This window comes from Turicibacter sp., from assembly GCF_017941855.1.
In the GTDB taxonomy this organism is placed as follows: domain Bacteria; phylum Bacillota_I; class Bacilli_A; order MOL361; family Turicibacteraceae; genus Turicibacter; species Turicibacter sanguinis.
Genome location: NZ_JAGAVR010000102.1, coordinates 1 through 57671 on the forward strand (window position 1 = coordinate 1; position 57671 = coordinate 57671).

A 57671-nucleotide genomic window follows, 5' to 3' on the forward strand; every position below is an offset into this window, starting at 1 on the left:
ATAAATAAAAAATAATCAAAAAAGCGCCTCATGAAGCGGTGCTTTTTTGATAAGTAGAAAAATAGGATAGGGGATAAAAACTTGGGGAGAGTTTATCCGTTTTTAGAGTGGTGTATTTTCTAACCATGCTATTATCTCATATTATTTGAATGATAGCAACTATTGTTAGAACAAATGTTCGAATAATGTTATAAGGACAGTTTAAAAAAGATTTGATATAATAAAAAAATAAGTTTATAAATAGAGGTGTCATCATGAAAAAAACGATTGGAATGTTTGCGCATGTGGATAGTGGTAAAACAACATTAGCAGAGCAACTTCTTTATTTAACGAATTCCATTAGGCAATGTGGACGTGTCGATCATCAAAGCTCTTTTTTAGATCATCACGATATTGAAAAAAAACGTGGGATTACAGTATTTGCAGAACAAGCAACTTTTTCTTATAATGGTCATGACTATTATTTAATTGATACACCTGGGCACATTGATTTTTCAACGGAGATGGAACGCTCTATTCAGATTATGGACTATGCGATATTAGTTATCAGTGCAGTCGAGGGGATTCAGGGCCATACGGAAACGATTTGGAATTTATTAGAGAGGTATCAGATTCCGATTTTTATTTTTATTAATAAAATAGATCGTGAAGGCACCGATCTTTCAACTCTCTTAAACGAAATAGAGCAGAAATTTAAAGTCGATTCCATTTTTATTGAAGCGAGTGAACAAATTAAAGAGTTATCATTAGAAATAATTGAAACAGTTGCTCAAACAGATGAGTCTTTAATGTCAGAATATTTTGAAGGAAATCTTGAACGTGATTATTGGATTAAAGCTCTTAAAGTTAAAATAAAGCAAAAAAAGATGATCCCCGTTATGGCGGGTTCTGCTTTAAAGAATATCGGAATTGCTGATTTTTTATGGGTGCTAGATGAATTAACTGAAACAAACTACTCCATACAGGATTCTTTTTCAGGACGTGTGTATAAAATTCGATATGATGAAAAAGGGGAAAGAGTCACTTTTCTTAAATTATTATCGGGTTCGTTATCCGTTAAAGATACGTTTATTCACCAAAAGACGCAATGTCAGGAAAAGATTAATCAGATTCGAGTCTATCAAGGAAGTAAATATGAAAGTGTCTCTTATGTCGAGGCAGGACAATTAGTTGGTGTGACGGGATTATGTGATTTTAGAATTTTTGATGGGATAGGTGACTTAGTTGAAAGACACTCTTGTGAATTATTGCCTGCCTTAAGTGTGACGGTTCTTTATGATTCATCTATCAATCCCCTTGAGATGTTATCTTATTTTAGGCGATTAGAGGATGAGGATCCTTCGCTAGGTGTTGTTTGGAATGAAGAGACCAAACAAATTCAGATTCAAATTATGGGCATCATTCAATTAGATGTTTTGAAGAATCTGATGAAAGAGAGATATCACAAGGATATTTCATTTGGACCGTGTGAGGTGATTTATCTTGAAACGATTGCTGATTCAGTGATTGGGAGAGGACATTATGAACCATTAAAGCATTATGCAGAAGTTCATCTTTTAATTGAGGCCGCAGACCGAGGGTGTGGAGTCCAGTTTCAATCGAATTGTCATATAGAACAGTTACCAATCAATTATCAAAATCTCATCAAACAGCAAGTATTAGAAAGAAAAATTGTAGGGATTTTAACAGGGTCTCGAGTCACGGATATTAAAGTAACGTTATTAACGGGAGCAGCTCATCCTAAGCATACGAGTGGAGGAGATTTTTATGAGGCAACATCTCGTGCGATTCGTCAAGGTTTAGAAAAAGCAAACTCAATAATTTTAGAACCGTATTACGATTTTAAAATAGAAGTTGATCTATCGTTAATGGGAAAAGTTATCACGGATATTCAAAAATCTGCTGGGACATTTGAATCGCCAGTCACTAGAAATGATCAATGTATTATTAAAGGGAGAGTTCCTGTTGCAACATTTATGGATTATCCCATTGAATTTTTATCTTATACAAAAGGATTAGGGAAAATTTCATTGCGTGTTAGGGGATATGATGTGTGTCATAACCAAGCAAGTATCATTGAATTGAAACAATATAATAAAGAGGAGGATCGCTCAAATCCTTCTGCCTCTATTTTTTGTTCAAAAGGAAGCGGGTTTATTGTTCCTTGGGATTTAGCGGATGATTATATGCATTGTGATTAACAGATGGTAAAGAGTTACCATCTTTTTTTATTAAATTAATCAGGTAAAAAAGTTGAAGTTCAAAGTAAAAAACGACAAAATCGACAAAAACCAACAATCCTAGTTGTTTTGGTTCTGAGCATATGTCTTTTGGGAAAAAATTCAAAAAATCACAAAGATTTTAAACAAATTCACAAATTATTTGGTGGAATTATCTTGTGACATTGGAAAAAGTATGATAATTTTGAGTTAAGCGTTTCCAACCGAATGAAGTTCGCATATACGAACGAGAAAAAGAGGGGCAATCTGGTGAACCAACCGGGGGGATTCACTAAATCAAAAACAGCTATTAAGTTGTAAAAAAATCTAGGGAGGGTTTTTAAGTGAAAAAAATATGGTCTTTAGCAACTGTTTTTGCTTGTGCTGCAACATTAGTGGCTTGTTCAGGGAACGAAGCAAAAGATAACGGTTCAACAACAACACCAGAATCATCAACAACACAAGAGGGGACAACAACTGAATCAAATGATCCAGTATCATTCCGTTTCTCTTGGTGGGGAGGAGATTCACGTCATGCGGCGACATTAGAGGTGATTGAATTGTACATGGAGGAAAATCCACACGTTACAATCATACCTGAATATGCGGCTTGGTCTGGATTTCAAGATAAATTTACAACGCAATATGCAGGGGGAACAAATGCAGATTTAATGCAAGTAAACTACAACTGGTTATGGATTTACTCACCAGATGGTGATGGGTTCTACGATTTAAATACGTTATCTAATTTAGAATTAGGAAACTATAATTCATCTTTATTAGATGCAATGACAATTGAAAATAAACTTCAAGCTATTCCAACAAGTATTACCGCTCGTGTACCATTCTTAAATACAACGCTTTACTCAAATGCTGGAGTCGACATTCCAACAACTTGGGACGAATTAATGGATGCTGGTAAAGCAATTCAATCATCATTAGGAGATAACTACTACGCACTAAGTAAATTAGGAAAAGCAGGAATGATGTATTTAGTCTTCAGTTACTTAGAGCAAGAAACAGGGAAAACATTCTTTGATACTGATGGAAACATTCAATACTCAGTTGAAGAATTAACAGCTGGATATCAATTATTAGCAGACATGGTTGAAAATCATGTAATGCCTGCTGGAAATGTTGATTCAAATGAATTAGATGAGAAAAATCCAAAATGGATCACTGGAGAATACGGTGGAATTAATGAGTGGGATTCAAGTGCCGCTAAATACATTGATACGTTAGAAGAAGGTCAAGTAGTAGAACCGTTCGCTCAATTCACAATGGATGGAGCAAAATTAACTGGTAATATTCAAAAACCTTCAATGGGATTTGCAATTAGTAAAAATGCTCAAAATCCTGAAGAAGTTGCAAAATTCTTAAACTGGATGTTAACAGATGAAAAAGCAGTTGAAATCATGGGAACTCAACGTGGAATTCCTGCTAACCAAGCTGGATATGATATTTTAGTTGATAAAGGATTATTAACTGGTGTAACGGTAGAGGCTTACAATATGCACTCAAATATTGAATCAACAATCATGCATCCATTCTTTGAATACACAGATGTAAAAGATTTATATGAAGGTGCAGGAGAGGCTGTCGTGTTTGGAACAATGACACCACAAGAAGCGGCTGAAAAAGTTATTAAAGAAATGCCAAGAATTATGGATGAAGCAATGGGGCGATAAAAGGTGGAAAATGTAAAAAAGGTTGCGAATAGCACAATCAAAAATGAGGCGAAAGTAAAAAAGAAATTTAAGTTTAATAGTTCTTATTTATATGTATTACCGTGGGTAATTGGATTCTTAGTTTTTAAATTAAATCCATTCATCGATGCATTAGTTTTGAGTTTACAACAAAACAACTTGATTCGTGCACCAAAATTTATTGGATTTGAAAACTATCGTTACTTATTAATGGAAGATGAATTGTTCAAAACATCATTAATGGTTACCTTCAAATATGTCTTCTTAACGGTACCGTTAGTACTTGTGTTTGCATTATTTATTGCATACATCTTAAACTTTAAAATTAAAGGGGTTAACTTCTTCCGTACCGCTTATTATATTCCATCGATTCTTGGGGGAAGTGTTGCCGTTTCAATCGTTTGGAAATTTATTTTTGGTAATGATGGAGTTATCAATGCTTGTTTAAATTTAGTGGGGTTAGAATCAGTGATGTGGTTAACAGATACACGTTATGCGATTATTGTTTTAAGTTTATTAAAAGCATGGCAGTTTGGATCAGTTATGTTAATCTTCTTATCAGCACTTCAAAATGTTCCACAATCTTTATATGAAGCAGCTTCAATTGATGGAGCAGGAAAATGGCGTTCATTCTTTGCGATTACCGTTCCATCCATTACACCAGTTATTTTATTTAACGCGGTTCAATTATTAGTTAAGTCTTTCCAAGAGTTCAACTCAGCTTACTTAATTTCTGATGGAGGTCCATTAAACTCAACTTACTTATTAAACCTTTTCATTTACCGAAATGCGTTTAGTAGTTTTAAAATGGGATATGCCTCTGCCGCATCTTGGGTAATGTTCATTATCATTATGGCATTAACAGCGGTAGTATTCAGAAGCTCAAATTATTGGGTACATTATAACGATTAAGGAGATGAGTATGGTGAAAGGTCTTTCAAAACAAAAAATCAATGCAACAGTACGTTTCATGGTCCTCGCAATCGTTGGATTCTTCATGATGTACCCTTTGCTTTGGCTTGTAGGAGCAATCTTTAAAACAAACACAGAAATCTTTACGTCAGCAGCATTCTGGCCAAAAGATATTCAAAATGGTTGGGAATCAATCGTAAATGGATGGAAAACAAATACACCATTTAACTTAGGATATTATTTCATGAACTCAATGAAATATTTAATTCCAAGAACAATTTTCACAGTTGTTTCAAGCATTTTAACGGCTTATGTTTTAACACGCCGTAGCTTTAAATTTAAAAAGTTTGTATTTGTGATGGTAATTGGGACTTTATTAATGCCAGATGTTATTTTCCGTATTCCTCTATACTTATTCTGGCGTGATCTTAATTTATTAGATACACATATTCCTTTATGGTTAGATAGTGCATTTGCAACTAACTCATTCTTTGTTTTCATGTTAATTCAATTTATGCGTACCATTCCTAAAGAGTTAGATGAAGCAGCTAAAATGGATGGATGTAACTCATTCCAAACATTAGTTCACATCTTAATTCCAGTGATGAAACCAACAATTGTTACGGTAGCATTATTAACATTTATGTGGGGAATGAATGATTTCCAAGGACCGTTAATTTATATTTCAAGTATTGACAAGTATCCATTATCAATTGCGATGCGTTTAGCAATGGATAACACAGATTCAGCTGTTCAATATCGAAATATTTTCGCAATGTCATTAATGTCAATTATCCCTTCAATTATCTTATTCTATTGTGCACAAGGATATTTCATTGACGGTATTGCATCAACAGGTTCAAAAGAATAGTTTATTAACCATAAATAACTAATGACTTCGGTCATTAGTTATTTATCTTTTATTAGAATAAAAAGAAAAGTTTCACAAAAAAACAAACCAGGGTTATCTAAAGTTGGAGGATGTGAGGATGTTGAAGCAATTAGAAACATATTTTAAATCTTATATTAATCAGTTTAAACCATATAAGGGATTTTGGTGCTATGAAGATGGTGTCATTTTAAAGGGAGCACAAGACTTATATATCGCAACAAATGATGAGTTTTATTGGGATTATATACAAGCTTATTTAAATGAATTCGTGGATCAAGAGGGGAATTTAAAAGGGTATAATTCATCAGAATATAACATTGATCACGTAAATGCTGGAAAAGTTTTATTCTTTGCTTATGAAAAAACAAATGATGAGCGATATAAAGTAGCCATCGAACATCAAATGGATCAATTAAGAACACATCCTAGAACAAATAGTGGTAACTTCTGGCATAAAAATCGATACCCACATCAAGTATGGTTAGATGGGCTGTACATGGCATTACCGTTTTTTACCGAATATGAAACGGTATTTAATGGAAAACAACAGTATGAAGATATTTATAAACAATTCATGGAAGTGTATAAAACACACCGTAATAAAGAATGCGGATTATATTATCATGCATGGGATGAGTCGAAATCAATGTTCTGGTGTGATGAAGAAACGGGATTGTCTAAAAATTACTGGCTACGTGCAGAAGGATGGCTATTAATGGCATTAATTGATTCGATCGATAAAATGAGCGAAACAATTTTTGAATATTATAAGGGATTAATTGACATGTTTGTTGAGAGTATCGATGATATTTTACCTTATCAGGATGAAAAAACAGGATTATGGTATCAAGTGATTGATGCGATGGATCGTGAAGGAAATTATTTAGAAGTTTCAGGAACTGCAATGGTGATTTATTCAATTTTAAAAGGGGTTCGTTTGGATATTTTAGATGAATCATATAAAGAAAAGGCAATTAAATCATTAAAAGGAATTTTAGAAGTGTATGGATATGAGGACGAAGCTGGGTATCATATTGGTGGAATTTGTGAAGTAGCGGGACTTGGAAGTTTTAATGGTGTTGTACGCGATGGAAGTTTTGAGTATTACATTTCAGAAAAAGTGGTGCCGGATGAAGCAAAAGGAATTGGACCACTGATGATGGCCTATGCAGAATATTTAATGGTTGGTGGAAATGATGAACTTTAATATTGTTTTACAAACATCCTCAAGTTTAACACTAGAACTTGAAAATCAATCATGTTTTAAATCAAGTCAACCGTATACCTTAAAATTAAATGATGAAATAATTGATGAGCATTTAGTCCAAAATGTTTATTCTATTTATCGGTTACAACCAAGTACTGCGTATATGGTCACGATTATCAATGAAGAAACAGGTGAATCTCTATCAAAAGAGGTATATACAAAAAAAGAAAGTATTTGTTTAAATGTTAAGCACTTTAATGCTAAAGGTGACGGGATAACTGATGATACGTTAGCTATTCAAGCCGCAATTATGTCTTGTCCTGATGATGGGCGAGTTTTTATTCCAAAAGGGACTTATGCGACTAAAACGATTTTCTTAAAATCTAACTTAACGTTAGAATTAGAAAAAGGAGCAACCTTATTATATAGTGCCTCATTTGAAAGTGGTGCAATATTACCTGGATATACCAAAAATTCAAATCATGAAGAGTATTATTTAGGTTCATGGGAAGGGAATCCACTCGATACGTTTACAGCATTGATTCAAGGGGTTAATGTTTCAAATGTTAATTTAATTGGTGAAGGTGTATTAGATGGAAATGGATCTATTGGATGGTGGGACTTTCCAAAGGTAAGAAATGTGGCTTGGCGTCCACGTTTATTTCAAATTATTCATTCTCATCATGTCAACGTTCAAGGGATTACCTTACAAAATTCTCCCTCTTGGACTGTTCATCCCTTATTCTCGGATGATTTGAAGTTTATTGATTTAAAAATTATTAATCCCAAAGATTCACCGAATACGGATGGATTAGATCCTGAATCTTGTCATCGTGTTTTAATTCTTGGGGTTCATTTCTCAGTTGGGGATGACTGTATTGCCATCAAATCTGGAAAAATTTATTTAGGAAGTCGTTTAAAACGAGCTTCAGAATATATTACGATTCGAAATTGTAGTATGAACTTTGGTCATGGTGCAGTTGTTATTGGAAGCGAAATGGCTGGAGGTGTTAAGCATATTCTAGTGGAGCAATGTTTATTTAACGAAACAGATCGTGGGCTTCGAATTAAGACACGCCGTGGACGTGGAGAGGCTGCAATTGTTGAAGATGTCACATTCCGTCACATCGAGATGGAGAAGGTACTAACTCCATTAGTGGTAAACTGTTTCTATTTCTGTGATCCAGATGGTCATAGTGAATATGTTAAGACGAAGGAAACTTTACCGGTCGATTATCGAACACCAGATATCCGTGATTTTTGTTTTGAAGATATTAAATGTCGTCATTCAGAAATTGCAGCGGCTTATTTTTATGGCTTACCAGAGAAACCGATTGAACGGTTAAGTTTAAAAGATTGTGTTTTCCATTTCACAACAGAGGCAGAGCCAGGAGTTCCTGCTATGATGGATGATATTCCTAATTATTGTCAAAATGGGATGGTTTTAAACAATATAATTGAAGTAAATTTAGAAAATGTAACGTTTGAAAATGTGATTGGCGATCCAATGCAAATTCAAAATGTTAAAAAGGTGGTAGTTGACGGTGTTATTAAGGAGAATTATTGCTGAAATTATTGATATTTTTGTTCTGATTGGAGGAACTGCACTCGGAATATTTCTTGCCGGACAACTCAATGGGATGTTTGAGGAGTCATTTACATTATTAACGATTAGTGAGCTGTGTATCATTGTATTAATTCCAATTGCGCTTCAATCATTATTTTGGTTAGAACGTACAACAATTGGAAAAACAATGGTCTTTTGTAAAGTCGTGACAAATGATGAATCCGATTTAAATTATTTTGCGATGTTTACACGCGAATACGTCTCAAAAGTTTTCTCTTGCTATTTAGTTTGTTTACCGATTTTTGCAAGAAAACCAGGATTGCATGAGGTGATTACAAACTCGAAAGTTGAATTAAAATTAAAAAGGGGATAAAAGGATATGAAAGGATTTTTAACAGAAGATTTCTTACTTCAAAATGAAACGGCTAAAGTTTTATATCACCAACATGCTAAAAAAATGCCAATTATTGATTTTCATAGTCATTTAAGTGCAAAAGAAATTTATGAAAATAATAAATTCTCAAATATTTCAGAAGTATGGCTTGGAGGAGATCATTATAAGTGGCGTGCGATGCGTGCTCTTGGCGTGAACGAATCAATTATCACTGGAAAAGAGGTATCAGGAGAAGAAAAATTTAATGCATGGGCTAGTTCGATGCCATATTTAATTGGAAATCCACTTTATCACTGGACACATTTAGAATTACAACGTTACTTCAACATCAAAACACCGTTGAGTGCAAAATCAGCCAAAGAAATTTATGAAGAATGTAATCGTTTATTAGCAACGGAAGATTTCCGAGTACGTGGATTAATCGATATGATGAATGTCGAAGTCATTTGTACAACGGATGATCCATGTGATGATTTAAAATATCATCAGTTAATTAAAGAAGAAGGAACTTGTAAAGCTCAAATTTTACCAACTTTCCGACCTGATAAAGCGGTTAATATTGAATTAAGCTGGTTTACCGCTTGGGTTCAAACGTTAAGTCAAGTAGTTGGATATGACATTCATGAGTTATCTGATTTATTTAAAGCATTAGAAGAGCGTATGGATTTCTTCGTTGAGTGTGGATGTAAAGCCTGCGATAACGGGGTAGATGTTTTAGCATTTACTGATTCAACAGTTGAAGAAGCTGCTGAAATCTTTAAAAAAGCGATGTCTGGTGCGACTTTAACAAAAGAAGAAGTTGAGAAATACAAAACACAACTTTATTTATTCCTCGGGGAACAATACCATAACCGTGGTTGGGTGATGCAATTTCATATTGGAGCACAACGTAATAATAATACGACAATGCTTGAAAAATTAGGGCCAGATACAGGATATGATTCAATCAATAACTCTTTAGATACACAAAAATTATCTAAATTCTTAAATAGTTTAAATTTAAAAGGCGCATTACCAAAAACGATTATTTACGATTTAAATCCAAGCGATAATCATAAAGTCGTCACTTTAATGCAATGTTTCCAAGATGGTGTGACACCAGGTAAAATTCAGTTTGGATCTGGATGGTGGTTTAACGATCATAAAGATGGAATGAATGATCAAATGCGCGCGTTAGCAGCAAACGGTGTATTAGCAAAATTTGTTGGGATGTTAACAGATTCAAGAAGTTTCTTATCATTCCCTCGTCATGAATATTTCCGACGTCTATTATGTCAATTATTAGGGGAATATGTTGAAAATGGGGAATATCCAAATGATGTAGAGTTCTTAGGACAAATTGTAGAAGATATTTGCTATAACAATGCAAAATCATTCTTTAATTTAGATAAATAATTGTTTGTGGGGGTCAATAATGAAAGCATTAAATAATGAAATTTTACCAAATAGAAAAGAAAGACCGATAAAAATTGTTCAATTTGGAGAAGGAAACTTCTTAAGAGCATTCGTCGATTGGATGATTCAAGAATTAAATGACGCTGGAGTATATAATGGAAATATTGCCGTTGTCCAACCACAACCTTTTGGACGTGTGAAAGAATTAGCGGAACAAAATGGATTATATACGGTGATTCAAGAAGGGGTTCAAAATAATGAATTCGTTTCAAAATCACAAATTATTGATAGTATTAGTGAATTTATTGATCCATATATGAATTTTGAAGCTTATTTACAATTAGCTGAAGTTGAAACCTTAGAATTAATGATTTCAAACACAACTGAAGCCGGAATTGTGTTAGATGAATCAGATTCGATTGAAGCAACACCACCTAAAACATTCCCTGGTAAAGTGTTAGCCTTCTTACTTCATCGCTATCGTCATTTCAATGGAGATCTGACAAAAGGATTATACATTGTTCCATGCGAATTAATTGATAATAATGGAGACGAGTTACATCGTTGTGTGAAACGTTTAGCAGAAGTTCATCACCTTGAAGAAGGATTTATGACATGGTTAGACGAAGCGAATACCTTCACCAATACATTAGTTGATCGTATTGTTCCGGGATATCCTGCTAAACGTATTGAAGAATTTACAAACCAATTTGGTTATTTAGATAAAAATATGGTACTAGGTGAAGTCTTCCATTTATGGGTGATTGAGGATCGAAATGGTATTTCTTCTGTTTTAAAAGGAGCAGAAGCCAACTTAAATATCTTATTTGTGAAAGATATTAAACCTTACAAAATCCGCAAAGTCCGTATTTTAAATGGACTGCATACGTTAATGGTTCCTGTTTCTTACTTATATGGGATTGATACAGTTGGAGAAACAATGAACGATGACTTAATGTTAACTTTCTTAAATCATACGGTAGAAGATGAGATGATTCCGGCAACGGAACGCTATTTAACTGCTGATGAGTTACGTCAGTTTGCCAAAGAAGTTTATGACCGATTTAATAATCCTCGTGTCCGCCACGAATTAATGTCAATTGCTTTAAATTCAACTTCAAAATTCAAAAGTCGTTTATTACCCACAGCATTGGATTATGTTGAACGCTTTGGGAAATTCCCAACACACATTGAATTCTCATTGGCAAGTTTATTAGTGTTCTTCCGTGGAAAACGAGGGACTGAGGTCATTGCGCTTCAAGATGAGGCAGATTTCTTAGAATTCTATCGAAATGTTTGGAATCGTTATGAAGCAGGAACTGCAACGGTTCGTGATGTCGTGACTGAATTTTTAGGAATGGAAGATCATTGGGAAATGAATTTAAATGAGATTCCAAACTTAACTGATGAATTAACAGCGATTGTTGAAGACATCTTAAGTGATGGAATGGAAACTGCATTAAAAAAAGTTTGTTAGTGGTGGGGATATGATGAGACCGTTTATTAAATTACATGAAGATGATAATGTAGTCGTTGCCTTGGTTAATTTACAACCAGGTGACGAACTAACGATTGATGAGCACTCAATCGTTGTAAAAGAAGAAATCAAAAAAGGACATAAATTAGCCATCAAAAAGATTGAAGAAAATCAAGATGTTGTCAAATACGGTTTTGCGATTGGACATGCAACCCAATTCATTGAAGTGGGAACTCATGTTCATACTCAGAATGTGAAAACGAATTTAAATGATTGTTTATCTTATGAGTACCAGCCTAAATCAAAACGTGCTGATAAATTGTTAATGGATCGTGAAATTCGCGTTTATCATCGTAAAAATTGGGATATTGGAATTCGTAATGAATTATGGATTATTCCAACTGTTGGATGCGTTAATAAGACAGCTGAAATTATCAAAGATCGTTTCTTAAAAGAAGTTGATAATCTAACGATTGATGGTGTATTCTCATATGCCCATCCATTTGGATGTTCTCAGATGGGGGATGACCATGAGACAACTCGTAAAATCTTACAAAATATTGCTAAACATCCGAATGCAGGTGGAGTTTTAGTACTTGGACTTGGATGTGAAAATAATCAAGTTTCAACATTTAAAGAAACAATGGGTGAGTATGATGAAGAACGAGTACGCTTCTTAGTTGCTCAAGATGTTGAAGATGAGATTGAAGCAGGTGTCAAAATTCTTCATGAGTTATATGAGGTCATGAAACAAGATTATCGTGCGACTTCTTTACTTCGTAACTTACGTGTTGGGTTAAAATGTGGAGGAAGTGATGGATTCTCAGGAATTACGGCAAATCCTTTACTTGGATATTTCTCTGATTATTTAGTAAAAAGTGGGGGAACAACTGTTTTAACGGAGGTTCCAGAAATGTTTGGAGCTGAAACGATTTTAATGAATCGTGCTAAAGATGAGGCAACGTTTGATAAAATTGTCCATTTAATCAATGATTTTAAAGGGTATTATGAACGAAACCATCAAGTGTGTTATGAAAATCCAAGTCCTGGAAATAAGGCGGGTGGAATTACCACACTTGAAGATAAATCATTAGGATGCACCCAAAAAGCAGGAACATCTGAAGTGGTCGATGTTTTGAGATATACGGATCGTTTAGAACATAATGGCTTAAATTTACTTCAAGGGCCAGGAAATGACTTAGTGGCAGTGACAGCTCTTGGAAGTGCCGGATGTCATTTAGCCTTATTTACGACTGGGCGTGGAACCCCATTCGGTGGATTTATTCCAACGGTAAAAGTAGCGACTAATTCTGACTTAGCCAATAAGAAAAAACATTGGATTGACTTTGATGCGGGTGCTATGTTAACCGCATCAACGACAGAAGAGGTCGTTGAAGATTTTATTAATTATATTTGCGATGTATGTAGTGGAAAATGGACAAATAATGAATTTAATGGACACCGTGAAATTGATATTTGGAAATCAGGTGTAACATTATAACAATCCATAAAAAGACACTTAAATATGTTAAAACTTCATTAATTTAGGTGTTATAAAATGTTATAATAGGAGGTGATTAAGACGATGAAATTAGGAATTCGAGCTCATGATATTGGAACATTACCACCTAAGGATTTAGTTGATTCATTGGTAGAGAAAGGGTTTCATTCTATTCAGCTAGTTTTAAATAAGGCGATTGAATATCAAACGCAAATGCCTAAGATTTTAGATGAAGAGTTAGTTGAGGAGTTAAGTCTCTTTTTAAATGAGAGTCATGTCGAAGTTGCCATGCTTGGAGCCTATTTTAATCCCATTCATAGTGACAAGGAAAAAGTAAAAGATTCCGTTGAAAACTTTAAAAATCATTTAAGAAAAGCTCATTGTTTTAACACGACGTTAGTTGGAACGGAAACGGGATCTTATAATGATGATCAGTGGACATTCCATGAATCAAATGGTAGTGAAGAAGCTTTTTTAGAAGTGAAACGTGTTTTTTCACAACTTTTAGAGGTTGCAAAAGAATCTAATACTTATCTTGCCATTGAACCGGCGTATCAACATGTGATTTCAACTCCACGTCGTTTAAAACGTTTAATTGATGAATTGAATCATCCAAATACCGTGGTAACGTTTGACTTATTCAATTTATTGTCGAATGAGAATTATAAAAATCAACATCGATTAATTGATGAAATGGTTGAATTATTTCATGATAAGATTCGAATTGTTCATGCCAAAGATTTTATGGTCGAAAATCAACAAATAAGACAGGTAGCACCAGGAAAAGGATTACTCGATTATAAATATCTTCTTTCAAAATTAGAAGAATTAGATCAAGAACCAACGATTATTTTTGAAGGAGTCGTGGGTGAAGATATTTCTTATAGTCAACAGTATTTATTGGAGCTCCTTCAGTCTTAAATATTATTAAAGGACGTAGGAGAGTTTATGAAAATAAATCGAACAGCTAAACGAACCATTGAAATACTTGAATTAATTGCGTCATCCTCTGAAGAGTTGACATTAAATGATATAGCAACACGCCTTGAAATGCCAAAAACAAGTGCCTTTGATATTTTAGAAACATTAGTTGAGTTAAACATGCTATATATTAAAGAACATCGTTTAAAAACTTATGCCATTGGTGTCAAAGCATACGCCATTGGAATTGCTTATTCGAAGACTTCATTACTTTTAAACTCAGCGAATCCAATCTTAAGACAATTAAGCTTACAGACAGGACATACCGCTTTTATTGCAAAAGAGAATAATGGTAAATTAATATTTACGCTGAAACATGAGCCAACTAAGCGAATCATTGCAACGCCAGAGATTGGGGATGAAACTTATTTACATTCAACGGCCATTGGAAAAGCAATTTTAGCGTTTTCACCTCATCATGAGGAATTAATCAGGAAATTACAATTACTACCTTTAACTGAGCATACCATTACATCTAAGGTTGCTTTAAAAAGTGAACTTCAGCAAGTTAAAGTTAAAGGGTATGCAATTTCATGCCGTGAACATGAGGAGCATACGATGGCGATTGCTGCACCAATCTTTGATTATAATGGCGTGGTGTCATCTTCAATCGGAATCGTTAGCCTGTATAAAGAGGGTTACGATGTTGAACAAGATGCACAACTTGTAAAAGAAGCTGCTTATAAAATATCAAGGCTACTTGGCTATCAGGGATAATTTTATCAAAAAGGGGAATTAAAAATGAAATTAGAAACTCGTTATTCAAATCATCCAAATGATGTAAAACATTATACAACAGAAGAATTACGTGAACATTTCTTAATTGAAAAGGTATTCGTTGCGGATGAAGTCCAGTTAACTTATTCTCACAACGATCGTATCATTGCTGGTGGGATCATGCCTGTTGAGCAGCAATTAACACTAGTAGCTGGAAAAGAAATGGGAGTTGATTCATTCTTTGAACGTCGTGAAGGTGGAATTATCAACATTGGGGGATCTGGACGTATTGTCATCGATGGCGAAGTATTTGAATTAAATTATCAAGATGGACTATATATTGGGCTAGGGGTTAAAGAGATTACATTTGAGTCAATTAATCAAGAGCAACCCGCTAAGTTTTATTTTAATAGTGCACCGGCTCACCATCATTATCCTCATACTTTAATTACATTAGAAAAGGCGAATAAAGTACACTTAGGATCAGATGCTGAATCAAATAAACGTACGATTAATCAATATGTTCACCCAGCTGTTTGTCAATCTTGTCAGTTAGTAATGGGAATGACCATTTTAGCGCCAAATAATATGTGGAATACGATGCCATGTCATACGCATGAGCGTCGTATGGAAGTTTATTTTTACTTTGATTTAGATGAAAACAGCAATGTGTTCCATTTTATGGGACAGCCACAAGAAACACGTCACTTAGTCGTACGTAATGAACAAGCGGTTATTTCACCAAGTTGGTCAATTCACTCTGGCGTTGGAACAAGCCGTTATACATTCATCTGGGGAATGTGTGGAGAAAATATCACATTTGATGACATGGATCATGTTGCTATGAAAGATTTAAAATAATAAACAGGATAAATGAGGTGCCTTATGAAAAAATTCGAAGTAATCAAATCGTTAACAGATACAGGGGTAGTTGCCGTGGTTCGTGCAGAAAATGCACAACAAGGAATTGAAATTTCAAAAGCATGTTTAGCAGGTGGAATTAATGCCATCGAATTAACTTTCACAGTTCCAAATGCAGATGAAGTCATTAAAACATTAGTTAAAGAATTTGGAGATGAGATGTTAATCGGAGCGGGGACGGTTCTAGATAGTGAAACAGCTCGTATTGCAATTTTAGCAGGATCAAAATATATCGTATCTCCAGGGTTCGATTTAGAAACAGCTAAATTATGTAACAGATATCAAGTTCCTTACATGGCTGGATGTATGACAATTACTGAAATCATTACAGCTATGGAAGCTGGAGTAGATATTGTTAAAGTATTCCCAGGAAGTGCTTATGGACCAGACTTTGTTAAAGCAGTTAAAGGACCACTTCCACAAGCAAACATTATGCCAACAGGTGGAGTGAGCTTAGATAATGTTGATCGTTGGATTAAAAATGGTTGTGTAGCAGTTGGAGTAGGTAGCGACTTAACAGCACCAGCTAAACATGGTGATTATGCAGGTGTAACAGAGCTTGCTAAACAATTCGTTCAAAAAGTAGCTGAAGCTCGTCGATAATAGGGGGATATCATGAAAAAGTTTGTAACCTTAGGGGAGATTATGCAACGTTTAACCCCTCCAAACCATGATAAATTAGAACAATGCACTTCATTGAATGTGACTTATGGTGGAAGTGAAGCAAATATTGCGATTGCTTTAGCGAATTTTGGACATGATGTAAGGTTCGCTACAAAGCTTCCAAATAATCCATTAGGAGTGGCAGCATACCGCTCGCTTCGTCAGTATGGAATTGATTTATCACCTACGATTATGGGTGGTGATATTTTAGGAACCTATTATGTTGAAGTTGGGCACTCCATTCGTTCTTCAAATGTCGTGTACAATCGTAAACACTCAGCGATTGCGAATATCAAATATGATGAATTAAGTCTCACTGACATTTTAAAGGATCGCACACACTTACACGTCAGTGGAATTACACTTGCACTTGGGGAAGACCTTAAAAATTTCACTATTGATTTAGTAAAGAAAGCATTTGATTTAGGACTGATCATTAGTTTTGATTTTAATTACCGTGCTAAACTATGGACAGTTGAAGAAGCTGCTCAAGCGATTCGTCAAGTGTTGCCATATGTTCATATCGTGTTTGCAAGTTTATACGATATTGAAACCATTGGTGGATATACAACCGGTGAAGAATATGCGACGGTTGAAGCGCACCGCCAAGGTGTTTTCACACACTTTATGAATCATTCAAACTGTAAATGTATTTTTGGAACCATGCGTGAGCAGCATTCAACTCATCAAAATAGTTTAAGTGCGTATTGTTACACAGCTGAGGGGCTTGTACACTATACGAAAAAATATACCTTTGAAATTGTGGATCGTGTTGGAGCAGGAGATGCTTTCGTTGCAGGGTTAATGAATGTTTTAAATTTAGAAGAGCAAAACTATGTTGAAGCGGTTGAGTATGGATTAGCAAGTGGTGTTTTAAAACATACGATTAATGGTGATGTTTTAATTGCCAATGACAGTGATATTAAAGATCTGTGTAATGGATCAGTTGGAATGAAACGATAATTATAAAAGGAAAAGGGGAAAAGTCATGATTTTAGAACAATTCAATTTATCAGGTAAAGTAGCAATCGTAACAGGAGCAGGAGTAGGGTTAGGACGTGGAATGGCTTTAGGATTAGCAGAAGCAGGAGCTGATATTGTAGCAGTTGGGTTAGGAGCTTTAGATGAAGTTAAAGAAGCAATTGAAGCAACAGGTCGTCGTTGTTTACCTATTCAAGCAAACTTAATGTCAATTGATCCAGTTCAAGGAATTATTGATGCAGCGGTAGCTGAATTTGGACATGTTGATATCTTAGTTAACAACGCTGGGATTATTCGTCGTGAAGATGCAGTTGATTTCTCAGAACAAAACTGGGATGATGTGATGAATATCAACTTAAAAACAGTCTTCTTCTTCTGCCAAGCTATGGCAAACCAATTTATTAAACAACAAACGGGTGGAAAAATCATTAACATTGCCTCAATGTTATCATTCCAAGGTGGAATTCGTGTTCCTTCTTATACAGCAAGTAAATCAGGAATCAAAGGAATCACAATGGCCATGGCAAATGAATGGGCTAAATACGGAATCAATATTAATGCAATTGCACCAGGATATATGGCAACTGATAATACAGCACAATTACGTGCTGATGAAAAACGAAGTACAGAAATTTTAGATCGTATTCCTGCTGATCGTTGGGGAACACCTGAAGACTTAAAAGGACCAGTTGTATTCTTAGCAAGCTCAGCAAGTGACTATATCAATGGATATACAATCGCTGTTGATGGTGGATGGTTAGCACGATAATTTATAATAAGCAAAAGGGCACGCCAAGCGTGCTCTTTTTAATGAAACCATCATATGTTGAAATGTCGTATTTTATTTTAAAATAGGTGGCATTAGCTCGTATAATTTGATGAAGAATCACTTTATAATAGCTCATGAATATCAGGTTTTAGGACTCGAGGTGGGTGTAAGTGAAGGATATGAAACGATTAAAAAAAGAAATCATGCTACTCGGAATTCCCATTTTGATTGAACAGATTTTAACCACTACGATGGGAATGATGAACACCATGCTTTCTTCTAATTTAAAAGGTCAAGAAGGAATTAATGTTGTGTCAGCGATTTCAATGATTGACTCGTTTAGTTACTTGTTTATTTCTGTATTTACAGCATTAGCGATTGGGGGAACTGTTGTTGTTGCACAGTATATGGGGCGAGGAGATTGTCAAAAAGCAAATGAAGCAGCAAAACAAGGGGTAATGTCTGCAACTTTCATTTCAATTTTGATTACCATATTCTTATTTATATTTAATGCGCCACTCATTAGGTTGATTTATAACAGTGTTGAACCACAGGTTATGGAATATGGAATTAAATATTTTGGAATTGTCTTATTAAGTTTCCCATTTATGGCAATTACCTTAATTGCTAATGGAGTATTACGTGGGGCAGGAGATACAAAAACTGCTGCTATTAGCAATGTTATTGCTAACATTTTTAATATTGGATTAACCTATTTATTTCTATATGTCTTTGAATGGGGAATTATCGGTGCAGCTCTTGGAATTTCGCTTGCCCGTGCTATCGGGGCTAGTTATGTCCTATGGATCTTAATGAGTGGGAAAAAGGTGCTCAAACTAGAGAAACTGCATCACTATAAACCAAATTTTAAATTTTTAAGGCAAATTTTTTATGTTGGGGTGCCAGCAGGAGTTGAATCCATTATTTTTCATTTAGGAAAGCTACTGACACAAGTGTTTATTGGGGGAATGGGAGCTATTGCCATGTCTTCGAATTCCATTGCAAATTCCATTATTAACTTAATCAATATTCCGGGGAATGCTCTAACTACTGTCTCGACAACGATTATTGGACAAGAAATTGGGCGAGCGGAATATGATGAGGCTCGAAAAAGTTTAAGCTATATTACCCGCTTCGCCACCATATGTCTTGTTATTTTAGGTGCTTTATCGATTCCAACCGCGTGGTATCTTGTCGCGCTCTACACTGATCATGAAGCTGTGATGGATTATGCAACTAAATTAATTCAACTTAATGCCTTAGCGACACCGATTTGGGCCTTTTCATTTGTTTTACCAGGGGGGCTAAAAGGAGCAGGAGATGGAAAGTATACAATGAAAACAGCGATTACCGGTATGTGGGTCTTCCGCGTAGGACTTGGATATTTATTCGGTGTTGTCTTAAAATGGGGCGTATACGGTATCTTCATTGCCATGTTTGTCGATTGGGCAGTAAGAGGAACGCTATATATGATTCGCCTTCGTGGAGACAAATGGTTATCTCATCGATTGACAGATGATGAAGAAACAAAAGAAAAACTAAAAATTCAGGCTACTTAGACAAATAATATAAAAAAGACTATCAATCAAGATAAAATGTTATCGGTTTGATAGTTTTTTTGTTGGAAAAATAATAAAATAGACGGAGAGATTGTTTTCAAAGAAAATCAACCTTTAACTCAATAAATAAAACACTTATTTCAATTTCATGAGATAATAGGAAAGCTGTTGACGGACAGATTGTTATAATCTGAGGGATCGAAAGAAGGAATGGACATTTCTTTTACTAGAAAAAGAGAGAGATCAAAAATTATGGAAGGAGTTGAAGCAATGAAACTACTAGTAACAGGTGGAGCAGGTTTTATTGGCTCAAACTTTATTAATTATAGATTGAAAAAATATCCAAAAGACACTGTTGTGAATTTAGATGCTTTAACGTATGCAGGTAATTTGGAAAATTGCCAGAAGTTTGAAAGCAATCTAAATTACCAATTTGTAAAAGGCGATATTACCGATCGAGAGTTTATTTTTTCATTATTTGAAAAAGAGCAATTTGATGTGGTGGTAAACTTTGCGGCTGAGTCTCATGTCGATCGTTCGATTACACAACCGGACCTCTTTTTAAAAACGAATATTTTAGGAACACAAGTGTTGATGGATGCAAGTCGGGAGTATAAGGTTAGTCGATTTCATCAAGTTTCAACAGATGAAGTATACGGAGATCTCCCACTTGATCGACCAGATTTGCTTTTTACAGAATCATCTCCACTTCATACGTCAAGTCCTTATTCTGCTTCTAAAGCATCAGCTGATTTACTTGTACTCGCTTACTACCGGACATTTGGTTTACCAGTGACGATTTCCCGCTGCTCAAATAATTATGGACCCTATCAGTTTCCTGAAAAGCTCATCCCATTAATGATTCGCTGTGGGCTTAAAGGAGAGAAATTACCTGTTTATGGAACGGGGTGTCAGGTCCGTGATTGGTTACATGTTGAGGATCATTGTCAGGCCATTGATTTAATTTTACAAAAGGGGCGTTTGGGTGAAGTCTATAATGTTGGTGGGCATAATGAACGAACAAATTTAGAAGTGGTGATGACGATTATGCGGGCATTGAATATTTCAGAGAATCAATTATCATTTGTTGAAGATCGATTGGGACATGATCAACGTTATGCGATTGATCCAACGAAAATTCAGACTGAACTTGGTTGGTATCCCGTTCATTCATTTGATGATGGGATTCAAGAAACGATTGAGTGGTATTTATCTCATCAGGATTGGTGTGATCACATTGAACGTGGTGAGTATCAAAAGTATGGTAATTTTAAATGATAATTGTAGTAACAGGTGTAAATAGGTAACGAAATTATTCATTGTTTAACATATTCAGTAGTAAACAAAGCAGAAGAAACCGAATATTACTTTAAAGTAATTTGAAATGCCACAAGAATCAGATTCATGTGTACGGCGCTAATAAATTAAAAGAGGAACCAGATGTTCAAGAGATATTAGATAAATTCGGTATTATCTGCATTTCATGGGTTTTTAGTAAGAGTGGGAATAATCTTATAAAAACAATATTGCGATTGATATGAGTTTCCCGCTCAAATAGTTGAACTAACTGAAGTCAGTGCTAGTTTATTAAAAATTTCAACAACCGAATAGGGGGCAAAAGTCAAGAGGCCACTCAATAGCCGATTGAGTAAAACTAAACTAATTGAAGCGGGTTTTTCCCTGTCACCGTTACGGTCAGAGTCTCTTAACGAATATTTAAAAAGCCTTTAGGTTTTCATAAGACCTAAAGGCTTTTGTTTTATTTTGCTAAAACAACTAATTCAATTGAATCAACTGTTAATTCATTGACTGAGTTTTGTTCCGTTAGGACACCAGCCTGATTGGCAATTAATTGATAATCATCTTTTAGTTTGATATCAATTGAGGTATGTGTTGGGTTCATGAATACTTTAATTTCTTCGTATGGTCCATAAGCTTGTACATTAGAAATCGTGTATTCAATCACACGATTTTCAAGACTACGTACAGTCACGTGTTTTTTTATTTCTTCTGCTGTGTTTAAGCGAAGAGCTTTTAATTCTTTACGTAATTTGATGAATCCTTTTACGAATTCGACTGTTTCAATGTATTCGTCTTTGCGGTCCCAATCTAGTTTATTCACACTATCAGGTGACGTATAAGAATTATGGTCTCCGTCTTTTGTACGGTTAAATTCTTGACCGGCATGTAAGAAGGCAATCCCTTGAGAGACTAAGATTAAAGCGGTAATCATTTTTTGACGTTTTAATCGAGTTTCTAATGATTCGCATTTATTTGATAACATAATTTTATCAAATAGTGTCATGTTATCATGACACTCAACGTAGTTTAACGTCATGGTTGGTTCTTTAAAGACTGGTTTTGTTCCAATAGAAGTGCATGATCCCGCTATGACGTTCATCGCACGATTAATTTCTCCTGTGTATCCAAGACCGTATCCAATATCAGACATTTCTGTTTCAAAAGGTGATCCTTTAATTCCACGTCCGAATTGGTCATTAAAGTGCGCAATTTTTGGCATTTTTTCATTATTGAACATCATCGCTTTTAATTCATCATCCATTAACGTTGGCATATTCCATCCTTCACCGTATACCATGACAGATGAATCAATCGCCTGGCATTCTTCTGTTAGTTGGTTCATCGTATCGATATCCAAAATTCCCATTAAGTCAAAGCGGAATCCGTCAAATCCATAATCACGAATCCACATTTTTGTTGAGTCAATAATGAATTTACGGCACATTGGACGTAACGAGTCAACGTCATTTCCGCACCATGAACCATTTGAAACTTCACCATTTTCACCTAGGCGGAAGTAGTAGTTAGGCACAATATTTTCAAAGGCTGATGATCCGGCATCAAACATATGATTGTAAACAACATCCATTGTGACACGGAATCCTTTTTCATGAAGTTTAGCAATCATTTGTTTCATTTCAATGATGCGTGAATAAGGATTTAAAACATCTGTTGCGTAAGAACCTTCTGGGACGTTGTATTGAACTGGATCATACCCCCAGTTATAAGTTTCGAATTGATTTAATTCATCGACTGATCCAAAATCGTAAGTCGGTAATAACTGAATATGTGTAACACCTAAGTCAACTAAATAATCAAGACCGGTTAAAGTCCCACGGCTTGTGCGAGTTCCTTCCTCAACAACTCCTAAGAATTTACCCACATTTTTAATTCCTGAATTTTTATGAACTGAGAAGTCACGAACGTGCATTTCATAAATAATTGCATCGGTATATGACTGTACTTTTGGTGCCATCTCGCGATTAGAGTCAATTTTAATTTTTTCAGGATCGACGATCACTGTACGTTTATGATTTGGAGTTGACGCAATGGCATATGGATCAGTTGCCTCATTCCATGTTCCATTAACTTTAACGAGGTAAACATATGAGGCTAATTCTAAGTCACCTTTAACGGTTGCAGTCCATACTCCATTTTCTTCACGTGATAAATCATAAGTTTGATAATCACCCTTAACTTTGATATCCACTTTTACACGATTTGCAATCGGTGCCCATACTTTAAAGATTGTCGCTTCTTTTGTGTATGTTGTTCCTAAATCATCACCCGCGTAGTAGAATTCTTCATCGAATTCTTTTGTACGGACGACATATCCAAATTGTAAAGGCGTTTGTAAATTATGGTCATCTGCCACACGATACTCTCCACCAAATGTTAAGCTTGGAGATTTTAATAAGTATTTAACGTAATCTCCATCTTCAACTTTTTCAAGGATTTCTAATTCAACTGAGGCTGAATTTTCATCTTTTAAACGGAAAGTAGAGCTTTCCCCATTATAAAACGTCTTTTTTAAATAAACGGTAATTGTTTCATATTGATCCACATAAGCTTCGAATGTTTGCATCTTTCTCATGTCTAAATCCCCCTTATCATACTGTTGTTTTCATTATAGCGAAGAAAATCAGGATAAGAAAGGGCTTTTAAGAGTGTAACCCATTACACGTTGAATCGTTTCAATACAACTTTTTATAAATTAAGGTTATAAGGGTGAAAAAACGAGACATACTAAAAATAGGTATATCATAAGGAGTGTCTTTTCTATGAAAAAGTTATTGTATATTGTTGCAAGTTCGAAGCCGGAATCTTTATCGAGTTGTCAACGAGGTGCACGTATTTTCTTAAATTGTTTTTTAGAGCAGCATCCTGAGTATGTGATTGAAGAAATTAATGTTTTTCATGATGCTATTCCACAACCAAATGATCACCATTTTTTATCACGCGCTACCCTTGTTAATGGCGACCGATTTAGACAGTTAAGTGAGCAAGATCAAAACATTGTCAATCGGATGCAACAACTGTGTGACCAATTTAAGAGTGCCGATCGCTATGTCATTGCAGCACCGATGTGGACGTTATCATTCCCTTATAAATTAAAGCAATACCTAGATTGTTTGATTTTAAATGACCAAACGATTTCTATTTCTCCTAAAGGGGTAAAAGGCCTACTTCATACTAAAAAACGAAAGGCAATTTATATTCAATCATCTGCTGATATTTACCCATTTAAAAGTATGAGTATTCCGTTCGTTGGAACTCGTGTCAATCATGGAATTACGTATCTTTATGATGTTTTTCGTTTTTTAGGAATTGAGTGTATTGAACCGTTACTCATTCAGGGAACTGAAATTGATGATAGTGGCATTGAACTTGCGTTAGCAAAAGCAAGTGGTGAAGTGGCACATCGATGTGAGGCGTTTAAATAAGAAGGAGGATTTTTGATGTCATCATTTTTAGAAAAAATGTTTGTGATAGAAGGGATTATTTTTGGGGTTCTTGGAATCTTGTTCTTTATCTTCCCAATAGAAACGATTATGAGTATGAGCACGATTATTGCCGTACTATTTGTAATTGTGGGCATTTCAACGATTATTCGGACAAGTGGACGGGAAGAAAGATGGTTCTTTATTTTTAATGGAATCATTAATATCTTATTTGGCTTAGTTTTATGGCTCTATCCCTTATCAACGATTAATATTTTAATTTTCTCTTACGGAATTTGGGTCTTAGTTCGTGGTATTTATTTGTTATTGATGTCATTGACTAGAGGATATTTTGGGTTAAATGCTTATACAGTTTATAATGTGATTTTAATTTTATTTGGTGTCATTGTGGTCTTTCAACCGTTCACAGTACTAATGACAGCACCGTATTTGATTGGAACGGCTCTTATTGTCACAGCGGTTGGTGAAATTTATCTAGGAATAAAACTTAAAGATACGTTTTAAAAGCTTCTATTTGGAAGCTTTTTTTCTTTCTATATTATATAAGGATATTGTTTGTTTTGTTATTTAGGATTTAAGGTGCATTTTTAAACCGTTCTTTCTCATATTTCAAGAGGTGACCCATCTCTGTTTTTATTGTATAATAAGTCCATCAAATAAAACGAGGTGGAAGTATGATTATTGATTCGCATGCTCATATAGGGGAAATGTTAAATTTTAAGCTCTCAGAAACCGTATTACTAGATTCAATGGAACGATATGCGATTGATTTTTGCTTAGTTTCGAATGTTGAATCTTCAGAAGTTGATCATGAACAAGTACTCATTCCAAGTTGCTCTCAACATTCACAACTAAAGAGTAATGAGAGAGTATTGAAGTTTGTAAAGCAGCATCCCAATCGATTAGGTGCTTTAATCTGGGTGAAACCGTTGCTTGAAGCGGTTGATGCCTCTTTAGAGGCATTGATTGAAGAAAATCGAGCGGTTATCTATGGTTTAAAAGTTCATCCTTATCATTCAAGGGTGGCATTTGATGATAAACGGATGATTCCTTATTTTGAGTTGGCACGAAAATATCAGCTTCCAATTGTGACTCATACCGCAAACGATCCGTATTCAACACCGTTACATGTTTATGAGGTAGCCAAGCGATATCCTGATTTGAATTTTGTGATGGTGCATTTAGGGCTCGGAACGGATCATGAATTAGCGATTAAACTGATTTCAAAGTTACCGAATCTTTATGGTGATACAACTTGGGTTAATGCAAAAGATACCCTTAAAGCCATCAAAGTTTGTGGAGTGGATAAAATCATGTTCGGAAGTGATAATCCGATTGATGGATTGGAGACTCTTGGAAAGCGTATTTATCAAGATTATTTTTATGACCTGAAAAATTCTTTAAGTCATACGGATTACGAAAAATTAATGGGGTTAAATGCCAAACAAATTTTTAAGATTAAATCATTCTAAATGATGAGTGGTTATTTGTGGTATTTTATTTTTTATTATCCAAAAATTTTTAAGTTGTGATATGATTAAATGTGGAATAAACAGGAGAATGGTGAGTAGAATGGAGATAGTTTTATCACAAAATAGAGCCGTCGGCGAATCTCAAAAAGTACACTTTATTCGTCACTTTTTAAATTTAAAAGCAAGCAGTAGTCACTACACTGCGATTTCATATGAAAGAGACATTTTGGATTTTTTTCAAGTTGATTATATTGAACAGATTCAATTAGAACAAATCATAGCAGTTAATATGTTTGATGTCGAACATTATTTACTTGATTTAAAAGGAAAAGGATGTGCTTCTGCTACGATCAATCGCAAGGTCTCTTCACTGAGCTCTTTGTATAAGTGGCTATTAAAATATCAAGATAATCGAACGGGAAAATCATTACTTTATTTTAACCCGTTTGGAAATTTGAAAGATGAAAAGCCAAAGGTGAATAATAAGGAAACAGAGTTTTTAACTCAGGATGAGTGTCAACGACTGATCTCAATCTTTGATACAAGAAAAATTGTGGAACTTCGTAATAAAACCATTATCGTCTTAGCACTTACGACTGCACTTCGTAAATCTGAAATGATTAATATTAAATTAAAAGATATTACGACATATGGTGAGTATGATGTCATTCATGTCATGCGAAAAGGAAATAAAAAAGATATGGTAAAAATTCAGTCGAGTCTGAAGCGGTTGATTGAAGAATATATCGAGCGCACTAATCGTGATATGATCCAGGATGCAGAATCATATTTATTTATTGGCCACTCTCGTAATAAAAGGAATAATGAGAAACTTGATCCAAGCTCTTTGAATTATATGTTGAAATCAACTTGTAAAAAGGCTGGGATAGATAAACATTTAAAAGTTCATTCAACTCGGCATACGGCAATTACCCTTGCTATTACAGGTGGGGCAAGTATTGAAAAAGTTCGAGATTTTGCGGCTCATCAAAATATAGCGACAACCAATCGATACGTCCATTCGATAGATAAATTAAAAGATAATGCAGGGGACTATATTCATATTGATGATTTATTTTAATTTTTACAATGAAAATAAGGTTCGATAAAATTTATGTTGTAGTCCTTTTATCTTATAGGCTCGTAGCAAATAGACGAATTTGAAGTTTATTTGCTACGAGTTTTTTTACTTCAAATAGGTTCTTCGAATATAGGAAATTAGCTTAAAATAAAAAAATCTTAAAGTAAATGATTATGTCTATACACCAGATAGTTTCTTTGAATATAGTATCTTAGCTTATGAATCTAAGCTTGAAAGTAAAAATTTAAAACGAGGTGTTACAATGCCAAATTACTTTATTGTTCAAACAGGAAATGATGGAATGGATCGCGATTGTCATTGCCGCTGTAAACACGAATCACAAGAACCAACTAGAAACTGTGAATGTCAATCTTCAGGAGAGTTATTAGATAATCCAGGATTTGAATCTTTTACAGCAGCAGAGGTTCCAACTGATTGGACTGTTACTGGTACAACTGCTAGCCAAATTTCCCAGGGGCGAGTTCACTCAGGACAATCAGCTGTTAGATTATCAGGTAATACTACTTTAACACAGACAGTAGACGTTTCTGATGATAGTCGATGTTACTATGAGTTTTCATTCTTTGCTAACGCTCAGGGGACTGGCGGACCACTAACTGCTACTGTAACTTTTTTACCTTCTAATGTAGTTGGGTTAACAATTCCGATAAGAAGTGGGGATCTTCCAACAGGTGAAAGTATTTTCTCATATTATCGTGGTATTACTTCGCAAGCACCTGCTGGCACTGAACAAATAGAAGTGAGATTCGTATATGGTAATGCCGGCATCGAGGCAGTAAATATAGACGATGTTTCTTTATCAGTCGATTAAAAATCTTAAGTTATCAAAATAGGTTCTCTTATTAAAAACATGATATAAGCGCCATTTAGTAAAGATAATTTCTGTATTCAACAGGAATTATCTTTTTTTCATGTTAGAGGATAATAAAAAAGAATAAGTCATTCTTCAAATGAATAAAGTTGTTAACAGAAAGCTAAGTGAGAGATAAACTTTTAGATGAGCGCTACCTTTAAGTAAAAGATATTGTGTAGATTATATGATCTATCAACTCTTAGATTTATTCATTTATGTTGTCATTTTTTTATAAATCAGTTCGACTTTGATAGGTTTTAACATAAGCTTAAGTATAAGTCTTATGAAATAGGAGAGAATGGGATGAATAAGAAATTTATTTTTACTTTTTTTAATGTGGTTAGTTATGTATTTTTATTAGTTTGTTCTTTTTTTATTAATGGAAAAACAGCCTTCAGTGTAGCGGGAGCTCAACCGCTTATTACCCCAGCACCTTACGCGTTTTTGATTTGGATTATCATCTATTTATTATTTGGGATTTGGATTATAAGATTTGGCTTTAAGTCTACTGAATACGATGTTGCATATCAAAAAGTGAGTCGCTTTATCCCGTTAGTATTTTGCTTTGCTGGAGGATCGTTGTTGGTTGGTCAACCAATTGCAGTTTTTTGTATCATAGGTTCTTTATTAATGACTGTATTCAGTTATATCTCTTGCCGACATGCCACTAGTAAATCATCTTTTTTTAGAGTGCCATTATCCGTTTATTTAAGTTGGATTTCAATTGCTAGTTTGATTGAAACTTTGATTGTGTTAAAGAGTCGTTGGGGTGTTGAATTATTCGGATTATCTGAGACGTTTTGGACAATTTTTCTTTTAATGTTTATTGGATTTATCGCAATTACTATTTTGTCAACACAACAGGACTTTATTTATCCGTCTGTCATTATTTGGGCATCGATTGGGATTGCAATGAATCATTTGAATCATGCGTCAATTTTTATAACGTGTTGTGGCGTTATCTTATTAATTGGTCTGATGATGGATTATATGAAGCGAATCACAGAAAAATAGAGAAAACGTTTTAATTTATTGAAATATTCCTCTTTCGTTTTGAATAGGATGTATTAGAAGGGATTTAGGAATAAGGGTGATGTGTGTGATGATTGGCCAGGAGATTTTTTTTATGGCATTAGAGGAAATCAAACAGGAATATCCTAAATATGAATTTATGGTTAGCCGTGATGTCACTTGGATTTTACAAAAAAAGATGAAGCGTTTAATCGAAGAAAAGGGACTTCCTTTTGAATTGTATCAAGATTATCCTCTTGAAAAGGGATGTTATGAACACAAAGAGAATGAATTAGTTTTGGTGACTCAAGGAACTAATTACAAAGAATTATTTAGTGGGAGAGCTCAGGCGGAGTTAGTGATTCGTATCTTATTAGAACCATCAAAATTACGTCAAGATGTATGCTCACACCATTTACCTCGTGTATTGGTTACGCAACTGACAGAGAATATTAGAAAAGTTCAGAGTTTAGTTCACTCAGGAAAAACGAAAGAAGGGATTTCTTTATTGATTGACGAGTATTCAAGACACCGCCATCAAGTGATTCAGGATAAAGACGTTGTTTGGGAATCATGGGGAGATTATGATGATTCAGGATTTAATATTTCAGTTCTGGTTGCTACTTTTTAAAGGGGGGATGAGGAGATGGAGCGGCATTTTAAAATTATTGATCATTACTATCCTCATGATGAAATTTGGATTGTTAATGAAAGTAAATTAAAATCAGATTTTAGATATCTTAAAGCAGCTAATCTTGAAGAATTGTTAGCACAAATGAGAGAACAAGGGTATGATGTTTTAGAATTTAATCTTCCTAAGAATTATTAGAAGAAAAAGGAGACGCTTTTTTATAAGGGTCTCCTTTTTAGCTTACTGTTCAAAAATGTGACTGCTTGAAGTAGGAGGGGCGATAGAGAATTAGGATTTTTTTATAGTTCGGAAGTTCTAACTTATTTTTGCATAGAAGTGATACGCCCGGGGCTGTGAAGATTTTGAGTGAGATTGCTTCTTTTTGCTCAAAAGAAGACAATGTTTATCTTGAGCGCTTAAGGGAATAGCTAGGAGTTTTCGATTTGTTTTTACAATCAGATTTGGGACTATCAACGGTATTCTCACGTCACTTATGTAGTTATTCATCCTTTTCTTTTGTTTTTTTAGCGTCGAACACTAACTCGTTTTTATTCTAAATGAATTTTAATTGTTTTATAACGCATCTATTTTCTTTGTTATTAGGATTCACGTGTGACAGTAATTCTAAATGAGTAGCTTAGCTTCTTGTATCCAAACATAACAAGCTTTTATTCAGCAAGTATTTTGAGTGTATCTTTATAATTTTATGAGTTAAATAACACGTCGCTTCGAAATTCGATTTTTGCAATTTTCATCATCATGATCGGAATTGTTTAGTCGTTTTTTCTCCAATGTTAACATAGGACTTAAACTATCACTATTTGACTGCATTTTTTATCCCTCATGCTATTTCTTTATAAGTAAATAATAAATTTCCATATTTTAACTCATCTCTTCGCTTTTTTCTTGTTCTTCTTTTGTGGTCTCTTTATTTTTTTCTTTCATCCCTTTTTCTGTTTTTATTTTTTTTGCTATTTTTTATATTCAATATAATAAAAGTTATATTGAATATAAACTTATCGTAGTTTTTGTGTATACTTTCGTATACTATTGTAAACACGTTATTTACGTCGGTGTATGAGTTTGTATACTTATGTATACTTTTGTGCACATGGAATAGGGGTGGTAGCAAAAAATAAAAAAATAGGGTATAATAAAGAAAAAAGTGCGATGGAAAAAGGTGAAGATAGATGGCAGATGCAGTATTAAGTGTGCGAATTGATGAGGAATTAAAGCAGAAGTTTCTCGTTTTAGCGCAAGAAAATGGGATTAATAACAAAGAATTAATGGAAGTCATGGTGTCACAGTTTGAGTTAGCGCAAATTGGAGATGGATCCACTCAGTTTAATCAAGACTTAGAAGAATTACAACGAATTACAAAACGTATGAATGATATTTATATTAATATGTTTGAGCGAACTCAAGTGCGTGAATTAGAGATTAAAAATAAGGAATCAATCTTAAGACATAAACAAGAGGAAGAAATTGCGGCTCTAAACGAAAAATTGGAGATTATAGAGCAAAAAGATAAAGAATTACAGGGTTTAAAGGATAAACTCAAGAAGATGTCTCAGGATTTTGGTGTCTTAAAAGAGGAGCAAGAGAATATTCGTGAGTTAAATCAGTTATTAAAAGATAAAAATAGTCAGTTAGAGAAAGTATTTGCTGATTCGCAAGCTAAAATAGAAGCGGCAAATCAGGTGCTTGAGGAGTCGGTGAAGTTAAAGGCGTTGGTTCAGGATCAAGAAGCGTTAATTAAACGCCAAGAATTCCAGTTACAAAAAGAGATAGAAGAACAACAAAATTTGAAAGTGAAGATGGAAGAAGAGAAAAGAATAGCAATCCAAACGCTTCAACAGGAGTTTGAATTCGAGAGACGAAATCATCAGTTAGCCTTGAGTGAAATGCAATTGGAAATGAAGAAGCAGGCTGCTATAGAACTTGAAGAAGTGAATGAAAAGGCACGAAAGCAAATTGAAGAGTTATCAAAAGAAAAACAGGATTTAGTAGAAGTTTTAAAACAAAAAAATGCCAGCCTAGACTAGTTTGATATCAGCACTAGTGATAGAAGAAAATGAACGAATTAATGTATTTGTCACTTTATGTGATGAACAAATGTATGTTGTAAAGAGGGTTGGCCTGTGTAAATCACCGCTTAAATAGCGGTGATTTTTTTGTTTACGTATAGTGTTAGTTGTGAAAATTGAATACAACAAAAAGTTTAGTATTCTATTACTTGAGGTAAAAAGTGAGAAAAATATCAAAAAAAGTATTGATTTTATTAAATTTATATAATAAACTAATCGTAATTCAACTGAAAGTTGGATTTAATCGATGTATAAATGCTTTAAAAAACAATAATTGGTATCAAAATCACCGATTAGAAGGTATTTTTTAGGGTATTTATATTTTTTGTTTGTTGTTTAATTTATTGTTTTTTTGGAAAAAAATATATTTTTTTACCCAAAAAGTTTATAAATACTAAACAAAACGTGTTATATTCTTAGATTTTTAATTGAAAGGAGGGAAAAAGGTGTTGCAACTAAGTGCAAAAGAATTGAGAGAGAACAGAGAATTGGCATTTCAAAAAACTCATCATCAAAAGTTGCCACTGCTTAACGCTCTTAAACAATATGGTGAGAAAGATATTGCTGCTTTTGATGTACCAGGACACAAGCGAGGCGTTGGGGTGAAAGTACTAAGAGACTATTTTGGAACGGAGCTGATGAAATTAGATGTCAATTCATTGCCACTTCTAGACAATGTCTCTAACCCAAAGGGGGTCATTGCCGCATCACAAGCTCTACTTGCTGATGCCTATCAATCAGATGCTGCTTTTTTTATGACAAATGGGACAACGTCTGCGATTCATTGCATGTTAATGTCTGTTTTAAAACCAGGTGATAAAGTCTTATTACCACGTAATATTCATAAGTCTGCACTTAACGGATTGATTTTGTGTGGTGCGATTCCTGTTTATTTACCGACTGAGTTTAGAAGTAAAGAAGGAATTTCAGCCAATGTGGATCCACAGGAGATAAAAAAAGCATTAATGAGCGATGAAGAAATTAAAGCCGTCTTTTTGCTCAATCCAACGTATTATGGATTTGTGACGGACTTGAAGACCATTATTACGATCAGTCATGAGCGAAATGTTTTAGTGTTAGTCGATGAAGCGCATGGTGCGCATTTTCCGTTTCACGAGGGATTGCCTCCATCAGCGATGGAGCTTGGGGCAGATATTTCCTGTGTCAGTCTCCATAAAACAGGTGGGGCACTCACACAGGCATCAGCCATGCTTGTCAATTCGAGTCGAGTGGATGTCATGAAAGTTCAACAAGTCATTAATATGCTCCAGTCCACATCCGCATCATACTTACTTATGGGAAGCTTAGATGGAGCGAGACAAAATTTAGTCTTACATGGCAACAAACGATTAAGTCATGTCATTAACTTAAGTCATTATGCGAGAGAACAACTCAATCAAATTCCAGGAATTCAAACCATTCAACCTCAGGATTCTAAACGTCCATTTGATGTGACCAAACTTGGAATCCATGTTGCCGGACTTGGGATGACTGGTTTTGAAGTATACGATTTGTTGTGGAAGGAATTTTCCATCCAACTTGAAATGGCGGATTTAAATAACGTCTTAGCTATTATTAGTTTAGGGGATTCTAAGCGAAATATTGAGCGTTTAATTGAAGCTTTTCGTTTGTTATCTAAACGTTATACGAAGGCTAAAACAAGTCATTTAATTCCTACTCGACAAATTGAACCAGAAGTTAAACTCTCACCTCGTGATGCTTATTTTAGCGAGAAAGAGTTAGTTCTTCTTGAAGAATCATCAGGGAAAATTTCGGGAGAATCTATTTTAGCCTATCCCCCAGGGGTTCCAATTATTGCACCAGGTGAACTCATTACAAATGAAGTCATTCGAACCTTAAAACAGTTAATTAAAAGTGGTGCTTTTTTAACGGATCAAACGGATAAAAATTTAGATCACATTTTAGTCATTAAATAAACAAAAAAGGAGTCCTAAAAGATGCATAAAGTTGAAACATTAGGTCGCCATATTTTAGTTGAATACTATAATTGCGATAAAGAAGTATTAAAGAATCCAATGTATATTGAAAAATCAATGAATGAGGCAGCCATTGAAGCAAAAGCAACGATTGTTGAATCGGTTTTCCATCATTTTAATCCATGGGGCGTAAGTGGTGCTGTTATCGTAGCAGAATCTCATTTAACGATTCATACTTGGCCGGAGTATGGATTTGCTTCAGCGGATTTCTTTACATGTGGCGATATTGATCCATGGAAGAGTTTTGAATATTTAGAAGACTTATTAAAAGCAGAATTTAGTGAATCAATTGAAATTCCAAGAGGATTAACCTCTAAAATTCAGAAACATAGTAAAGAAGATTTAGGATTAATTACACATAAACCAGTCGAACAAGCTGGATAGTGTCACAAAGATAAGGAGAGATCAAGATGGAGTTTTGGTATACAGAAGAATGGACAAATAAGGTACGTTTCTCAGTAAAGGTTGAGAAGCAATTATTTTCAAAGAAATCAGATTTTCAGCAAGTTGATGTATTTAAAAGTGAAGAACTCGGTACATTTTTAACGTTAGATGGATTAATGATGGTCAATGAGAAAGATGAATTTATTTATCATGACTGCATTGTACATACCCCAATGTGTGTGAATCCAGCCATTAAAAAGGTGCTAGTAATCGGCGGCGGTGACGGTGGAACCGTTCGTGAACTAACACGATATCCTCAAATCGAAAAGATTGATATGGTTGAAATTGATGAGCTAGTTGTTCGAGCCTCACAAGAATATTTACCGATTACGGCCTCTAAATTAGAGGATGAGCGAGTGAACTTATACTTTGAAGATGGAGTGGCATGGGTAGCAAACGCTACATCAGGAACTTATGATTTAATTATTGTGGATTCAACGGATCCAATTGGACCTGGAGAAGGGTTATTTACAACTGAATTCTATGAAAATTGCTATCGTATTTTATCAAAAGATGGAATTTTAGTGAATCAAAATGAAAGTCCATATTTTGCTCATAATGCACATGAAATGAAGCGAGCACATGAGAAGATTCATCGAATTTTCCCAATTTCTAAAGTGTATCAAGCACATATTCCAACTTATCCATCAGGGCATTGGTTATTTGGCTTTGCTTCTAAAACGCTTGATCCACTTCTAGATGCTAAAGTAGATAAATGGCAAGCTTTAGGGTTGAAAACGAAGTATTATAATACAGATTTACATATGGGGTCATTTATGCTCCCAACTTATGTGAAGGAGATGTTAGAAGATGCAAAAACGATTAAGTAATCGTGCAACGTTTATGGCAATGGATGTCAGTTTTGAAGAAGCAGAAGTGGTTGTCTTTGGGGCTCCTTTTGATGGAACGACCTCTTATCGTCCTGGAACACGTTTTGCGGCTGGACAACTTCGATGTGAATCAGAAGGAATCGAGACCTACAGTCCATTGCTTGATTTAGATTTAGAAGACTTCAAGATTTGTGATTTAGGGGATGTCAATTTATCGAATGGTAATACAATAAAATGTCTAGAAGAAATTAAAGAAGTGACAAAAGAAGTATTAGAAGCAGGGAAAAAGCCGTTGATGATTGGAGGAGAGCATTTGGTTACTCTTCCAGTCATGGAGGCTCTTTTTGAAAAGTATCAAGATATTCATGTGCTTCACTTTGATGCTCATACAGACTTGCGTCAGACGTATCATAATGAGACGTTATCCCATGCGACAGTCATTCGTCGTATACATGATTTACTTGGGGATGGACATATTTTTCAATTTGGAATTCGTTCGGGAACAAAGGAAGAGTTTAATTTTGCATTAAAAGATTACCATACTTATATGGAGCCGTTTACGGTTCACAGTGTCGCTAAAGTTCTGAAGTCTTTAAAAGGATGTCCAGTGTATGTCACACTTGATTTAGATGTGTTAGATCCATCCATTTTCCCTGGAACAGGAACTCCAGAAGCGGGAGGCATTACTTATCGTGAGCTAGAAACAGTGTTTACGGCACTTAAGAACGCAGAGGTTGAGTTAGTAGGAGCCGACTTGGTTGAGTTAAGTCCGCATTATGATCAATCGAATGTCTCAACGTTAGTGGCATGTAAAGTATTAAGGGAACTTGCTTTATTAGTATCAAGTAAAAAAAGAGAGGAAGAAATCATCGATGAAACAGCGTAAATTATTTACATCAGAATCAGTTACAGAAGGGCATCCGGATAAAGTTTGTGATCAGATTTCAGATGCTATTTTAGATGCCATCGTAGCACAAGATCCAATGGCTCGCGTGGCTTGCGAAACCGTTGCATCTAAAGATTTAGTGTTAGTAACAGGGGAAATTACAACAACGGCAAGTGTTGATTTTGAATCTGTTGTTCGTGAAACGATTCGTGAAATTGGCTACATAGCAAAAGAGATTGGATTAGATGCTAATAACTGTCGTGTCATGGTTGAGTTAAATGCTCAATCACCAGATATCGCACAAGGGGTTAATGAATCACTTGAAGCACGAGAATTCGATGAGCAAGAAGCCGTGATTGGAGCTGGAGATCAAGGGTTAATGTTTGGATATGCTTGCCGTGAAACAGAAGAATTTATGCCATTACCGATTTCGTTGGCACATAAACTGGCTAAACGTTTAAGTGAAGTTCGTAAAAATGGAACACTTTCATATTTAAGACCAGATGGTAAAACACAAGTAACGGTTGAATATGATGAACAAAATCAGCCAGTTCGTATTGATACGATTGTCATTTCAACTCAACATGATGAAGAAGTGTCTCATGCTCAAATCGTTACTGATTTAAAAGAGCATGTTATTTCTCCAATTATTGAGACAACGTTAATGGATGAAAAAACACGTTTATTTATTAATCCTACAGGACGTTTTGTCGTTGGAGGACCTGATGGGGATGCTGGTTTAACAGGACGTAAAATTATAGTTGATACATATGGTGGCTATGCCCGCCATGGAGGGGGAGCTTTCTCAGGAAAAGATTCAACAAAAGTCGATCGCTGTGCAGCCTATATGGCACGTTTTATTGCAAAGAATCTTGTTGCAAATGGACTGGCTGATAAATGTGAAATTCAATTATCTTATGCTATTGGAGTTGCAGAACCTACTTCAATCTTAATTGAAGACTTTGGGACAGCTAAAGTTTCAACCGAAAAATTAGTTTCTATTATTAAGGAAAACTTCAAACTACATCCTCAAGGGATTATCGAGATGTTAGAGTTACGTCAACCGATTTTTAAAGAAACAGCAGCGTATGGACACTTTGGCCAACCGCATTTTCCATGGGAGCGAGTGATTCCATTAGCTGTTTAACACATTTAATTTTAAAAAGTAGCGCATTGCGCTACTTTTCATTTTATAGAAAGAATATTCTACTTTTATCAGACATATAATAAGCCATATAGGATTAGAATTGAAATCTATTTCAAACTGATAATGGTGGTCGTGAAAGTAGCTGTATGGACTCATGCTATTCATTAAACTATGTAATCCTTCAGAAATACAAAATTGCTGAGGTGAAAGTCATGATTTACAAGTTATTTAATTATCTTAAATCAGTTTCAATTGAAAGTGAAGAAGGAATTCAAACTCTGACACATGAAGGAAAGTATTATCAAAATGATCATGTCTGTTTAGAGGTACAAGAAGTAAATCATAATGAGATTCAATTCAAAGTTGTCAATGCAGATTGTGAGATTAAGCATATTTATGTTGATTTCATAAATCCGATTGAAAATGTGAAAGCAACACTTGATGATAATGGAAACTTATTACCGATTAGTGATGACGATATTTTACAAAATCAATGCTATGTTTATTCTGATTGGGGAACGTATGCATTGGGTATTGAAAATGGTTATGATAAAGGTGTTAATTTTCAAGTCGACCCAAATGAGATTCATTTATCATTTGATTTAAATGAGTCTAAGTTACCATGTTATCGTTTATTATTTGAAAAGTATTTATCCGTTTATAAAGGCTCTGAAATTGTGAATCGATTTAAACATCAACTTGGATATTAAAAGACAAAAAGGTAAAGATGAGTCTGTTCATCTTTATTTTTTTATGTGAATTCAGTCATCTAAAGATCTATCCTATAGTGAGAAAGATTTGTGGAAGGGATATAAAATTATTGTACAAAAATGACAATTATCGACAGAAAAGAGATGAATTTTTTGAATCGTATGATAAACTAGTAACGAAGGGAGGATATTAGAGTTTAGAAGGAATAGGGTCGATGTTTTAAGGGAGGATTTATGAATAAAAGAGCTTTGGCAGTGGCAATCGTTACTGCATTATTGAGTGGTTGTCAAAAAAGTGGACATGAAGAGTTTAAAATGGAGTCATCACTAGAAGAGAGTGATGTTATAGATATAGCATCTCAAGAAGAAACAGTCGAAGAGGAAATCGTGACGGAAATAATTTCAAAGGATTATGAGACCGTTGCAAAATCAATTGATGCTTATTTGCAAGAGCAGTTATTCAATGGAGTAGCGTTAGTCTCAACAGGTGATGATTTAATTTTAGTTAAAGGTTATGGGTTAGCTAATGTTGAAAATCATGAACCGATGACAATTGATAAAAAGTTTCAGATTGCTTCGGTCTCAAAGTCATTTGTGGCTGTTAGCATTTTACAATTAGTCGAAAGTGGGCAATTGACTCTTGAGCAAACGATTGATACGTATTTTCCAACGTTACCCCATGGAGAAGAAATTACCATCCATCAATTGCTAACCCACACCTCGGCTCTTTATTCAGGCGATGATTTGACGAATTATAATCAGGCGACGACGCTTGATCAGGTGATTGCAGATGCTTTTAAGGAAAATAATCTGTATTATGAAGAACCAGGAGTCTATGCGATTTATTCAAATTTAGGTTATGATCTTCTGGGGGCCATTATTGAGCAAATTACAGGAATGTCTTATGCTGATTATGTTCGACTTAATATCTTAGAGCCTTGCGAGATGACAGATTCAGGATTAAATATGGATGCGGTGCCACTAGATAATATGGCAACCGCTTATAATGGAAATATTGCAGAGGGTTATAATGCGAAGATTTTGAATCCTTCGTTTGGATATGCTTCAGGTGGTTTGCATTCAACCGTTATGGATTTGTTTAAGTATGATCGAGCGCTTGCTAAAAATGAGTTGATTTCTGAGGAAAGTTTTAAGATGATGTCTACACCGTATTCTAAAATTGGCAATAAGGATTACGGTTATGGGTGGTACGTTGATATGTATCTTGAGAATACGGTTTCCCATCCTGGTAACTTGATTGGATGGCATTCCATGCTTTTGCATCATAAAGAAGATAAAGTATCCGTTATTTTATTGACCAATCACGATGAAAGCGATATGAATATGGCATTTACCATCGCTCGATTAGTGTTAACCAATTTGGAATCGCAATAAAATAAGAAAAAAGAGTCGTAATTTTTTAATTATGACTCTTTTTTGATATAATAAAAGCCTTAGAAAGGGGATTGTCAAATGAGAATAGGTGTGATAGCAGATATTCATGGGAATTTACATGCCTTGAAGGCGATTATTCGCGACTTAAATAAAGCAGGAATCAGTGATTATATCATTGCAGGCGATTTAATCGCAGACTGTTCGCAACCTAATGAGGTTTTAGATTATATTAAGACCCTAAATGCAACGGTGATCAAAGGAAATCGTGAAGATTATGTTTTGAGTTATTTAAAAGGTGAGAACCAACACTGGAGAAACTATGAACAGATGGCAAGTGTCGTATGGACGGCGAAAACGTTAACGAAAGAAAATGTGGAGTATATTAAAGGGTTATCTGATTCGTGTGTGAGGTCGTGTGGGAAGTGTGGGTGTATCAGGATTGTACATGGATCACCCTTTCATATTAGTGAGCACTTATATGAGGATAAAGAACAAGATCGTTTATTAGAAGCAGTTCAAGCTTGTCAAACTGAAGTACTCGTTTGTGGACATTCGCATCGACCTTGGAAAAAAGAAGTGAATCAGACACTGGTGTTAAATCCAGGTGCAGCGGGAGTCCATTTTAATCAGTGGAGTGGGGCTGAGTATGCTATCTTAAGTTTTGAAGATGGCAAGTGGCAAGCTAGTCATCATATTGCATTGTATTCAGTTGAGGATTTTAAACAAACGATGTACAAGAGCTCGCTTTATGAAGTGGCACCGATATGGGCTCGTTTAATTGTACAGTCGATTGAAGAAGGATTTAATGCCAATATTAATTTCTTACGCTCATTTGAAGCAACTGATTTTCATGATGGATTGATTGAAAATGAAGTTTGGAACCAACGAGCTAAGGTGTGGTTTAATTTTGAAATAAATCATCACCATGGAAATAATTAAAATTCTTCAAAAATGACCAGAATTAAACAGAATCTTTAATGAATAGTCAATTTAATCATTTTACGTCAGTTATGATATAATAAGATAAAAATATAGTTATGAAGTGAGGTTCATGGATCATGATCAGTAATTTTATATGTCCGCTTTGTCAAACCCAATTAGTAGTAGAAGAAAGAAGCTATAAATGTCACAAGGGACATAACTTTGATAGAGCAAAGAGTGGATACATTAATCTTTTAATGTCACAACAAACGAAAAAAAAGCGTCATGGTGACGATAAATTAATGGTTCAGGCCCGAAAAGAATTTTTAGAATCAGGTTATTACAATGTTTTACGTGAAAAACTGCAAGATGTTGTAAACAAGCATGCCAAAGATCAGGATGTAATCTTAGATGCTGGTTGTGGTGAGGGCTGGTATACGGATCATATACTAAAGCATTTAACGGAGCAGTCTTTGCACATTAAGATGCTTGGGATTGATATTTCAAAGTGTGCCGTTGATTATGCAGCCAAACGTAATAAAAAGATTGAATTAGCAGTGGCAAGTATTGCTGATTTACCAGTCGCGGATCAATCATGTGACATCATCATTTCTATTTTTGCTCCGTTTTTAGGTGAGGAATGTCAACGTGCGTTAAAAGAAGATGGACTTTTGATTAAAGTCATTCCACTCGAGAAACATTTATGGTCGTTAAAAAAAGCGGTATATGACACGCCTTATGAAAATGTCATTGAGAATTTAGAGGTAGATGGTTTTGAGTTAATTGAAAGACATGATATTAAAGAGATGATGCATCTTACAAATAATCATGATATCGTTAGCTTATTTATGATGACACCGTATTATTATAAAACAGGCCGAGAAGATCAAATGAAGTTAAACCCAGTTCAAACACTTGATACAGAAATTGAGTTTGCTATATTAGTTTATCGAAACCAGATAGGTCGCTAGAGGGATGTTTAATCCCTCTGTTTTTATTTTCAGCTACTTACAGATTAGGGACTCACTGATTGGGCGATAATAAAGCATATGAATTTTTTATAGGTGGTGTAATGTTAGATGAAGTATCAAAAACCAACTCAAGACGAGTTAAGAGCTAGATTAACTCCGATGCAATATGAAGTGACACAAAATAATGGAACCGAGCCTCCATTTACTAATGAATATGATCAACATTTTGAAGAAGGAATTTATGTTGATGTTGTGAGTGGGGAACCCCTCTTTTTATCACGTGATAAATTTCATTCGGGCTGTGGGTGGCCTGCCTTTTCAAAGCCCATTCATCGGAGTATGATTAAGGAGAAAGCCGATTGGTCCCATCAGATGCATCGAATTGAGGTGCGAAGTCAAAAAGCAGATTCTCATTTAGGTCATGTGTTTAATGATGGACCCTTATCATCGGGTGGTTTACGATATTGTATTAATTCAGCTGCCTTACGTTTTATTCCAAAATCAAACATGAAAGAAGCGGGATATGGACAGTACATCGAATTATTGTAGATTCATTTGCTTCCATTTTTGTAACAGTATCTTAATCATGTCTGTTTAGTGCACTCTCGTACATAGGCTATTTCATGAATAAAGTGTGCATCATTCTTTGAGTTTCTCAAATTTTATTTAAAAATCGCTTTTCTATTTTTTAGAGAAAAGCGATTTTTTTCTTTTATAAATATGTCCAAAATGTGTCTTGTGTTTTTGATGAGATATGTTAGAATAACATTGAATTACAATTATTAGTAATTAATTGTTTGATTATGAAGGGGAAATCATGATCAAGAAGAGTTAATTATAGATTAGAAATCAGGGGGGATGAGTGTATGGCAAGACAACAATGGAGTTCAAGAAGTACTTTTATTATGGCTGCCATTGGTTCGGCAGTTGGACTTGGAAATGCTTGGCGATTTCCGGGGATTGCGTATGCAAATGGGGGAGGTGCCTTCTTAATTCCTTATTTTGTGGCGTTACTAACAGCTGGAATTCCATTATTAGCACTTGAGTTATCTATCGGGAAGAAATATCAGTCTGGTGCTCCAAGTGCTTTTGCAAAAATGAATAAAAAGTTTGAATGGATTGGTTGGTGGGGAGTCGGAACAGCATTTTGTATTTGTGCGTATTATTCAGTGGTCGTCGCATGGGTCATTGAGTATGTGGCGCTGTCATTTAAGTCACCTTGGATTGAAAAAGGGGCAGCTGATATCTTTACGGGGGATGTATTACAGGTTTCGAGTGGAATGTTTGATTTCGGTGGTTTTAGTCCTGTGGTGTTTTTAGCACTTATTTTTGCTTGGGTTTGCATTTGGTATTGTATCCGTCACGGAGTCACATCAGTCGGGAAAGTCGTGAAGTATACCGTTATTTTACCTGTTATTTTACTTGTTTTCTTAATTATTCGTGCGATGACTTTACCGGGAGCATTTGACGGTTTGAGTTATTACTTAGTTCCGGATTGGTCAGCATTACTAGATATTAATGTGTGGGCGGCAGCTTACGGTCAAATATTCTTTAGTTTGAGTATCTTATTTTCTATTATGGTGGCCTACGGTAGTTATTTAAACAAAGAGGCAGAAGTAACAAAAGATGCGATGATCATTGGGTTTGCAGATGCGGGAATTAGCTTTTTATCCGGAATCGCAGCCTTTGGGACACTTGGATACTTATCAGCAGTCAGTGGAACACCGATTTCACAAATGAAGCATACGGGGATTATGCTAGCTTTTGTAACGTATCCTGAGGCGTTAGCTCAAATGCCGGGTGGCCGTTTGGTAGTCATTTTATTTTCTCTTGTTTTTTTCATCATGTTATTTACCCTTGCAATTGATTCTGCCTTTTCGATTGTTGAAGCTATTATTACAGCGGTGGTTGATAAATTTGGATGGAATAAATCCAAAACAACGTTATGGGTATGTGTGATTGGATTTGCATCGAGTCTAATTTTTGCGACACGGGCTGGACTTTATTGGTTAGATGTTGTGGATCACTTTGTGAATGACTTTAATTTAATTGCGATTGGATTCGTTGAATGTTTAGCTTTAGGATGGGTATTTGGAGCGGATAAAATCCGCGACTATCTCAACAGTAATACCGATTTTAAATATGGGAAGTGGTGGAGTGCCTGCATCAAATACCTTTGCCCAGTTATCTTCTTATTTATTAGTGTGACCTATTTAATCACAAATTTAACAACACCATATGATGGTTATCCAGTATCTAATCTAATTGCTGGGGGATGGGGGATTGTCCTATTAACCGTTATTTTTGGTATTGGAATAAGTTTGGTGAAAGGTAAAAATGAGGATAAAGCCACAGTTAGTTAAGCTAGGTTTACTAAGAGAGGGAAGTCTATCTTGAAACATCACAGCTAAAAAACGTTTATTTTCCTAATAGAAATGATAAAACGAGCTTAGAAATTGACATGAATAACCTATTAAGTAAATGGCTTAAATTTATTTAATAGGTTTTTTTGTTAAATAAATTTAGGCCATTTAAAGTCTGACTTAGTAAAAATTAGTTATGATTCACCATTTTTGTGTCAATACTAATAATAGAACGTTAAGATTAACAAAACATTTGTTTAAGATTGAAGAGTTAACAGTAGGAGTTGTCGTCATGAATGAAGAAAAGAATCATCCACAGCAAGTTTTAATGCTTGCATTAGATATTGGCGAGAAGCTAACAAAATGTGGTGCAGAGATTGGACGTGTTGAAGATTCTATTATTAGGATTTGCAAAGCATATGGAGTTAAACGAATTGATGTTTTTGCGATCAGATCATTAATTATTGCGACCATCCAAACAACTGATGGTGACATTATTACGCAAACGAGGCGAATATATTCTTATGGTACAAATCTTGAAGGGTTAGAAGGCGTGAATACGTTATCTCGTCTGATTTGCGAGACAGCACCAAATTGTATAGAAGTTCGAGAAAAAATTAATGAATTGGAACAATCTCGCCCTCCAATCAATTTTTCTGTCTGCTTGGGTTGTATTCTTATTGCGACAAGTTCTTGTATTTACTTTGGAGGAGAAGTCATCGACATGGTTCCATCTGCCATCGTGGCAGCTTTTATTTTTTACTTAGATAATTATTTTAAAAAAGATTACATGAATCAGGTCTTATATATGGTATTGTGTTCCATGCTCGCTGGAATGCTGACGATTTTATTAGTTAAGTTAGGGATTGGAAAAAACATTGATAAGATAATGATTGGAGATATTATGGTTTTAATCCCGGGTCTTGGAATAATGACAGCTTTTAGAGAGATTTTATCTAGAGATTTATTAGCTGGCTTAATGCGATTTTTTGAGTCAATTTTAGTTGCGTCAGCCATTGCGTGTGGATTTTCATTAGCATTATACTTTATGGGAGGTCTATTACAATGAAAGAAAATATGATTTTAATCATCAGTGCAACCATTGAGAGTTTAGGGTTTGCACTCCTTTTTCGAGTAAGGAAAGATAGACTGATTTATGGTACGATTGGGGGAATGGTTACGATTACCATTTATTTATGGCTCTTTTCTATTCATCAAGATGCTTTTTTAAGTAACTTAATTGCAGGAATTTTTGCAACCGCTTATTCAGAAATCTTTGCCCGTGTTTTAAAATCTCCTGCTATTGTCTTTTTAGTGCCATCTGTTATTCCATTAGTACCCGGAGGAAGTCTTTATTATGCGATGAGAGCTTTTATTTTAAATGATGAACCTGAGTTTTCAAGTCATCTTCATAATACATTTAGTACAGGAATAGGGATAGCCGTTTCGATTATATTAGTATCCATTTTCTTTTACTATTTAAAATCGTTAAGAAAAAAGTTTAAGTATTAACGCTTCAGGATGAAAGATTAGTTTTGATTAGTCTGATAAAAAAAGTCAGCGAAATAGGGGCGATTTGCTATAATAGAAAGATGAAAACGATAATGAATCGGTATTAGAAGGAGAGATTAAAATGAATGAGAAGACCTATCTTTTAAAAGAGATTGAATTACAATATAACTATCGACTTGAAGATGGAGTTACGTACACTAAGTCAAAATATTTAGTGAATGATCTTTTTAAAAGTATTAAAGGGAGTGTTAATTGTGAGTTTGGCGGTTTTGAACAACTTGGTTTCACGGAAATAGAAGTCAAGCAGCTGATTAAAACTTATATCGATCAGTTATCTAAATAATCGAATTTCGCTGTCTTTAAGGGTTCTAAAAACGAAGACTGATTAAAAAACGTTATATTTTATCCTATTATTTGACAATATTAGGTAGATGAATTATGATAGTGTCATTATAAATGAAGACAGGAGGTGCTAAGCATGGAAAATACAGAAAAAATTCTTGAAGCGATGAAAAATGCTGGAGAACCTCTTAACAATGGTAAAATTGTAGAGTTAACAGGTCTTGAAAAGAAAGACGTCGAAAAAGCGATGAAACAATTAAAAGCTGAAGAAAAAATTGTTTCCCCAAAAAGATGTTATTGGCAACCTAAATAAAAAAATTAAAAACCCAGACCTAATGTGTCTGGGTTTTTAATTTTTAGGTAAAAGAGTTTGTGAAAGGGCACGGCTAGTTAGCTTTTTTATCAACCACCATAACTTCCTATAATGTATATTATGTAAACTTAATAATAAAAATAAAAGATATACATAGTTTCCTTTTTTGAATTCCAAACTATATTGAGTCTATTTTAGGAGGTTTTAAAATGAAAGTTCCACTTTGGTTAGATACGACGGTCGTTCCTAGTTATTATTCGCTATGTGAAGATCTATCTGTTGATGTTTGTATTGTGGGTGCCGGAATAACTGGGATTACGTTGGCTTATTTGTTACGTGATTCTGGCTTAAAGATTGCATTGATTGATTCAGACCAAGTTATTCATGGGACAACTGCTTATACAACGGCGAAATTAACTGCTGGTCAAGGGTTAATTTATCAGGATTTAATTCAAAATGTTGGTTATGATGGTGCAAAGCTATATTATGAATCACAGCAAGAAGCCATTGATTTTGTGGCGAAAACGATACATGATTTAAAGATTGATTGTGATTTTGTAAGACTCCCCCACTATGTCTTTACCCAAGAGGCATCAAACTTATCAAAATTTGAGGCAGAATATGAAGCCTGTCGTTCACTAAACATGGATTGTGAACTGGTAGAATCGCTCGATCTCCCCTTTCCAATTGAAAAGGCCATTGCATTTAAAAATCAGGCACAGTTTCATCCATTAAAGTATTTAGTCGGTTTATTAAAGGCACTAGCTGAGTATTCTAATATTTCGATCTATGAGCATACAACAGCCTGTGAGATGGTTTTCAATGAGGATCAAAGTTCCTCAATCATCACATCTAATGGATATAAGGTTAACGCTAAGCGTGTGGTTCAAGCCTGTCATTTTCCATTTTATGATGATGGATCGCTTCTCTTTTCTAAAATTGAGATGAGTCATTCCTATTTGATAGCGGTTGAGAATGCTTCTTCCCTACCCCATGGAATGTATATTTCGTATGAATCGCCAACACGCTCCATTCGGACGTATCAAAATTTTCTTTTAATTGGAGGTGAAAATCATCGTCCAGGTACCGTGAAAGATACGAATGAAAATTATGAAGCCTTGATTAACTTTGCAAAAGAAAAGTTTCAAACGGATGCTATTTCATATGAGTGGTCAACACAAGATGTTGTCTCGATTGATCATATGCCTTATATAGGGAGACTTCATAAAGATTGTTTAAATCAATTCGTTGCAACTGGATATTGTAAATGGGGAATGAGTAATGGAACCGCGGCGGCTCTTCTTTTAAATCAATTGATTAGAGGGATGGATAGTCCGTATACTGCCCTATTCTCTCCAAGTCGTTTAAACTCTAAAATGGCAATTAAGAATTTAATCGCTTACAATTCAAAGATAGCGTTTGAATACATAAAAGGTAAGTTAAAATTAGGTGAGAAAAACGTAGAATTAGGTGTTGATGAAGCAACCATTATAGCCACTAACGAAGGAAATTATGGTTTGTATAAAGATAAAGAAGGGCTTCTTTATCTAGTTGATATCACCTGTCCTCATCTAGGGTGTGAGCTAGCTTTTAATACGGCTGAACGAACATGGGATTGTCCTTGTCATGGATCACGATTTTCTTATACGGGAGAGGTAATAGAAGGACCTGCTCATCAAGCATTAAGTTGTCATCATAATAAAATGAATCCTAATATTTTTAGATCAGATGATTAACTACAAAATACTACATCTTGTTAAGATTGGAATAGAGTTCTTACTGTTTTAGCAAAAGAATTCAAGGTATTTTGTCAAAGAAAATCGAAAGAAAGGAGGGATAAAACAGCAATCAAGGTTTGTTGTCTGTTATGTCTTGAAACTCTTAATCTTTTAAAAGTATAATAGTAATGAGCCAGTTGTGCTCACACTCCTTATCTTTACCTACATTCCTAAAACACCATTGACCGGCAATGGTGTTTTTTTATTTTTTTAAATATTATGATGATTTATTGTATATAATTTTAAATTCAAACCATAATATGATTGAGCCCAACTTAGACATTACAACTTAGAGCTCACCTTTCTTCTCTTTCTCATACCTCTATTTATGTTGTATCTATATTGTATTTGAAAAGACACTGCTACAGTGTTTTTTTTATTTGTTTTTTTAAAAAATGGAAAAAATTAACTTTTAAATGGTTTGACTTTTCTAGGCATCGGTCATATAATAATCATAATTCAGGGCACGATATTTCCACATATTGGTGTTTTGGGTGATAAATTCAAGGGGAATTTATCTAGTAGGATGATTAGAATAACCCAATAGAAGGTTTGTGAGATTATGATTGATTACATGGAATCTCGAGTACTCTATTAGACTCACAAACTCTCCAAGATGGAGAGTTTTTCTAATCAGTTATCAGTTGAATTGCATAAGGAAGGAAAAAGGAAGGAATGATGGTATGAAAGCTAGTAAATGGTTGAACATTTTAGGGATTGGGATTGTTTTTTGTGGTAGCTTTCTCGTAGGATGCAGTAAGCAAGAAAATTCAGACGTTAAAACGATTGGAGTTTTACAGTATATGGAACATGCTGCACTGGATGCCTCTTATGAAGGATTTGTGGCAGCACTAGAAGCTGAAGGTTATGTGGATGGTGAAAATATTAAATTTGATTTAAAAAATGCTCAAGGAGATATGGCGACGACACAAACAATTGCTAAACAATTTGTATCAAATCAGGTGGATATGATTTTTGCCATTGCAACAGGAGCTGCTCAGGCTGCTTATAATGCAACGCAAGAGATTCCAATCGTCATTACAGCTGTAACTGATCCTGTTTCAGCTGAACTTGTTAAAGATTGGGATGTCACGGGAACTAATGTAACAGGAACGAGTGATTTAACACCTGTTGAAAAACAAATGAACTTAATTAAAGAACTTGTACCGAATGCTAAAACAATTGGTGTCATCTATACAACAAGTGAAGTGAACTCACAAGTCCAAGTCTCAATGGCAAAAGAAGCTGCTAAATCTTTAGGATATGAGATTGTAGAAGTGGGGATAACTTCTGTGAATGATATTCCAATTGCTGTTTCATCAATTATTGATAAAATTGACGTGATGTATGCCCCAACGGATAATTTAGTAGCCAGTGCGATGCCGGTGTTATGGAATGCTTGCGTGGAGAAAAAGGTACCTGTCATTACGGGTGAAGAAGGAATGGCAACTGCAGGTGGAGTTGCCACAGAAGGAATCGATTATTACCAGTTAGGATATGAGACTGGATTAATGGCAGTCGAAGTATTAGAAGGAAAAGATCCGAGCACTATGTCCATTAATACGCTTGAGAATACAACGTTAATTGTAAATCAACAGAATGCAGATGCGATTGGACTTGTGATTCCTGAGGATATTTTAAGTGAAGCTGAAATTGTAGAAGGTGACTAGTATGACCGTTCTACTAACCGTTTTAGAACAAGGTTTGATTTTTGGAATTTTAGCACTCGGTGTTTACTTAACCTATAAAGTTTTGGATTTTGCAGATTTATCAGTTGAAGGGACGTTTCCACTAGGCGCTTCAATCACTGCCCTACTTTTAACCCAAGGGATAAATGCTTCTGTTGCCATCTTCATTTCATTTATTGGAGGCATGTTAGCAGGAGCTGTGACAGGGCTCTTACATGTGAAATTGAAAATCACGAACCTTCTTTCAGGAATATTAGTGATGAGTGGATTGTACTCTATTAACTTAAGAGTGATGGGGAATCGTGCGAATATTGCACTCTTTAATCAAAAACATCTTTTTTCAACATCCCTCCCTACCCTGCTTACGATTGTTCTTGTGGTCATGGTGGTGAAGTTATTGGTTGATTTGTTTTTGAAAACAAAATTTGGATTTATGGTCAAAGCAACAGGAGATAACCCTCAATTAGTCACGACACTCGGAGTTCATATCGGTTTTGTGAAGATTGTTTGTTTAATGATTTCTAATGGGTTAGTTGGATTAGCTGGTTCTTTAAGTGCTCAATATCAAGGGTATGCTGATGTCACCATGGGAACTGGAACGATTGTCATTGGATTAGCGGCTGTTATCTTCGGAGAAGCGATATTTAAAAAATCATCTTGGATTCTTCCAACAACCACGGCCATTATTGGTGCTATTTTGTATCAGGGTTGTACAGCTCTTGCTTTGCAATTTGGATTTCCACCTAATGATTTAAAATTACTAAGTGCTGCTATTGTGACACTGGCTCTAGCTTTAAATCATTATCATTTTAAAGTTACTCTCTTTAAAAAACATGAAATGAAAGGTGGGATAAGAGATGTTAAGGATCCAACAACTGAGCAAAACTTTTTATCCGAACACAGTTAATGAAAAAAGAATCTTTGATTCTTTAAACTTGACGGTTTTAGATGGTGAATTTGTGACCATCATCGGAAGTAATGGCGCCGGAAAATCCACATTATTAAATTTAATATCAGGCTCAATTTCTGCTGATAGTGGCACAATTTTCTTAAATCAAGAAGATTTAACACATACAGTTGAATATGAAAGAACAAGGTTCATTAGTCGGGTATTTCAAAATCCAACGATGGGAACCTCTCCTTCTATGACGATTGCTCAAAATTTATCATTAGCTAAAAATAAAGGGAAACGATTTGGATTATCTTTTTTAGAATCTAAAAAGGATTTAAAGTTATTTAAAGAACTTGTTACCCCATTAGAATTAGGCCTAGAAAAGCAAATGAACTCCCCTGTTGGGCTATTATCAGGTGGGCAACGACAAGCGTTATCATTATTAATGGCAACACTCGTTAAACCAGAATTGTTGTTACTTGATGAGCATACAGCGGCACTGGACCCTAAAACATCAGCAAAAATTATGGAATTGACGAATCAAATCGTTACAACTTCAAATATTACCACCTTAATGATTACACATAATTTAAGTCAGGCGATTACTTATGGTAATCGATTAATCATGCTACATGATGGCCATGTTGTATTAGATATTTCAGGTGATGAGAAAAAACAATTAACACCTGAAAAATTATTACATCAATTTGAACAAAATATTGGTGGTCAAATCAGTGATGAACTATTATTTTCATAATTTTTTAAAGGGAGAGTCTTGAGTTAAACCTTTTAGGGCGCTTAGATGACTATCCCTTTTTCTTTTTGAGCATAATAGGATTAAAACCTAATAAAAAAACACGATTTTTCCTTTGAATTTTACAAAAAAAAGGTGTAACCTTATTAAGAGTGGTAAGGAGGTTAAGTAGATGAATCAATTTACAAGTTTAGATGTGACTAAAGCGGCAGTTAAAGTGGCGATGACTTCGTCTAGAAATGAAGAAGATCAGCTTGTCAAGCAATTAAAAGAACATGGAATTAATGCTACGGCAGTTGATGTAGGTGGAAATTTAATTCAATCAATCCCAAAAATTATTGAACGTGCCATTATTGCTTCTCGAAAAACGGGCATTACTAAAGAATGCATGGTTTTAGATGGTGCAGTAGCAGGTGCTGCCAGAGATGCGATCATGCAAGTGTCGATGAAAGCAAATGGATTAAATGCTGGTGGAAAGATTGCAATTGCACGTCATCGTGAACATTTAACCGTTTGTATTTTCTTAAGTATTGGATTATTGCATTTAGATGATGTTGTGATTGGATTAGCTCATCGTTCTGTGCCGGATAATATATAGTAATCTAAACTCTTCATAGCGGAGAGTTTTTTTTATTCCCTCTCCTCTTTACTTCGCTTCTCAATTATTTCGCTAGAATGAAAGTTGATTCAGTCAATCTAAATTCTGTTATTAAGCGTAAGGTGACTTAGTATCGTCTTTTTAAAATGACAATAGCTTATGATATAGATTGCTACGCTTTAATGAACTTTAACGATTAAAATGATGGAGTCTTATGATATTGACACGTCTAAATAAAAAGTTCAGGTTAAAATTTGTTAGAAAACAGGATGTTACCTCACGATTAGTTTTGCAAGATAAGAATGTTTAGGCACGCTGAATCCAGATTATTGTTAGTAGAGGATTATTTGGAATAAAGGTTGCAACGTTATGGGAGAATGAGTAAAATAAAAAAGGTAGAAAAATGAAATTTGGAGGGTTATTATGATGAAAAAAGTGGCAGTAGTATTTACCGGTGGGACTATTTCAATGAAAGTTGATCCTCGTTTAAAAGCGGCTATCCCTTCAATGTCTAGTCAAGATATCATGTCAATGGTTACGAATATTGATCAAATTGCTGAACTTGATATTGTTGAATTTGGTGCTCTACCAGGGCCTCATATGACACCTGAGAAAATGATGGAATTAAAACAAGTCGTAGAAAATAAATTAAAACAAGAGGATATCTGTGGAGTTGTTGTGACACACGGAACGGATAACTTAGAAGAAACTGCGTATTTATTAGATTTAACGCTATCATCTGAAAAACCAGTTGTTGTAGTTGGAGCGATGCGTAATGGATCGGAACTTGGATATGATGGACCAAGTAATCTAGCGGCAGCTATTTGTACGGCTGCTCACGAAAACTCTCGTGGAAAAGGTGTTTTGGTTGTCTTAAACAATGAAGTCAACACAGCTCGTGAAGTGACGAAAACACATACGATGAGTCTTGATACCTTTAAATCACCTGAATTTGGTCCTATTGGAATTGTTGATCAAGATGAAGTGATTTATTATCATAAAAGCTCTGCCCCTACTCCCCACATTGAAACAAATCAAATTGAATCAGATGTTCACTTGCTTAAAGCCGTTTCTGGAATGGATTCAACCATTCTTAACTTCCTAGTGAGCCAAAACGTTAAAGGGATTGTCATTGAAGCGATGGGACGTGGAAATGTTCCACCGCTAATGTTAGAAGGTATAAAGGCCGCAACAGAAAATAAGATTCCGGTGGTCATTGTTTCACGTTGTTTACAAGGACGAGTGCTTGGATCTTATGGATATCTTGGTGGTGGTGCCCAGCTTCGCGATATGGGGGCTATCTTAGCGAGTAATTTAAATGGTCAAAAAGCTCGCATCCAATTGATGTTAGCTTTAACTGTTTCAAAAACAACAGAAGAATTAAAATCATACTTTGTTGACTAAGAAAAAAAGCGCAATTTAAAAAATTGCGCTTTTTTTCTATTCTAATGCCTCATTAAATCGGTCACTTAATTCAGTTAATAAGACATCTTGCTGGTCACGCCACTGGTCAATCGTTGTAATTTGTGAGGTAATATCACGTAAGACATCAATCATGACACTCGTAACGTCACTAATACTATCTTCATAAATACATTCAATATCATCTGTTGCAATAATACTGTTAGCTAAGGTTACCATAATTTGTTCCATGATGTCATCACTATGTTCTTCAAGTTGTGAGTAGAGCACTTTTTTAAGACGTGTGACACTCGGTGAGGATTGATAAGCCTGTTCTAAGAAACCAATAAACTTTTCAAAGTCCCCAACATTATCTTGAGGTTCGATTTCAAATAACATAATGAAGAATAAATTCCAATGAAATTCTTTATTCATGACATCAATAAAATAAGGACCTACAATTTTTTGGAATTGTGTTGTATATATCGGATCACGTTCAAACTTGATTGGAACATTGAAATGAACGGTTTGTTTTGAAATTTCGGATAATCGTTCGAGGGCTTTAATTAAGGTAGCTGTGTTTTGATTTAATTCAAATCCACCCGTTGGCGAGAAGGTATATTTCATAATGGTTTGACAGGCCTTTTTGATATTAACATTCATGCCAATCGATGCTTTTATTTTTTTAGCAAAGACATCGTTGCACATCTTCGCTAACATATCTTCAAATCCTTTACGTTGGTAATCTTCATCGGTTTGATTTTGTTCAACATTTCGATAAATAGTTAATAACTGTTTATCGAGTAAAGCCAAGTTATTTTTAATCGAATGCATCATCTCTTTTAATAAGTCATCCACTAGTAGGTAACTATAGTTTTTATAGATGATTTTATGTTCAATTTCTCCCCAAAAGGTATTAACGAGTGATTTGATTTGAAGTTCAAATGGTAAATCCGTATTTGTGTCGGTGATGATGCCATCAATTCGATAAATTTTGAATCCATTTTTTTGTTTTTGTGGTTGTCGACCATCTAAACTCAATTTAACATTTGGATTCATGTCATTGTAGTAATACCCTTCTTCATTTCGGATATTGAAATGTTTTCTGAGAATTTTATAAATTTCACGTTCATCTTGTTCAAAACGGCATTCAATTCTTACCCCTATTAAATCAGATAGATGGTAGATTAAACGAATCGGATCATTATATTTTTTATAGTATCCTTGACGTAAGATTTTTTCTTTTAAACTATCGTGGCTTTTAACACGTGATGTAATGTTTAAATATTCAATATCATATAAGTTAACAATTTGTTCGAACTCTATTTGTAATAAAGTTGAAATAATTTGGAGTTGCTCACTTTTTTTATCCAGTGTAGCCAACGCTTTTTCTATATACTTAAATTCTGCTAATGGCAAGATTAACGCCCCTTCTTTTTTAATACTTCTACCTTATTATTGTACAGGAATACAGCATTCATACAAATGGAAAAATAGTATAAATTTTTAGATTTTCAATAAAAAGCGCGCTAAGGTTAGCGCGTTCATTTGTTATCTTACCATTCTCTTTCCGATGAAAATCCGTATGATTCCACTTCGTATAACAGTTCACTAGCTGCAATATCTTGTGGTGTTACTGTCCGTCCTCCATTACTATCTAAATCAATCCCTACTTCATTAAATATTTTCCAAACAATATCAGAGCAATGCGTGGCACTTAAATCTTTTTTAGAGACAAACACATTATAGTCTAAATTTAAAAACTGTGTTTGGGCAATTTCAACGATTTGGTCCATTAACTCAGGCGTGGCATCTTTTAAACGTAATACTTTAACAGTCGGATAATAATCCCATTTAGAAAGGGGTTGTAGCGTTGAGGTTTCACCATAACCAAGTGATTCAAGGACAAGTCCCGCTTCTGCATCAACCACTACCCCGGCATGACCGTGACGAAAAAGCAAGGTATGACTTGATTTAGAAATTAAGATGTCTCCCTTTTGGACGTCTTGTAATGCATGACAAGGGACTTGATAGGATTCTTCATTAATACATTGTTCTTCAAGTGTAATTAACGTCATAGGATAATCGACAACTTTAAACGCATCCTGTACTTGTCCCATAACGGCTTGATCAGATTCAGAAACTGGAGGTGTATAAGCATTTAATTCAACTAAAAAGTTTAATAAAGTGACGATTAACATGGCCACTGTAAAAGTAATAAAATAGTAGTTTGGTTTCATAAGTGCCTCCAGTATTAGATAAAAAGAGTATTATTTAGTTATTATAACATGAAAATATCCTTTTTATACTTGACGAGTTTGGTTTACTCTATTTTCCAACTTTCGTACCACATTACAAAGGTCATCAACGCCCAAATTTTACGAGCGTGATTGTGTTTCCCGGTTGCATGTTGATCAAGATACCGAAGTGCTGATTTTTGGTTGATTAAATGCTCACACTGAGGGGATAAAATTAAGCGCTTGGCTTCATCATACAGTTCATTCTTGAGCCAGGTCTTTAATGGAACGGGATACCCTTTTTTATTGGCCTCATACACATGAGGTGGAATCATCTCTTTAAACGCTTCTCGCAAAAAAACTTTCGTTTGATTCTGCCCTATCTTTTCATTTGTTGTCAGTTGCTTTGCTAGTTGAAAGACCTTTTGATCAAGAAATGGAACACGTAATTCTAAGGCATGTGCCATCGATAGACGATCTGATTTGACCAAGATATCCCCTCTTAGCCAGGTATGAAGATCAATCATTTGCATTTGAGAGACAGGATCTAAATCTTGAATTTGTTCAAATAGTGGTGCGGTAATGTCTTTAAACGTAAAGTTTTGATCATAAAAATTTAACAACTGTTGTTTTTCACGTTCATTAAAGACAAAGGCATTTCCAACATACCGGTCCTTTAGGGGGATACATCCTCTTTCGATGAAACTCTTCCCTTTTACTCCAGTTGGAATCAAATGAGATAACGTGAGTAAACTTCTTTTCGTATTAGGTGATAAGTAATTAAAGACTTCAAGTGACTTAGGCTCACGATAAATCCGATAACCTCCAAACAGTTCATCTGCCCCCTCACCTGACAAAATGACTTTAACTTGTTTACGCGCTTCTTGAGCGACTAAATAAATGGCTGTTACGGAGGGATCGGCAACCGGGCTATCGAGATAATCAATGACTGTTTTGGTTGCCTCGATAAATTCTTGAGCGGTAATGAATCGGCTGTATAAAGGAATATTTAAAAAATCGGCGGTCTCACGTGCGGCCTCGATTTCACTATATCCCGCTTCGTGAAAGCCAATCGTGAAGGCTTTAATTTTTGGATGATATTGATTAGCACAAGCTGTAATGATAGTCGAATCCACCCCTCCTGATAAGAAGCATCCGACCTCTACATCGCTTTGTAAGTGAGCACGAACAGATTCTTTGATGACGGTTTCTAATTGATGTTTATGTAACGATGAGATTTGATGATGGGGAATTAATTGAATGGTATTATAAGCTTTGATTTCAATCCCTTTATTTCGTTGGTAGGTTAAATAAGTTCCGGGTTCTAATACTTTGACATCTTTCAAACACGTCAAAGGTTCTGGGATATATTGAAAGGTAAAGTAATGCTGTAAAGCAATAAAATCAAGACTAGCCTCAGGTATGGTAGATTGTTTAAAAGGTTTTAGTTCTGACGTTAAAAATAAAACATCATCTTCTACATAATAATACAACGGTTTAATTCCAAATCGATCCCGAACAGCAATCAGCTCTTCTGTTCGTTCATCGTATAAAACGAGTGAAAACATGCCACGTAACTGTGTAATGAATTCTTTTCCAAGTAGGTGATATAAACAAAGAATGACTTCCGCCTCACATTGAGTGTCAAAGGAAAAACCGAGTTTTTCTAATTGATTTCGAAGTTCTTGATAATTATAGATTTCGCCATTGAAGACGAGATGACAGTTATAGTCATCACGATGAAACGGTTGGACCCCCTGTTTTAAATCAATGATGCTTAATCGATTAAATCCAAGAATGAGGTGGTCTTTATAATACAAATCTTGATCATCAGGTCCCCGATGTTTCATTTTTTGTAAAGCCTGATATGAAAAAGCTAAATCATTTACGGTGATTTGCTTTTGTTTTATTAATGCAACTAACCCACACATGACAATCACCTTATCTTTTTAACATTTATGTGACATCATACGGAGAATTGAATGAATAAATGACAATAATCATGAGTTAATATTCTTGGTTTATCGTCACAATTCCTTACAAACGTTCGTTCGTATTTTATTGGGGCGGTGAGAAAAGTTAACCCCTATTCTATCGTTAAGCCCTTTTTAATGGTTTTATCATCTAAAATGTGGAAAAAATCACACTTTTAATGTTCATTTTTAAAAAAAGTATCTTTTTTATCTTTTGAACATTTGTTCGTTTTTTTATCTTGTGAAAATAAAAAAACGATAGATCATCTATCGTTTTAGCAATTGATAATGCTACCACCGTTAATATGAAGCGTGGCACCTGTCATATAAGACGCATCATTTGAGGCTAAGAAGACATAGGCTGCTCCAAATTCAACAGGTTGTCCCATGCGACCAAGAGCTGTATTAGCGCCATGCTGCGAAACTTTTTGTGCATCAAATGACGCTGGGATTAAAGGAGTCCAAATTGGACCTGGTACGACAGCATTAACTCTAATTTTCTTTTTCGCTAGATTTGTCGCTAACGAACGCGTGAAGCTTGTTAAAGCCCCTTTAGTAGAGGAATAATCGATTAAAGTTTCATTCCCTTCATACGCTGTAATGGATGTGGTATTAATGATACAGTCTCCTTCGGTTAAATGAGGTAAAACCGCGCGTGTTAAGTAAAAGGGACCAAAAAAATTGACAGCGAATGTTTTATGTAAGTCTTCATCTTTAATCAGAGTTAAGTCATTTTGAG

General features: G+C 34.9%; 54 protein-coding genes (1 of these 54 running past the window's edge). 49 read left to right on the forward strand and 5 right to left on the reverse strand.

Annotation, left to right across the window (positions count from 1 at the left end):
• Positions 1 to 254 precede the first annotated feature (254 nt).
• From J6D32_RS10545 to J6D32_RS14090, 19 genes are all read left to right on the forward strand, one after another.
• Positions 255 to 2201, forward strand: coding sequence for a GTP-binding protein (locus tag J6D32_RS10545; protein WP_129821427.1), 1947 nt, complete (start codon positions 255 to 257; stop codon positions 2199 to 2201).
• A 362-nt stretch (positions 2202 to 2563) separates the two neighbouring features.
• On the forward strand, positions 2564 to 3907 hold the full coding sequence (locus tag J6D32_RS10550) for an ABC transporter substrate-binding protein (protein WP_006784719.1): 1344 nt from the start codon (positions 2564 to 2566) through the stop codon (positions 3905 to 3907).
• A gap of 3 nt (positions 3908 to 3910) precedes the next feature.
• Positions 3911 to 4837: a carbohydrate ABC transporter permease gene (locus tag J6D32_RS10555; RefSeq protein ID WP_006784718.1), complete on the forward strand. Its 927-nt coding sequence runs from the start codon at positions 3911 to 3913 to the stop codon at positions 4835 to 4837.
• Between the two features lie 10 nt (positions 4838 to 4847).
• The gene (locus J6D32_RS10560; RefSeq protein ID WP_006784717.1) at positions 4848 to 5708 is read left to right on the forward strand and encodes a carbohydrate ABC transporter permease; all 861 of its coding nucleotides are present in this window, start codon (positions 4848 to 4850) and stop codon (positions 5706 to 5708) included.
• Positions 5709 to 5826: 118 nt separating this feature from the next.
• Positions 5827 to 6936, forward strand: coding sequence for a glycoside hydrolase family 88/105 protein (locus J6D32_RS10565; RefSeq protein ID WP_055165554.1), 1110 nt, complete (start codon positions 5827 to 5829; stop codon positions 6934 to 6936).
• Positions 6926 to 8506, forward strand: coding sequence for a glycoside hydrolase family 28 protein (locus tag J6D32_RS10570; RefSeq protein ID WP_006784715.1), 1581 nt, complete (start codon positions 6926 to 6928; stop codon positions 8504 to 8506). The genes J6D32_RS10565 and J6D32_RS10570 overlap by 11 nt, the downstream gene beginning before the upstream one ends.
• Positions 8481 to 8876: an RDD family protein gene (locus J6D32_RS10575; protein ID WP_006784714.1), complete on the forward strand. Its 396-nt coding sequence runs from the start codon at positions 8481 to 8483 to the stop codon at positions 8874 to 8876. Before J6D32_RS10570 ends, J6D32_RS10575 begins: the two co-directional genes overlap by 26 nt.
• A 6-nt stretch (positions 8877 to 8882) precedes the next feature.
• The gene (uxaC, locus tag J6D32_RS10580) at positions 8883 to 10292 is read left to right on the forward strand and encodes a glucuronate isomerase (protein ID WP_006784713.1); all 1410 of its coding nucleotides are present in this window, start codon (positions 8883 to 8885) and stop codon (positions 10290 to 10292) included.
• A 19-nt stretch (positions 10293 to 10311) separates the two neighbouring features.
• A complete protein-coding gene (locus tag J6D32_RS10585) occupies positions 10312 to 11769 on the forward strand; it encodes a tagaturonate reductase (RefSeq protein WP_006784712.1) in 1458 nt (485 codons plus the stop codon).
• 13 nt (positions 11770 to 11782) lie between these two features.
• The gene (locus J6D32_RS10590; protein ID WP_055165560.1) at positions 11783 to 13270 is read left to right on the forward strand and encodes a UxaA family hydrolase; all 1488 of its coding nucleotides are present in this window, start codon (positions 11783 to 11785) and stop codon (positions 13268 to 13270) included.
• A gap of 84 nt (positions 13271 to 13354) precedes the next feature.
• Complete coding sequence (locus tag J6D32_RS10595; RefSeq protein WP_006784710.1) at positions 13355 to 14191, forward strand: sugar phosphate isomerase/epimerase family protein; 837 nt, start codon at positions 13355 to 13357, stop codon at positions 14189 to 14191.
• A 27-nt stretch (positions 14192 to 14218) separates the two neighbouring features.
• Positions 14219 to 14968: an IclR family transcriptional regulator gene (locus J6D32_RS10600; RefSeq protein WP_006784709.1), complete on the forward strand. Its 750-nt coding sequence runs from the start codon at positions 14219 to 14221 to the stop codon at positions 14966 to 14968.
• Positions 14969 to 14992: 24 nt separating this feature from the next.
• Entirely contained in the window at positions 14993 to 15829 is an 837-nt protein-coding gene (gene kduI / locus J6D32_RS10605) for a 5-dehydro-4-deoxy-D-glucuronate isomerase (RefSeq protein WP_006784708.1), read from the forward strand.
• A 24-nt stretch (positions 15830 to 15853) separates the two neighbouring features.
• On the forward strand, positions 15854 to 16492 hold the full coding sequence (locus tag J6D32_RS10610) for a bifunctional 4-hydroxy-2-oxoglutarate aldolase/2-dehydro-3-deoxy-phosphogluconate aldolase (RefSeq protein WP_006784707.1): 639 nt from the start codon (positions 15854 to 15856) through the stop codon (positions 16490 to 16492).
• A gap of 12 nt (positions 16493 to 16504) precedes the next feature.
• Positions 16505 to 17515 (forward strand): sugar kinase, encoded by a 1011-nt coding sequence (locus J6D32_RS10615; protein WP_006784706.1) that lies wholly within the window; start codon positions 16505 to 16507, stop codon positions 17513 to 17515.
• Positions 17516 to 17540: 25 nt separating this feature from the next.
• Positions 17541 to 18302 carry a 2-dehydro-3-deoxy-D-gluconate 5-dehydrogenase KduD gene (gene kduD, locus J6D32_RS10620; protein ID WP_006784705.1) on the forward strand — a complete coding sequence of 254 codons (762 nt, stop codon included), beginning with the start codon at positions 17541 to 17543 and terminating at the stop codon, positions 18300 to 18302.
• A gap of 179 nt (positions 18303 to 18481) precedes the next feature.
• Positions 18482 to 19861 (forward strand): MATE family efflux transporter, encoded by a 1380-nt coding sequence (locus tag J6D32_RS10625; RefSeq protein ID WP_070099668.1) that lies wholly within the window; start codon positions 18482 to 18484, stop codon positions 19859 to 19861.
• 270 nt (positions 19862 to 20131) lie between these two features.
• Positions 20132 to 21139, forward strand: a complete 1008-nt coding sequence (rfbB, locus tag J6D32_RS10630) for a dTDP-glucose 4,6-dehydratase (RefSeq protein WP_039930899.1) — start codon at positions 20132 to 20134, stop codon at positions 21137 to 21139.
• 128 nt (positions 21140 to 21267) lie between these two features.
• On the forward strand, positions 21268 to 21402 hold the full coding sequence (locus tag J6D32_RS14090) for a sugar nucleotide-binding protein (RefSeq protein ID WP_202795348.1): 135 nt from the start codon (positions 21268 to 21270) through the stop codon (positions 21400 to 21402).
• 218 nt (positions 21403 to 21620) lie between these two features.
• Here J6D32_RS14090 and pulA read toward each other — a convergent pair whose 3' ends face one another.
• A complete protein-coding gene (gene pulA, locus J6D32_RS10635) occupies positions 21621 to 23756 on the reverse strand; it encodes a type I pullulanase (protein ID WP_006784702.1) in 2136 nt (711 codons plus the stop codon).
• Between the two features lie 187 nt (positions 23757 to 23943).
• Here pulA and J6D32_RS10640 point away from each other — a divergent pair, with 187 nt between their 5' ends.
• The 30 genes from J6D32_RS10640 to J6D32_RS10785 all read left to right on the forward strand — a co-directional run bounded on the left by J6D32_RS10640 (position 23944) and on the right by J6D32_RS10785 (position 52725).
• Complete coding sequence (locus J6D32_RS10640; protein WP_006784701.1) at positions 23944 to 24606, forward strand: FMN-dependent NADH-azoreductase; 663 nt, start codon at positions 23944 to 23946, stop codon at positions 24604 to 24606.
• Between the two features lie 15 nt (positions 24607 to 24621).
• On the forward strand, positions 24622 to 25128 hold the full coding sequence (locus J6D32_RS10645; RefSeq protein WP_006784700.1) for an HdeD family acid-resistance protein: 507 nt from the start codon (positions 24622 to 24624) through the stop codon (positions 25126 to 25128).
• Between the two features lie 170 nt (positions 25129 to 25298).
• Positions 25299 to 26096 carry an amidohydrolase family protein gene (locus tag J6D32_RS10650; protein ID WP_006784699.1) on the forward strand — a complete coding sequence of 266 codons (798 nt, stop codon included), beginning with the start codon at positions 25299 to 25301 and terminating at the stop codon, positions 26094 to 26096.
• A 100-nt stretch (positions 26097 to 26196) separates the two neighbouring features.
• A complete protein-coding gene (locus J6D32_RS10655) occupies positions 26197 to 27177 on the forward strand; it encodes a tyrosine-type recombinase/integrase (RefSeq protein WP_006784698.1) in 981 nt (326 codons plus the stop codon).
• Between the two features lie 262 nt (positions 27178 to 27439).
• Positions 27440 to 28009: a hypothetical protein gene (locus tag J6D32_RS10660; RefSeq protein ID WP_287467671.1), complete on the forward strand. Its 570-nt coding sequence runs from the start codon at positions 27440 to 27442 to the stop codon at positions 28007 to 28009.
• A gap of 345 nt (positions 28010 to 28354) precedes the next feature.
• Positions 28355 to 29065 (forward strand): TspO-related membrane protein, encoded by a 711-nt coding sequence (locus tag J6D32_RS10665; protein ID WP_006784696.1) that lies wholly within the window; start codon positions 28355 to 28357, stop codon positions 29063 to 29065.
• A gap of 112 nt (positions 29066 to 29177) precedes the next feature.
• The gene (locus tag J6D32_RS10670) at positions 29178 to 29693 is read left to right on the forward strand and encodes a hypothetical protein (RefSeq protein WP_006784695.1); all 516 of its coding nucleotides are present in this window, start codon (positions 29178 to 29180) and stop codon (positions 29691 to 29693) included.
• 15 nt (positions 29694 to 29708) lie between these two features.
• Positions 29709 to 29891, forward strand: a complete 183-nt coding sequence (locus tag J6D32_RS10675) for a hypothetical protein (protein ID WP_055165563.1) — start codon at positions 29709 to 29711, stop codon at positions 29889 to 29891.
• Between the two features lie 992 nt (positions 29892 to 30883).
• Positions 30884 to 31738 (forward strand): coiled-coil domain-containing protein, encoded by an 855-nt coding sequence (locus tag J6D32_RS10680; RefSeq protein ID WP_006784693.1) that lies wholly within the window; start codon positions 30884 to 30886, stop codon positions 31736 to 31738.
• 488 nt (positions 31739 to 32226) lie between these two features.
• Positions 32227 to 33717, forward strand: a complete 1491-nt coding sequence (locus J6D32_RS10685; RefSeq protein WP_238526658.1) for an aminotransferase class I/II-fold pyridoxal phosphate-dependent enzyme — start codon at positions 32227 to 32229, stop codon at positions 33715 to 33717.
• A gap of 21 nt (positions 33718 to 33738) precedes the next feature.
• Positions 33739 to 34161: an adenosylmethionine decarboxylase gene (gene speD / locus J6D32_RS10690; RefSeq protein ID WP_006784691.1), complete on the forward strand. Its 423-nt coding sequence runs from the start codon at positions 33739 to 33741 to the stop codon at positions 34159 to 34161.
• 26 nt (positions 34162 to 34187) lie between these two features.
• Positions 34188 to 35051, forward strand: coding sequence for a polyamine aminopropyltransferase (speE, locus tag J6D32_RS10695; RefSeq protein ID WP_006784690.1), 864 nt, complete (start codon positions 34188 to 34190; stop codon positions 35049 to 35051).
• The gene (gene speB, locus J6D32_RS10700) at positions 35032 to 35937 is read left to right on the forward strand and encodes an agmatinase (protein ID WP_006784689.1); all 906 of its coding nucleotides are present in this window, start codon (positions 35032 to 35034) and stop codon (positions 35935 to 35937) included. The genes speE and speB overlap by 20 nt, the downstream gene beginning before the upstream one ends.
• A complete protein-coding gene (metK, locus tag J6D32_RS10705) occupies positions 35924 to 37084 on the forward strand; it encodes a methionine adenosyltransferase (RefSeq protein ID WP_006784688.1) in 1161 nt (386 codons plus the stop codon). The genes speB and metK overlap by 14 nt, the downstream gene beginning before the upstream one ends.
• Before the next feature lie 212 nt (positions 37085 to 37296).
• Positions 37297 to 37794, forward strand: a complete 498-nt coding sequence (locus J6D32_RS10710; protein WP_006784687.1) for a hypothetical protein — start codon at positions 37297 to 37299, stop codon at positions 37792 to 37794.
• Positions 37795 to 38028: 234 nt separating this feature from the next.
• On the forward strand, positions 38029 to 39189 hold the full coding sequence (locus tag J6D32_RS10715) for a serine hydrolase domain-containing protein (protein WP_155232250.1): 1161 nt from the start codon (positions 38029 to 38031) through the stop codon (positions 39187 to 39189).
• A 78-nt stretch (positions 39190 to 39267) separates the two neighbouring features.
• On the forward strand, positions 39268 to 40128 hold the full coding sequence (locus J6D32_RS10720) for a metallophosphoesterase family protein (RefSeq protein WP_147633428.1): 861 nt from the start codon (positions 39268 to 39270) through the stop codon (positions 40126 to 40128).
• Between the two features lie 119 nt (positions 40129 to 40247).
• Complete coding sequence (locus J6D32_RS10725) at positions 40248 to 41081, forward strand: putative RNA methyltransferase (RefSeq protein WP_006784684.1); 834 nt, start codon at positions 40248 to 40250, stop codon at positions 41079 to 41081.
• 108 nt (positions 41082 to 41189) lie between these two features.
• Positions 41190 to 41630 carry a peptide-methionine (R)-S-oxide reductase MsrB gene (gene msrB, locus J6D32_RS10730; protein WP_009607059.1) on the forward strand — a complete coding sequence of 147 codons (441 nt, stop codon included), beginning with the start codon at positions 41190 to 41192 and terminating at the stop codon, positions 41628 to 41630.
• A 317-nt stretch (positions 41631 to 41947) separates the two neighbouring features.
• Complete coding sequence (locus J6D32_RS10735; protein WP_155223595.1) at positions 41948 to 43444, forward strand: sodium-dependent transporter; 1497 nt, start codon at positions 41948 to 41950, stop codon at positions 43442 to 43444.
• A gap of 292 nt (positions 43445 to 43736) precedes the next feature.
• Positions 43737 to 44513, forward strand: a complete 777-nt coding sequence (locus tag J6D32_RS10740; RefSeq protein WP_006784681.1) for a threonine/serine exporter family protein — start codon at positions 43737 to 43739, stop codon at positions 44511 to 44513.
• The gene (locus J6D32_RS10745; protein WP_006784680.1) at positions 44510 to 44956 is read left to right on the forward strand and encodes a threonine/serine exporter family protein; all 447 of its coding nucleotides are present in this window, start codon (positions 44510 to 44512) and stop codon (positions 44954 to 44956) included. The genes J6D32_RS10740 and J6D32_RS10745 overlap by 4 nt, the downstream gene beginning before the upstream one ends.
• A gap of 121 nt (positions 44957 to 45077) precedes the next feature.
• Entirely contained in the window at positions 45078 to 45299 is a 222-nt protein-coding gene (locus J6D32_RS10750; protein WP_006784679.1) for a hypothetical protein, read from the forward strand.
• Between the two features lie 135 nt (positions 45300 to 45434).
• Positions 45435 to 45611 carry a hypothetical protein gene (locus J6D32_RS10755; protein WP_006784678.1) on the forward strand — a complete coding sequence of 59 codons (177 nt, stop codon included), beginning with the start codon at positions 45435 to 45437 and terminating at the stop codon, positions 45609 to 45611.
• A 209-nt stretch (positions 45612 to 45820) separates the two neighbouring features.
• On the forward strand, positions 45821 to 47347 hold the full coding sequence (locus tag J6D32_RS10760) for an FAD-dependent oxidoreductase (protein ID WP_287467672.1): 1527 nt from the start codon (positions 45821 to 45823) through the stop codon (positions 47345 to 47347).
• 725 nt (positions 47348 to 48072) lie between these two features.
• Positions 48073 to 49059, forward strand: coding sequence for an ABC transporter substrate-binding protein (locus J6D32_RS10765; protein WP_006784676.1), 987 nt, complete (start codon positions 48073 to 48075; stop codon positions 49057 to 49059).
• 1 nt (position 49060) lies between these two features.
• A complete protein-coding gene (locus J6D32_RS10770) occupies positions 49061 to 49984 on the forward strand; it encodes an ABC transporter permease (RefSeq protein ID WP_006784675.1) in 924 nt (307 codons plus the stop codon).
• Positions 49935 to 50726 carry an ABC transporter ATP-binding protein gene (locus J6D32_RS10775; protein ID WP_006784674.1) on the forward strand — a complete coding sequence of 264 codons (792 nt, stop codon included), beginning with the start codon at positions 49935 to 49937 and terminating at the stop codon, positions 50724 to 50726. The genes J6D32_RS10770 and J6D32_RS10775 overlap by 50 nt, the downstream gene beginning before the upstream one ends.
• Before the next feature lie 169 nt (positions 50727 to 50895).
• Positions 50896 to 51321, forward strand: coding sequence for a HutP family protein (locus J6D32_RS10780; protein WP_006784673.1), 426 nt, complete (start codon positions 50896 to 50898; stop codon positions 51319 to 51321).
• 423 nt (positions 51322 to 51744) lie between these two features.
• A complete protein-coding gene (locus J6D32_RS10785) occupies positions 51745 to 52725 on the forward strand; it encodes an asparaginase (RefSeq protein ID WP_006784672.1) in 981 nt (326 codons plus the stop codon).
• Between the two features lie 36 nt (positions 52726 to 52761).
• Here J6D32_RS10785 and J6D32_RS10790 read toward each other — a convergent pair whose 3' ends face one another.
• From J6D32_RS10790 to J6D32_RS10805, 4 genes are all read right to left on the reverse strand, one after another.
• The gene (locus J6D32_RS10790; RefSeq protein ID WP_006784671.1) at positions 52762 to 54141 is read right to left on the reverse strand and encodes a GTP pyrophosphokinase; all 1380 of its coding nucleotides are present in this window, start codon (positions 54139 to 54141) and stop codon (positions 52762 to 52764) included.
• A gap of 137 nt (positions 54142 to 54278) precedes the next feature.
• Positions 54279 to 54962 carry a YiiX/YebB-like N1pC/P60 family cysteine hydrolase gene (locus J6D32_RS10795; RefSeq protein WP_006784670.1) on the reverse strand — a complete coding sequence of 228 codons (684 nt, stop codon included), beginning with the start codon at positions 54960 to 54962 and terminating at the stop codon, positions 54279 to 54281.
• Positions 54963 to 55045: 83 nt separating this feature from the next.
• On the reverse strand, positions 55046 to 56890 hold the full coding sequence (gene asnB / locus J6D32_RS10800) for an asparagine synthase (glutamine-hydrolyzing) (protein WP_009606304.1): 1845 nt from the start codon (positions 56888 to 56890) through the stop codon (positions 55046 to 55048).
• A gap of 317 nt (positions 56891 to 57207) precedes the next feature.
• Positions 57208 to 57671: the 3' portion of an SDR family oxidoreductase gene (locus J6D32_RS10805; RefSeq protein WP_006784668.1), read on the reverse strand. Its footprint extends 412 nt past the window's final position; 464 of the gene's 876 nt are visible here — the last part of the coding sequence; its start codon lies beyond the right edge, outside the window; the stop codon is at positions 57208 to 57210.

Coding starts and splice junctions, on each gene's coding strand:
- uxaC (WP_006784713.1), top strand. CDS start 8,883: ATGAAAGGATTTTTAACAGAAGATTTCTTACTTCAAAATGAAACGGCT.
- J6D32_RS10680 (WP_006784693.1), top strand. CDS start 30,884: ATGGCAGATGCAGTATTAAGTGTGCGAATTGATGAGGAATTAAAGCAG.
- J6D32_RS10720 (WP_147633428.1), top strand. CDS start 39,268: ATGAGAATAGGTGTGATAGCAGATATTCATGGGAATTTACATGCCTTG.
- J6D32_RS10785 (WP_006784672.1), top strand. CDS start 51,745: ATGATGAAAAAAGTGGCAGTAGTATTTACCGGTGGGACTATTTCAATG.
- pulA (WP_006784702.1), bottom strand. CDS start 23,756: ATGAGAAAGATGCAAACATTCGAAGCTTATGTGGATCAATATGAAACA.
- J6D32_RS10780 (WP_006784673.1), top strand. CDS start 50,896: ATGAATCAATTTACAAGTTTAGATGTGACTAAAGCGGCAGTTAAAGTG.
- rfbB (WP_039930899.1), top strand. CDS start 20,132: ATGAAACTACTAGTAACAGGTGGAGCAGGTTTTATTGGCTCAAACTTT.
- msrB (WP_009607059.1), top strand. CDS start 41,190: ATGAAGTATCAAAAACCAACTCAAGACGAGTTAAGAGCTAGATTAACT.
- J6D32_RS10775 (WP_006784674.1), top strand. CDS start 49,935: ATGTTAAGGATCCAACAACTGAGCAAAACTTTTTATCCGAACACAGTT.
- J6D32_RS10675 (WP_055165563.1), top strand. CDS start 29,709: ATGGAGCGGCATTTTAAAATTATTGATCATTACTATCCTCATGATGAA.
- kduI (WP_006784708.1), top strand. CDS start 14,993: ATGAAATTAGAAACTCGTTATTCAAATCATCCAAATGATGTAAAACAT.
- J6D32_RS10740 (WP_006784681.1), top strand. CDS start 43,737: ATGAATGAAGAAAAGAATCATCCACAGCAAGTTTTAATGCTTGCATTA.
- J6D32_RS10725 (WP_006784684.1), top strand. CDS start 40,248: ATGATCAGTAATTTTATATGTCCGCTTTGTCAAACCCAATTAGTAGTA.
- J6D32_RS10745 (WP_006784680.1), top strand. CDS start 44,510: ATGAAAGAAAATATGATTTTAATCATCAGTGCAACCATTGAGAGTTTA.
- J6D32_RS10585 (WP_006784712.1), top strand. CDS start 10,312: ATGAAAGCATTAAATAATGAAATTTTACCAAATAGAAAAGAAAGACCG.
- J6D32_RS10670 (WP_006784695.1), top strand. CDS start 29,178: ATGGCATTAGAGGAAATCAAACAGGAATATCCTAAATATGAATTTATG.
- speD (WP_006784691.1), top strand. CDS start 33,739: ATGCATAAAGTTGAAACATTAGGTCGCCATATTTTAGTTGAATACTAT.
- J6D32_RS10770 (WP_006784675.1), top strand. CDS start 49,061: ATGACCGTTCTACTAACCGTTTTAGAACAAGGTTTGATTTTTGGAATT.
- J6D32_RS10595 (WP_006784710.1), top strand. CDS start 13,355: ATGAAATTAGGAATTCGAGCTCATGATATTGGAACATTACCACCTAAG.
- J6D32_RS10560 (WP_006784717.1), top strand. CDS start 4,848: ATGGTGAAAGGTCTTTCAAAACAAAAAATCAATGCAACAGTACGTTTC.
- J6D32_RS10715 (WP_155232250.1), top strand. CDS start 38,029: ATGAATAAAAGAGCTTTGGCAGTGGCAATCGTTACTGCATTATTGAGT.
- kduD (WP_006784705.1), top strand. CDS start 17,541: ATGATTTTAGAACAATTCAATTTATCAGGTAAAGTAGCAATCGTAACA.
- J6D32_RS10640 (WP_006784701.1), top strand. CDS start 23,944: ATGAAAAAGTTATTGTATATTGTTGCAAGTTCGAAGCCGGAATCTTTA.
- asnB (WP_009606304.1), bottom strand. CDS start 56,890: ATGTGTGGGTTAGTTGCATTAATAAAACAAAAGCAAATCACCGTAAAT.
- J6D32_RS10795 (WP_006784670.1), bottom strand. CDS start 54,962: ATGAAACCAAACTACTATTTTATTACTTTTACAGTGGCCATGTTAATC.
- J6D32_RS10750 (WP_006784679.1), top strand. CDS start 45,078: ATGAATGAGAAGACCTATCTTTTAAAAGAGATTGAATTACAATATAAC.
- J6D32_RS10735 (WP_155223595.1), top strand. CDS start 41,948: ATGGCAAGACAACAATGGAGTTCAAGAAGTACTTTTATTATGGCTGCC.
- J6D32_RS10755 (WP_006784678.1), top strand. CDS start 45,435: ATGGAAAATACAGAAAAAATTCTTGAAGCGATGAAAAATGCTGGAGAA.
- metK (WP_006784688.1), top strand. CDS start 35,924: ATGAAACAGCGTAAATTATTTACATCAGAATCAGTTACAGAAGGGCAT.
- J6D32_RS10570 (WP_006784715.1), top strand. CDS start 6,926: ATGAACTTTAATATTGTTTTACAAACATCCTCAAGTTTAACACTAGAA.
- J6D32_RS10645 (WP_006784700.1), top strand. CDS start 24,622: ATGTCATCATTTTTAGAAAAAATGTTTGTGATAGAAGGGATTATTTTT.
- J6D32_RS10660 (WP_287467671.1), top strand. CDS start 27,440: ATGCCAAATTACTTTATTGTTCAAACAGGAAATGATGGAATGGATCGC.
- J6D32_RS10565 (WP_055165554.1), top strand. CDS start 5,827: ATGTTGAAGCAATTAGAAACATATTTTAAATCTTATATTAATCAGTTT.
- J6D32_RS10710 (WP_006784687.1), top strand. CDS start 37,297: ATGATTTACAAGTTATTTAATTATCTTAAATCAGTTTCAATTGAAAGT.
- J6D32_RS10610 (WP_006784707.1), top strand. CDS start 15,854: ATGAAAAAATTCGAAGTAATCAAATCGTTAACAGATACAGGGGTAGTT.
- J6D32_RS10600 (WP_006784709.1), top strand. CDS start 14,219: ATGAAAATAAATCGAACAGCTAAACGAACCATTGAAATACTTGAATTA.
- J6D32_RS10650 (WP_006784699.1), top strand. CDS start 25,299: ATGATTATTGATTCGCATGCTCATATAGGGGAAATGTTAAATTTTAAG.
- J6D32_RS10615 (WP_006784706.1), top strand. CDS start 16,505: ATGAAAAAGTTTGTAACCTTAGGGGAGATTATGCAACGTTTAACCCCT.
- speB (WP_006784689.1), top strand. CDS start 35,032: ATGCAAAAACGATTAAGTAATCGTGCAACGTTTATGGCAATGGATGTC.
- J6D32_RS10765 (WP_006784676.1), top strand. CDS start 48,073: ATGAAAGCTAGTAAATGGTTGAACATTTTAGGGATTGGGATTGTTTTT.
- J6D32_RS10760 (WP_287467672.1), top strand. CDS start 45,821: ATGAAAGTTCCACTTTGGTTAGATACGACGGTCGTTCCTAGTTATTAT.
- J6D32_RS10655 (WP_006784698.1), top strand. CDS start 26,197: ATGGAGATAGTTTTATCACAAAATAGAGCCGTCGGCGAATCTCAAAAA.
- J6D32_RS10665 (WP_006784696.1), top strand. CDS start 28,355: ATGAATAAGAAATTTATTTTTACTTTTTTTAATGTGGTTAGTTATGTA.
- J6D32_RS10625 (WP_070099668.1), top strand. CDS start 18,482: ATGAAACGATTAAAAAAAGAAATCATGCTACTCGGAATTCCCATTTTG.
- J6D32_RS10590 (WP_055165560.1), top strand. CDS start 11,783: ATGAGACCGTTTATTAAATTACATGAAGATGATAATGTAGTCGTTGCC.
- J6D32_RS10545 (WP_129821427.1), top strand. CDS start 255: ATGAAAAAAACGATTGGAATGTTTGCGCATGTGGATAGTGGTAAAACA.
- speE (WP_006784690.1), top strand. CDS start 34,188: ATGGAGTTTTGGTATACAGAAGAATGGACAAATAAGGTACGTTTCTCA.